The organism is Rhodohalobacter halophilus, from assembly GCF_001715195.1.
In the GTDB taxonomy this organism is placed as follows: Bacteria; Bacteroidota; Rhodothermia; order Balneolales; family Balneolaceae; genus Rhodohalobacter; species Rhodohalobacter halophilus.
In genome coordinates, this window is the sequence record NZ_MDWE01000041.1 from 1 (window position 1) to 47732 (window position 47732).

A 47732-nucleotide genomic window follows, 5' to 3' on the forward strand; every position below is an offset into this window, starting at 1 on the left:
CCCCGGATTGGTCATTTGACAAAGTTTGAAGTCTATCCAAACCCGACAGGTCTTCGAGACCTGTCGGGTTTTTCACATCCGATCCCTCACTCAAAGACCCGACAGGTTTTGAAAACCTGTCGGGTCTGGTCTTGTTTAATTTATATCCCAGCGATAGGTTCTGTGAGTTTTATGATGAACACAGCCTAGTGCTTCAAGGCTGCGCTGCATCAGCCAGTTTTTTTCACTCACCCACCCCCCTTCAAGATATTCGAGTGTTGGGGCCGCCTTGTGTGTCATCTGAATTCCCCGTACAAACACCAGTGCTTCCAATCCGAGCTTCCGGTATTTTGGGAGGGTTCCAAAAACCATGGTTCGCAGATGTTTTACACGTTTTTTAAACCGTAACAGTTTGGGTAGATGCCACCATCGCAGCTTCCCGCCCGTTTCGGCCGAAATTTCATTCAAATCCGGAATGGATACTGAGAAAGAGGCCGGCTCCCCGTTCACAAATGCCAGCTGAATACTTTCGGGAATCATAATCTTTTTTAAATCCTGAACCATCTGGCGGGTGGCCTCCCGGGTCAGTTCCGTAAACTCATCTTCCCGTTCAGATATATCCTGATGCTGCCAGGCCTGATTATAGATCGAGCGGATATACTCTGCATCTCTCTCCAGATTCTGCATATCAATCGGGCGGGTGGTTACATCAGCCCGACTCTCAATCCTGTCAGTAATTCGCACCATACGATCAGGAATTGGTTCTGTAAAACTTCGTTTATAGCTCCAGTGATCATCCAGCTTTACCGCACCGGTGTTTTCGATCAGCTTTTGGTAATACGGCGGGTGGTAAAACATTCCGTAGATGGGCGGTTCATCAAAATTTTCTACCAACAGCCCCCAGTAGTTCATGTTCTGGCCAAAATTTATCGGTCCGCGAAACGCCTCGTACCCATGCTCTTGATGCCACTCTTTGGCAAACTGTATCATCTCATCTGCTACTGATTGATCGTCGATCATCTCTACAAAACCGAGTCCTCCCATCCTGGGGCTAAGTTTGGAATCCTTTTCGGGATGGTTCATCAGGGCAAACCTGGCAACGACCGCATCATCCGAACAGATCAGATAGCGCTCACACACACCGCCATCAAAAAACGTGTTCTTTTCCGGGTTGAACACATTCTCAACTTCAAAACGGAGAGGCGGAATCCAGTTGGGGTGATTCTTGTAAATGGAGAATGGAAAATCATGAAACAGATCGATCTCTTTTTGAGACTCAATCTTTTTAATTCGGTATGCCATCAGTCAAAATCAATGCTTACATTAGGTGATGAGGTTCCCGATGAATGTAAAAGGCCTCGGGCTCTGTTCAAAATCACATAAAGAATCAGAAAGGACGTTATTCCATGGAATCCGGGAGACAGCGCAAATTCATCGCTCTTTTATTGGCACTATCTTGCCTCACCGCTATCTACCTGTTGCTGAACAGCTCTCCGCTCGAATCAAAAAAGCTGACACACTCCTCTCAGATCGACTCGCTGATTACCGAATCGCTCAGGGATTTTAATATCCCCCCGAGTCAGGTTCGAAAGCGAACGGTTGAAATTGACTCGACCTTCAGCCGAAGTGTCTACACGGTTCGCGTTGCACCAAATTTTTCTAAAACTACTCTGCACTATACGCTGCATAAGAGTCTGTGGCCTTTCAATGTAAGAACAGCCGGACGGGTTCATTTTCCGGAGAGGGATTTAAATGTTCACTTTCTATATAACGACCGCGTGGTGAGAACGCTCATTGTCCGGCACGATCCCGACCTCAGGCTTCAACAACATCAACCAGAAATATTACCGGGACAGGACTCTCATGAAGTGGATTGAACCGAAAAAGTATCTCAACAAGCTGAAACTGGATGAATTTCCACAACCGGAGATCATTGATCTGAACTACCCGGTTTTACTTTGCCACGGCTACGGGAGTATGTCGATGTTGATGAAGCCGTCGCCCATGCACGACTCCTGCATGCGTCTTCGCGGTTTTGGCATTCACGCCTTTGCACCCAACATTGTGCCGTATGCTGCTATTGAGATACGAGCAGGGCAGTGGGAGGACCGGATCAAAAAGCTGCAGAAAAAATATGGGTATGATAAATTCAACGTGATTGCCCACAGTATGGGCGGGCTCGATATGCGCTATGCCATACACCACAGCAACCTCAGTGAAAAAGTGGCCTCATTGACAACCATTGCCACCCCTCATTATGGAACCAGCCTGGCGGAAATTGTGCTGACCACCCCAGAATTGCTGAAGGAGAAGCTGAACGAAATGATGAACTGGTTCGGCGAGAATGTTTTCCCCAATGAGAAGAGCAATGCACGCGAAGCAGTGGAGCAGCTAACCCGGGATTATGTTCAGAGCACGTTCAACCCATCCACGCCCAATCATAAAAATGTAAAGTACTTTTCAGTCAGCGCTGCGGTAGGGAAAGGAACGGACCACCCGCTAAACCCGATCTTGCGCCTGCAAAATCAGTTGATCTATCAAAAAGAGGGAACCAACGACTCGTTTGTAACGGCCGAAAGTGCCGTCTGGGGGGAACACATCGGGCAGTACCCCATCAGTCACCTTGAGCAGATCGATATTCAGGTAAGCAGAGAGAGACGACCCCTTGTTGATTCCATGTGGATGGATATTGCCAATAACCTGAAGAAGAACGGACTATAGTTCGATATCCCGAAGATCGTTCAGAAGCGAGTAGGCTGTCAAATCGTACTGTATAGGGGTGAGTGACGCGAACCCTTTTTCAAGAACGGAGATATCATTTTTCTCATCTTCATCCAGAAGCTGAAATTTACCGGTCATCCAGTAGTAGTTACGATTATGGGGATCTACCCTTCCCTCAAACTCCTCCACATAGCGGCTGTTTGCCTGACGTGCCCATTTAATTCCCTTGAGAGGTCCTGACGGTGCATTCAGGTTGAGCGTAACCCCGCGCGGCAACCCGTGATTGAGTACATATCCGATCACTTTCCGGGCGGCATCCTGGCAGCCTGTAAGATCTGCATTCTCGTCAAAATCGGTACAGGATACGGCAATAGACGGATAACCAAGGATGGTTCCTTCCGTTGCCGCACTTACGGTTCCTGAGTAGAGAATATTAATACCGGCATTACTCCCGTGATTGATTCCGCTCACCACAAGGTCCGGTTTCCGGTCAAGTAGCTGGTTGTGTGCAAGCTTTACCGAATCGGCCGGTGTGCCCGACACAGCCTGACCGTCGAACCGTCCGTCAATCCGAAACGGGCGGGCTCTGAGCGGGGTTGAAACGGTAATGGCGTGCCCCACCGCGCTCTGCTGGCGATCCGGTGCGATGATTGCCACATCACCGAATTCATCGGCTACTTCAGCGAGTGCTTTTATCCCCTGGGAGAAAATACCATCATCGTTACATACTAAAATCAGGGGTTTACGAGGTTTTGACATCTGATAAAATCTTAAAATTCAAATCTTTCAAACAGCTTAATTTACTTGTACTGTTCGTTTTCGTTTGGGAAGTCACCGCTTTTCACATCATCAATGTAATGTTTTACGGCATTGTCCATTTCGGAATGCAGATCGACATATCGGCGGAGAAAACGGGGAGAAAAGTCTTTATTTAATCCAAGCATATCGTGCAGTACCAGCACTTGACCGTCGCAGTGAGGACCGGCTCCGATCCCAATCGTTGGCACAGAAAGGGATTCAGTTACTTTTTTGGCAAGTGATGAGGGAATCTTTTCGAGAACAATAGAGAAGACGCCCGCCTCTTCAAGGATTTTGGCATCTTTCATCAGTTGTTCAGCTTCCTGCTCCTCTTTTGCCCGAACCTTATAGGTGCCAAATTTGTAAATGCTTTGGGGCGTCAGGCCAAGATGTCCCATTACCGGAATACCGGCTTCCACAATACGCTTCACTGTATTTGCAATCGGTTCGCCTCCCTCCACTTTTATAGCGTGTGCTCCGGCCTCTTTCATCATCCGGCCTGCACTTTTTAGCGCCTCTTTCGTGGTAACCTGGTAGCTCATAAAGGGCAGATCGGCAATTACCAGGGCGCGGTCTACTCCTCGAACCACGCACTGTGTGTGATAGATCATCTGATCGAGCGTCATGGGAACGGTTGTCTCATGTCCCGCCATCACGTTGCTTGCAGAGTCGCCCACCAGAATTACATCCACTCCGGCACCATCCACAATACCTGCCATGGTAAAATCGTAAGCCGTAAGCATACTGATTTTTTCGCCGTGGCGTTTCATATCCACAACGGTTTGAGTGGTTACTTTGTCTCGCTTTTGAGAAGGGAGTTCGGTACTCATGCGCTCTCCTTGGATACGATTGCAGCAGAAGCTTCCAGTTCGCAGACTACTTTGTCATCCACGGTTGCCTTCCCGATCATGGTAATAAAGTTTCGCCGCTGACTCTCCAGCCTGACTTCCATTCGAAGCTGATCTCCCGGCACTACACTTTTTCGAAACTTGGCATTTTTGATACCGGTGAAAACCATCAAGGTATTTTCCGGATCATCCACCTGACTTTTCATAATCATCAATGCCCCGGACTGTGCCATCGCCTCTACCTGAAGTACACCCGGCATAATGGGGGCGCCGGGAAAGTGGCCGTTAAAAAAATCTTCGTTTACCGTTACATTTTTAAGCGTAACAATTCGATCCTCTTCGAGTTCAAGCACCCGATCTATCAGTAAAAAAGGGTATCGGTGAGGGATATAATTTTTAATCTCTTCAATTTTCATCATAACTAATCTTTAGGGATTGAAATAGAATTCCTGAAAAACAATCGTTTCTTGTCTGTTTCATCCGGCCGGTATCACTTTTAATTCCGCCGGTTCAGCTTACAATTTGTGAATATACTAAAACTATGCCACGGTGCCCACATAGACGTAAGCAATTCCACCTGTAAGCTTTATAGCCTTCCGGCTTGCGAACGATTCGGTCTGATCCATCAATTCCAGAAACTTCCCACCGGCAGGAAATTTTGCACTCGTTTCCGGCAGGTAGGTGTAAGCATCACGGTTCCCGCTAATCCACCCGCCAACCGTTGGCATCACATGTTTGCTGTAGAATTTATATGGATACTGTATGATCCCTTCCGGCTGGCCAAACTCCAGGACAACCACCCTGCCGCCGGGGCGTACCACGCGGGCCATCTCTTTCAAGGCCACAACAGGGTCATCCACATTGCGAATTCCAAATGCAATACTGGTAATATCAAAAGCGTCATCCTCGTAAGGCAGATCCATCGCATCGGCCACTTCAAAGTCCACAACCAGACTTTCATCCTTCGCCTTATCGGGAGCATGTTCAATCATCTCCTTACAGAAATCCGTACCCATCACGTAGCCTTCATGTCCCACCGCTCTTTTAAATTCAAGAGCCAGGTCGCCGGTTCCGGTGGCGCAGTCCAGCACACGGTGTCCCGGTTTCGCTCCACTCTCCAACACGGTTCGCTTCCGCCAGATGTTGTGGATACCGAAAGATAAAATGCCGTTAATCCGATCGTAGTCATCGGCAATGTCGGCAAACATACTTCTTACTTTTTCACTCATAATCCTATTTTGTTATTTAGCTGTTCATACAGCAAGATGTTCAATTTTATTCAGGTAAACGGCTTCAAATTCACCGTTATAAACAAGATGGTTTACCGCCCCGTTCTGATGACTGACCTGCTGCATATTTTCAAGACCGTATCCGAGCCACTCCGACAGCAGAATCCGAATCAGACGCCCGTGAAGAATTAAAACGATGGTCTCTTCGCTGCTTTGATCCATGATCTTCCGAACTGCACCGTTTGCTCTTTCAAACACCTGCAGCGGTGACTCCCCGCCCGGCACCGGTTCATCTATATTTCCGCTCTCCCAGATCTCTTTCAGAGCAACCAGATCGCCAACAGCTTCGGTATAGGGAACCCCCTCATAAATTCCGAAGTCCATTTCGTCCAGTCCTTCATCTTTTCGAATGTCAAGTCCTGTGCTGTCCCTAAAAGGTTCAGCTGTTTGCCAGGAGCGCTTCAGGGAGCTGCTCACAAGGTGGTCTGTCGGGTATTGCTGAAGATAGCCCGCCAGTTTACGGGCCTGATCCCATCCGGTTTCATTCAGGGGAGCATCAATACCTCTCCCCTGCAGTAGACCCTGTTTGTTGTAGTCCGTTTCTCCGTGGCGTGCAATGAATAGCTTTTTTACACTCATTTTTTCTTTTTGGTATTGTATTCAATCACTGCTTTGCGAATTTCATCATCCATCTTTTTAACATCCACCGGCGGCATATCCTCATACACTGAATAACGAACCAGAACCATCTTCAATACACGGTCGTTGAGCGGCAATTTATCGCTCTTTTTATTTGAGTCGATTTTATCCCAAAGGCGCCTGAGCAAGCTCACCTTGAAGAGAAAAAAGTAGATGATTCCGATTGTAACCCCCAGGTACATGCCGGTAATCCCCATATAACTGAGTGCTACAGCAGCTACAACTACCTGAAGGATCTCTGAATTGAGTATTCTCACGGTCGATTCAAACACAATATTTACAAAAGCACTCTTTTTATGATACCACCAGAAGTGGAACATCAGAGCAACTACGGCCGCTACCCAGGTTTCCGTAATAAGTGCGAGGATAAAATAGAGAAGCATGGCCAGGGAGTCGGCGCTGTCTATCCAAACGACCGCTTTCGAAATTAAACTTTCGAACGAGTATTTCTTCATCAAGCCGGGCACATACTCTTCAATCGAATCACGGGTTGCATGAAACCAGTGTCCGCCTGAGGTAACCGTCGAAAATGGGGTTTCGAGAACGTTTATTGAGTGAGACTTCTTTGAAAACATAATGGCTAAAGATAGCCTCTATTATGGAGAAAAAGAATTAAAACGGGTGATTTCATGTAGCAGCTCAGGCCCGGGCTACGGTCACGATCATCGCCGGTTCAGAATATTCACTAAGAACCTGTGCCAGCTCAAATGTAGTGGCTCCTGTGGTAAAAACATCATCCACAATAATGGGAGTTCTATTGAATACTTTCTGGGGTTTTAGTATCTGAAACGCATTTTTCACATTTTCTATACGCTTTTCTGATGAGAGTCCGGTTTGTGTAGACGTCTTTTTGCCCCGAACCACCACACTCAACTCTACAATCTCCCAACCGCTCACCGCTCCAAATCCCTCTGCCAGTGCAGCTGCCTGATTATATCCCCTCTTACGAAACTTCGATTTGTGCAGTGGCACCGGAACAATGATGGGTGGAAACTGTTCAAACGTATCGGTGATATCATGTTCAACTTTTTGTAAAAACGCCCCCGCTAATGTCTCCCCAAGTTCTACTCCGGCCTTTCGAAGGTAGTTATATTTCAACCCGTGGAGAAGTTGCTGCAGGTACCCCCCTTTATCGAATGACCACATGGAGTATTGAAACTGCACAACATCAGGAAGGATTTGATCCTCCTGCATCTCAATTCCTGAAAACCTCTGCTTTTTGCACCAGCTGCACAGATGGCGGGCCTCGTGTTTTATGGCTGCCCCACAGCAGGTACAAACCGGTGGGAAAAAGAGATCTATATATGGCCGGACAGCTTTCATCATCAACGAATCCTTCTTGGGTTCAATCTGACTGTATGAACCGGAAATGAGACGATCCTTACAAAAATCGTCTCTTTTTGTACGGAGTCTTTTGGAAAGCACAATAATTAATTAGATTTGGACACTGTAAAAAACTCAAAAACTCACTTTATGCCTTCAATCGGGAAAGACTTAGCGACCATCAGAAAACACCTTGGGATGTCTATTGAGGACATACAGCATGCGACCAAAATTCCCCTTGATACCCTGAAGTCTATCGAAGACAACTCCATTTTTGAGAGTAAAGAGGAGATTCAAACATACATCAGGAGTTTTGTCCGCACATATGGGCGGAAACTGAAACTGGATGATGAACTGGTTGTAGAAGCACTCGATCGGCAGGAAGTGGGCGGTTACAGCCATCAATTGCTGCAGGGTTATCCTGAACTAGCACCCAAAGAGAGTCGGCCGGAGAAGACCCCGCCTCAAAAATTAGAAGAGGAACCCGAAGATGTGAAGAGTGCAGAACCGGTGAGTCAAGAAAGTGAAGAGCCGGATCAGCCCGAAAGTGAAGAGAACACACCTGAAAAAGCGGCGGCAGCTCCCAAAAAAGAGGCCGAGCCCGGCCAAGCGCCGAATGTTCACAACGTGAACTGGGCGGATATGGGGAAAAAATTCTCTAAACCAAAAAACGGCGCACCGGTTCAGCTGATTGGCATCGGTGTGATCGCCATCTTTATCATTGCCATCGTCTATTTTGTGTTTATCAGTGATGATACTGAGTCGGGTCAAACTGCACAGATGGAAACACCGCCGGTTCCCGAAGAGACGATCCGGGGCGGAGAGAGTAGCGGAATTCCGCTGGACCTGTCCGATGAACCGGAACAGAGCACTGAACCTACAACTCCTGCAGAGTTGGATGATACTCTCTACATCACCATCTATGCTGCGAATGACCGGCTCGACCCTATTCGGGTCTGGAGTGACCTCAAACCGCGTATTGATCCCTATTGGATTGAGCAGGGATTGGCACTCAACTTCGAATTTCAAGACACCCTCCGCTTCCGCGGGCAGTACAGCAGAATGCTTGTTTTTATGAATGGCCACCGGATTGACAACTTCCGCGAGCAGTATTTTAATGCCGGAGAGAATTCTGTGGAACTGACCCGCAGCATTTTTGAAGATGATCCAAAGTGGGCCACCCCCATTCCGTTTGAACTCCCGCCGAACGTAGATGAACCCGACTCTGTTGCAAACAGACCCTCATTTTAATTCAAACGTATTAGTCATCAGGAATGAATAGAAACGAGGCTAAAGCAAGAGCCGAAGAGTTGCGCCGGCTTATTGAAGATGCCAACAAAGCGTACTACCAGGAAGCTCAGCCATTTATCAGTGACCGTGAATTTGATGAAGCTCTTGCCGAGCTGGAAAGAATAGAGGAGAAATTTGACCTTAAATCTGAAGGATCTCCTACGTTGCGTGTGGGCGGTGAACCGAGCAGCGATTTCCCGAATGTTCGTCACCCCCAGCCGATGCTCAGCCTCGACAACACCTATAACGAAGAGGAGCTGCGGGATTTTGACAGGCGCGTGCGCGAAATTCTGGGTAAAATTGATTTCACCTACGCCGTGGAGATGAAATTTGACGGTGCTTCCATCCGTCTCCGATATGAATACGGTAAATTTGTATTGGGTGCCACGCGCGGTGATGGGGAGACCGGAGATGATATTACAAGAAATTTAAAAACCATCAAGGATATTCCGCTCAAGGTTACCGGCGGACCCGATATACTTGAAATTCGCGGTGAAGCCTACATGGAAAAAGAGGCGTTTGTTCGGCTCAATGAATATCGGGATGAGAACGGGCTTCAGCCATTTGCCAATCCACGCAACTCCACAGCCGGATCCCTGAAAATGCAGGACCCCCGTGAAGTGGCACGACGCCCCCTCAAGTTTTTTGCCTTTGATCTGTTGCTCGAAGATCAGAGTGAGTACCCAACACAAGTATCCAAAATGGAGCTTTTAAAAGAGCTCGGGTTTCCCGTCAGCAAACATTTTAAGGTTTGTCGATCGATTGATGATATTTTTGATGTGATCGACGAATGGAATGAGATTCGGCATGAGCTTCCATACGAGATTGACGGTGTAGTGGTTAAGGTGAACGAAGATCGCTACCGGGATGAGCTTGGCAGAACCTCCAAGGCACCGCGCTGGGCCATCGCCTACAAATTTGAGGCGGAACAAGCCTCTACGGTGCTCGAATCGATCACACTTCAGGTTGGGCGGCTTGGGAAAATTACTCCCGTGGCAGAATTAAAACCGGTTCAGCTTGCCGGAACCACAGTAAAGCGTGCCTCGCTTCACAATGAAGATGAAATTCTGAGAAAAGATATCCGCCCCGGCGATACTGTGGTTATCGAAAAAGCCGGAGAAATTATTCCGCAGGTATTGAGCGTTGTAAATCCGGACCGGGAAGGACGTTCAGCCTCTTTTTCTATGCCTGAACAGTGTCCGGCATGCAGCGAAAAACTGGTAAAACTGGATGATGAGGTGGCATGGAGATGTATCAACCCGCAATGCCCGCCGCAGGTACGGGAGAGGATTAAACATTTTGCATCCCGCGATGCCATGGATATCGACGGATTGGGGGAAGCCATCGTTGAGCAGCTCATCAACGCAGAACTGATTGAAACCTACGCCGATCTCTACCGACTGAAAAAGGAAGAACTGATACCGCTGGAGAGAATGGCTGAAAAGAGTGCTCAAAACCTGATTGATGCAATTGAAAAGAGCAAAGAACAGCCTCTTGAGCGGCTTATCTACGCATTGGGTATCCGGTTTGTCGGGAAAACCGTTGCCCGGGATCTGGCATCTCACTTTAAAACCATGGACCAACTGATGGAGGCAGACGAAGAGACGATGACTGAAATTGATTCGATCGGGCCAAAAATTGCTGAATCTGTCGCTCTATTCTTCGGCAATGAAAAAAATATTGAGCTCATCAACCGGTTAAGGGATGCCGGGCTCAACTTTGAGATGAGTGAATCGGAAACCGTTTCAAACCTTCTGGAAGGGAAAAAGTTTGTACTGACAGGCACCCTTCCAACGTTAACCCGAAAAGAGGCGTCTGAGATGATTGAACAACACGGTGGCTCCACATCCTCATCGGTCAGTAAAAATACCGATTTTCTTCTTGCGGGAGAATCGGCCGGAAGCAAACTCGCAAAAGCGGAAAAACTGGGTGTTCCGGTTCTGGATGAAACCTCATTTTTTGAGATGATAGGCAAACAGTAACTGGCAGCCTGTCCATAGAATCAAATTACACAGACAAAAAAATCAATTTTTGATATAACCTCACCTTCACTATACTTTGTTTTGGGTACTCGAAAAATTGTTGAGACTACCTTTTGACTAATAGATCATTATGAGCATTCTTGAAAAGTTGGGACTGGGCCAGAAGAGTCGTGAAGGTTCACCCAATATTGGAAAAAAGAAAAAGAAAAAGCAGAAGGAAGCGGAAAAGAAGAAGATTAAATATCTTCGCATACTCATCTTTTCCGTATTTATCATCTCCATTCTGATTACCCTGCCGCAGACCACATTCCAGCCGGTAGCCAGCCATTCGATAAACGAACCCTGGAGAGCAGATGACCTGACGGCCCCATTCACCTTTTCAATTAAGAAGAGTTCAGCCGAACTTGAAGAGGAGCGCCGGGAGATCCGTGAAGCCACACCGCCGGTTTATCACTCCGATCAAAATGCAGCCATGGCTGTAGAAGCACGAATCGATTCGGTTTACAGAAAGCTGCAGCCGGTTCTCGATACCTATTTACAGTGGCAGCGGGCCAAAGAGAACAACGACAGTTCAGCTCAGAATGACAGTATCCGCTTTCTGCAGGAGAGAAATTTTCTGGACCTTGAAATATCTGACTCAGCCTGGGAGATCATCCTGGCTGACTATGAAGACATTCAGAACACAACAACAAACCGGCAGCTGGTGATAGATGCTGTGCGGTCGAATGTTTCAAGTGTTACTGCTGACATCTTTGATCGAGGCCTGGTTGACCGCCCCAAAGATGACATCGTTCAAGATGAAATCATTATCCGCAACCTGATCGACCGAACCGAGCGTACCGTTAATATTTCGCGAGTGTTCGATATGAATGAAGCTAAAGAGTTTGCCTCTGTTCAGTTTAATCGCGCTCTCAACAGCCGTTCCGCAGAAATTGCTTTTGAACTTTTTTCCGGGGTTATTCAGCCCAACCTTCTATACAATGAGGAGGATACCGAAGCGATTTTAAATGAACGCCTCGAGAATATTTCTACAACCAAAGGAACCGTAGACCAGGGCGAAATTATCATTCGAAAGGGAGATATCGTTACGGAAGAGCGAGCTATTAAGCTTGAGAGCCTTGCTGAGGCGAGAGCTGCGTCCGCATCCGACTACGAACGGTTCATGCGCGCTTTTGGAGAGTCGATCATCATCATTGCCGCGGCACTGGTCTTTCTGTTTTATCTCTACCTCTACAGGCTGAATATTTTCAACCAGCCGCCAATGTTTCTGCTTGTCTTTATTGTGATGGGTGTGATGATCCTGGCAACAGCGGCAACCTATCAGCTCGACGGTGTAAACGGTTATATTGTACCGATTGCTGTGGCGCCGATTATCCTGACCATTATTTTCGACTCCAGGGTTGGATTGATGGCTACCATCTCTATCGCCATGATTACCGGCGTTATTAACGACAACAGTTTTGAGTTTGTCATTGCCACCATCGTAGCGTGTAGTCTGGGTGTTTTTTCCGTACGGGATATAAAAAACCGTTCACAATTCTTCTTTACCACTCCGGGCGTGGTCATGTTAAGCTACATTGTAATTCTGGCCGGATTTGGTCTGTCGCGGTTTGCCGGATGGGATACATTTACATCCAACCTGGTGTTCGTAATCATCAACTCGGTCTTCATTCTGTTTACCTATCCGCTCATATTGCTGATCGAAAAACTTTTTAAAATCACCACAGATTTCACCCTTCTGGAGCTGGGCGATACAAATCTGCCCCTGATGAAAAAATTGATGAATGAAGCTCCGGGCACTTTTCACCACAGTTTACAGGTTGCCAACCTTGCAGAATCTGCCGCATCCGATATCGGGGCAAACGCCCTGCTCTGTCGTGTCGGTGCAATGTATCACGACATCGGTAAAATTGATAAGCCGGCCTACTTCATTGAGAATCAGAGCAAGTCGAACGATCATGACAAACTGAAACCCAAAATGAGTGCCCTGGTTATTAAGAATCATGTCAGTGAAGGTGTAAAATTAGCCAAAGAGTATGGTTTGCCAAGTCTCATCATCGAATTCATCAAAACACATCACGGTACATCACTGATCAAATATTTCTACGGAAAGGCTCAAAATGAGAAGGAGTCCATTCCGGAAGAGGATTTCAGATATGACGGACCCACGCCCTACACCCGTGAACAGGGTATTTTGATGCTGGCCGATGGCGTGGAGGCGGCATCTCGCTCCATGAAAGATCCAAACTACAGCAAACTTGAAAACCTGATTAACCGCTTGGTTGACGATCATATCAACGACGGTCAATTAAGTAACTGCCCTCTTACGTTTAAGCAGATTCAGATCATTAAAAAATCGTTTCTGAACATTCTGGTTGGTGTTTATCACAGCCGGGTGGAATATCCGGAGGATAAAGATAAAAAAGATTCCGGCATGAGAAGCGGTCATCGCCAAACCGAAAAAGAGTCCAATGAACCTGCTGAACAGAAAAGTGATGAGAGCTCTGCTTCTGCCGAGACAAAATCTGAGGAGTAAAGATGGCCGGATTCGAGTTTGAGCTGAAACAGTACCTGCAATTCATCAAACTTGAAAAAGGACTCTCCAAAAACTCCGCCCTATCCTATGAGAATGATCTGAAACGCTACCTCCACTTTGTTTCACATACACTGAAAGTTTCGGGATTGGATGGAATCACCCTGCAACACATAGAGCAGTACCTGGAAGAGCTGACAGAGATGGAACTTGCCGTCAGCTCCATCGCCCGGAACATCTCAAGCATTCGAAGTTTTCACGAGTTTGCGGTGGTTGAAAAGCTTGCGGAAGCCAACCCTGCGGAACTGATTGAGCTCCCCAAAAAAGCGAAAAACCTGCCTGAGGTGCTTACATCGCATGAGGTGGAGGCAATCATCGATGAGGCGGACAGAACCACAATGGCCGGAATCCGCGATGCCGCCATCCTGGAAACACTCTATGCAAGCGGCATGAGGGTGAGTGAACTGACCGATTTGGAGATGGATCGTCTCTTTTTTGAAATCGGATTCATCAGGGTTGTGGGGAAGGGAAATAAAGAGCGTCTGGTTCCGGTTGGAGAAATCGCCCAGTTGGCACTTGAGCACTATATCGAGACTGCCCGGAAAGAGTTCATCAACCCGAAGAAACCCGGCAAGTCTGAGAACAAGTTATTTCTGAATCAGCGCGGCGGACCGCTAACCCGCATGAGCATCTGGAATATTGTAAATAAGTATGCTCAAAAAGCAGGAATCGAAAAGAATGTCTATCCGCACATATTCCGGCACTCCTTTGCCACACATCTTCTGGAAGGAGGAGCTGACCTCCGGGCCGTCCAGGAGATGCTCGGACACACTTCCATTGTAACGACTGAAATTTATACCCATGTAGACCGTTCTCTGCTCCATCAGGTTCATAAAGAGTTTCATCCGCGGGCCTAATTACTATCCAACATTTGCAAACTTTGCTCAATCCTATGTTTAAATCTCTATTTACATCCCTCTCACTTCTCCTGATTTTTCTTTTCCAACCGTTTCAGCAGATCATTGCTCAGGTATCCTACCCTTCGGTTTATGAAAACGGTGTGGTTACCTCTGCCGAAAAACACGCCTCTGAAGCGGGGCTAAAAATACTCCGAGAGGGCGGAAACGCCATTGATGCCGCCGTTGCGGTTCAGTTTGCACTGGCCGTTACCCTGCCCCGAGCCGGGAATATTGGAGGAGGAGGTTTTATGGTACTGCATACTGCTGATGGAGAGATCAACACACTCGATTTCCGGGAGAAAGCACCCTCCAGGGCAACCCGGGATATGTATCTGGATGAGGATGGTGAGTACATCAGCGAAATGAGCAAGATTGGGGGATTGGCATCTGGTGTGCCCGGAACGGTTGACGGAATGGTGACAGCTCTTGAACGATACGGCACGCTTGCGCTTGAAATAGTTCTCGAACCGGCAATACAGCTTGCGGAAAAAGGGTATCAACTCTCCCATTCACAAGCCCGTTCGCTGAACAGTGCCGCCAACCGGCTTCGTGAATTTGAGGGATCCCGTCAAGTGTTCATCAAACCTGACGGAACGGAGTGGCAAGCCGGAGATCTGTTTGTTCAAAAAGATCTGGCCGATACGTTGAGAAGAATTGCATCCATGGGACGAAGAGGATTCTATTCAGGAGTTACCGCCCGAATGATTGTAGACGAAATGCAGCGAACCGGGGGGATTATATCCCTGAGAGACCTCCGGGATTATAAGAGCGTGTGGCGTGATCCGGTTAAAGCCAACTTCAAAGAGTTTGAACTCTATATGATGCCTCCTCCAAGCAGCGGAGGGGTGGTTATTAAACAGGTACTCGCCATGCTTGATGAGTTGGAAATTGATCAGTTTAAGTTCAACTCTGCAGACTACATCCACCGAATGGCAGAAGCTTTACGCAGATCGTTTGCAGACAGAAACTACTGGCTCGGCGATCCCGATTTTGCCGGCATCCCGATGGAAAGACTGACAAGTGAGGAGTATCTGTTTCAGAGAATTTCGAACTTTGACCCGGAACAGGCCACACCAAGCATCGATGTTTCGCAGGGAGAGTTTCATGCATTTCAGGAAAGCGACCAAACCACGCACTTTAATGTTGCCGACCGCTTCGGGAATGTTGTGGCAGTAAACACCACACTAAACGGATCTTTCGGCAGTTTTGTCACGGTTTCCGGTGCCGGATTTTTACTGAACAACGAAATGGATGACTTTTCCGCAAAACCGGGTGAACCCAATATGTTTGGGCTGATCGGAGCCGAGGCCAACGCCATCGAACCGGGTAAACGAATGCTCAGCAGTATGAGTCCCACCATTGCTCTCAAAAACGGTGAGCCGTTCTTTGCGGGAGGCGGAGCCGGTGGCCCCAGGATTATCACCGCAACGCTGCAGAATTTTTTAAATGCAGCCCTTTTCGGTATGAATGCAAATCAAGCAATAACCGCACCGCGAATTCATCACCAGTGGCTGCCCGATAAACTCTATGTGGAACGACTCTACTTCTCATCAGACACCCTTCAAAAACTGGAGGGTTTTGGGCATGATGTGGATCAAATTGGAAATATCGCCCTCACTCATTTTATTCTGTTTGAACCGGAGAACAGAATGCAGGGAGCCGCCGACAGCCGTGGAGATGGACATGTTGCCGGCTACTGATCTGACAATATAGATCCTAAGCTTCGGTCTGAAGCTCGATATTTTTCTGCTCTTCAGGCCGAATGGGGAAAAGAATCGCAATGGAGTTTTTCTCGTCATCAAGGATCATCTCTCCTTTAATCTGTTTGGTGAGTGAACTTACCAGGCGCATTCCCAGCTCCGATTTATTCTCCCAATGAAACAGGTGAGCAGGTAGCTGACCGTTCTCCCGAACCACAATATAGAACTGTTCATCATCGGCGTAGAGATCAATACTCACAACGCCCGCCACCTCCTCCGTATATAGACTTTCGTAGACGCGACTTAAAATCTCATTCACCACCATACAGACCGGCACGGCCCTTTCCAGGTCCATCAACAGGTCACCGGCGTAGAGTGAGATATCCGCCTTGGAGCTGTGGTGACGATAATCCTGTTCCAGACGGTTCGATAGTTTGATTACATACGCTTTCAGATTCAATGAGCTATGATCCCCCGACTGTTGTAAAAGTTCATGGAGAAGAGAGATCGCACGAATTCTGGATTTTGAACCTCGCAGTGTTTCCACCATTGATTCATCACCCGTACGTTTAAGCTGAAGCTCAAACAGAGCGAGGATAATTCCCAGGTTATTCTGAACTCTGCCGTGAATCTCATTTAAAAGCAGATCCCGTTCACTCAACGCTTTTTCAAGTTCAGCTCCTTTCTTTATCAGCTTGGATGTCTTTTTGTCCACCTCCTCTTTAAGTGAGTTGTTCCATGATGAAACAAGGTAGATTCCCGTTAAACCCACAGTCAGAATAATTCCAATCGAAATCCAAAAAATGAGCTGGTAGGATTCCGTTGCCTGAAAAACTCGTGAAATACTTAAAATTTCAGCCTCCATAACCGCTTCAGAAATCGCCTGATTTCCCATAATCCTGCCGCTCACCACAAACATCAAAACCACCACCACTACCGAAGAGATCGCACCGTAAATCCAGCCGAGCGTAACCGGGGGTCTGGACTCCGTACGAATCATCCTTTCCCGCTGATGTAAAACGGCCGGAGTGAACAGAGCAAGAAGCGGCCCGACAATCAGAATGGATTGAAAAAAAGCACCTGTCCACCAACCGTTCCATATTTTCACAGTCATGATGGCATTCAATCCCTGATCCAGACTCCACACAAAAGACCCGAGCGAACTTGCCATCGCAGCTACAAGTGAAACAACCGTAAAGAAAGCCACGCTCTTGATACTTCTCAAATCCGTGGATATCGGCACACAGTAGTAGGCAAGTGCGTAAATACCCAACCCGAGAATGAATGAAAATGCAAATAGAAGCGACCATTGAATGGGCATTTCAGCCGAAAATGCGATCACAAAAGAGGAGAGAAATACCGGAATAAAACCCCACTCAAATCCCATCCAGAAAAGCAGTAGCACACCGATAATAAGCGGCGGATAGATCAGAAAGAAAGTTGCTACATTGATCTGTTCAACCTGTACGGCTACCCAGCTGTCCGGTATCATCATCAATACTGAATAGATCGATAAACCAATCAACACAACCCACCCGATGATGGCTGCTGTAACCTTTAACGGTTCGTTTTTTAATATCCCCAGAAGCTCATCCAACGCAACCGGATTCCAAATTCTGCCCGACCCCTCAAATCTTTCTTCACTCATCATCCCCTTTTGATTTAATTCCATGAATGTTAGAATAATCTAATATAAAAAGAACTTTCCGATACCGGATCAGGCGGTCTGAAATTCTAATTTTTAGAAAATGAATTTCGCTGATTTACAGCAGTTTCCAGATCATGGAGAAGGCAATTGCGATAACCAAAATGGAAAACCCGAGCTGAACTCTGCTTGCAGATGCTCTTTTATTCAGCTTTACTCCGTAAAAACCACCGATAAATGCCCCTATCACAAGCGGAAGACTTGTCCCAAAATCCACAAAACCCAGCGTAAATTCTGTTATGCCTGCCGGAGCATTCTGTACCAATGCAAACTGCAGCCAGCCGGACAGAGAGATCAGAACAATGGCCATCGAGGAAATACTCACCGCTTTCGCAATGGAGAGTCGGTAGGCCAGATTAAGCATGGGCACAAGCACTACGCCTCCGCCTACCCCTGCCAGGGATGATACCAGCCCGCCAAACCCGCCCGCGATGAACTGTTTAGAAAGTCCGGGCATTTCAGCTTTCACCTGAAGAGTGACGTTCGACTTACTGCGCCGATAGAAAAGAAGTGCTACAAACAGGAGCAGAATTACAAAAAAGGAGACAAATACATCTTCCGTGTAATACTCGCTCGTAACAATGGTCTTCCCCACATACACGCCTAAAGAACCGAGCAATCCGATTACAATCCCTTCACGCCAAAATGAATTTTTGTGATTTTTTTGCTGTATGGAACTGCTCAGCGAAGCCGTAAAGGTACAGAATAGAGATGAGGCAATCGTCCAGGAGACGGCTGACTCTACTCCCATCGATGTGAACAGAAAAAAAAGAATGGGAGTAAAAAGAAGTCCGCCACCCACTCCAAAAAAACCGGCCATCACGCCGGCTATCAATCCAAGCAGTATGAGGAGAAAAAACATCAAATCCCGAGAGTTCCGGTCATATAGGTGACGGCAGAGCCACCGATCTCTACCCTTTCGTTAAGATTTTTACAGTGAATAACCCCTCCCCGTTTAGAGAGCTGCCGTGCAGTCAGTTGATCCTTACCGAGTTTTTTTGCCCAAAAAGGCGTCAATACGGTATGGGCAGAACCGGTTACAGGATCCTCCGGAACCCCCACTTTCGGAGCAAAAAACCGGCTTACAAAATCTTCATTATTTCCACGTGCTGTTATAATCACACCGCGAGCTTCCATTCTCTCAAGGAGCTGTAAGTCGGGTTTCATCCCTGCAACCGTCTCTTCATCGCTCACTAAAACCATCAGATCCACATTCATCCCTGTATAAATGGGTATTGTACCGATCGCATCCGGAATTAATTTTGGAACCGGAATCTGGTCGGGTGGCTGCGCCGGGAAATTCATCCAATAGAGATCATCCCTTTTTTCAACCGTCAGTTCTCCGCTGTTTGATTGAAACCGAATGGTCTTTTCCCCAAACTTTTTATGAGAAAATAGTACATGGGCAGTGGCAAGCGTTGCGTGCCCGCATAAGTCCACTTCTGTTGTAGGTGTAAACCATCGAATTCGAAATGAGCCATCTTTTTGGGGAACGTAAAAAGCTGTTTCAGAAAGGTTGTTCTCCGATGCAATCATCTGCAGGATATCCTCAGACGGCCACTCATTCATGGGTACAACCGCTGCGGGATTTCCGGAAAAGATATGTTGAGTAAAAGCGTCTACCTGAAATATATCCATCTGTAATCTTTTTCCCGAAATGTACAAAATAGAGAGGACTGATACACTTCACACCCTTTGGGTAGTCTGTTAACCCCGAATCTCTTTGAGCCTGTCCCTTGCGCGGCTCTTCGTTTCCCGAGATGAATCACTCTCTACAACACGTTGGTAGTAATCTGCAGCCTGTTCAGGTAAATTCATCCGTTCACTCGACCTTCCGGCATAGTAGGCAGAAAGTGAATATATCGGCCTTTTGGAGCTATTTGGAAGATTGATCCCGGTTTGATGTGCCGTTTGAAAAGCTTCAAGTGCCTCATCAACTTCTCCCGATCTATAGTGTGCGATCCCTTTCTGATAATAGATCTCCTCTTTCAAAACAGGGTTTTGTTCCAGCTCGCCATCCTGTTCAAGTTGATCCGAAAAGACAATTACATCTCTGTACCGGTTTAACTGAGACAGAGTACGAATGTAGAGCCTCTTGTAGTAGCTGTTGGCCGGATAACGTTCAGTTAAAGAGAGAAAATAGCTGAGTGCCTCCTCATATCTCTTTTCGTAATTGAGCAGAATGTTTCCTAAAAAATAGGTCGACTCGGGACGAGCAAATACGCCCTTCTCTGATGCTGACTTTAACATCTCAAGTCCATGCTGCTTATCGCCGTCCGGCAGAAACCATGAAACAGCCCGTACCGCCGCGTAACTCTCGGGGATGTATGCCGCGTAGTAGCTTTTCATTCCTTCGGCAAAATCATTATCCGGAAGATTGGGAACCACCTCCATCAGCCTTGAGTAAGCCTGATAGGCTCTCCGGCCGATATTTGCAGCCGTCAGCCACTCTTCGCGGTTGGAGTGATGACGTGCGGTATAGCCGGTAGCAATTGCCCTGATGATGAGTGCATCGGGATGATCGGGGTGTTGTTTCAAAAGCTGGCCGGCCTCGTAATCTGCTCTTTTCATCACATTGAAGAAGTGTTCATCATACTCGGTGTTGTGCAGGTCGTTAAGTATGTTCCACCAAAGCTCCATCCCATCCCATAAAATCCAAAGCGGGTGCTCGGGGTACTGCTCAATCCACCCTGATAACAGATCACGGGCCGCGTCCGGATTACGGTTATAAAGAGAGTCTATCGCCTGTTTGGCATCTTCTTCAAACGTCTCATCCTGGATCAGAACGGGAATCTGTGCGGCTGCAGGGTCGATCCCCAAAAAGAGAACCGAACCGATGAAGAGAAGAAGAATTTTTATCGAACATTTTGGCATAAAATACTATTTCAATGTCTCAATCAGCCAGCCTTCGGTGTGGTCCAGTACCTCTTCAAACACCGGCGGGAATTTCTCCTCTTCAAACGGGTGAGAAACATTAAACGTATGCCCTGCTCCTTCAATAATCCGAACCTCTTTCTCATCGGCCGGGCAAGCCCGATACAGTTTTTCTGAATCGCTATAGGGAACAGCCTCATCCTCTTTCCCGGCAAGAAACAGAGAAGGAATGTGCAGTTCACGCACTCGCTGAATCGCCATCAATCGATCTGCATTCGCGAGTGCGTCATCATATACAACCTTTCCAATCTTCATAGTTTGATGGGTTCGGGAGTTTAAGATCTCAGTAAACCCCTTCTCTTCCCAATCCTGCTTCATCTGTTCGCTCCACCTGGCATTATAATCGGCAACGGCACTCCAAGTAATCAGGCTCATGATTTCGCTATACTCTGCTGCTGCCGCTACGGCGGTGTGTCCGCCCCGGGAATGACCAATAATTCCAATACGATCGGAGTCAAGAAGCACCCTGTCCGAAGCGATCTCCTTCTGCTTAATCGCTTCTATCACCTTTCCCACATCGTCCAGATCCTGGCTCAGCGTCTCCCGTTCAAACAGCTCAAGCTGATCAAACTCTGTCATATTTTTCCCAATTCCATTCAGCGAAAAGTTGAATGCGACCACCGCAAAACCGGCCCGAGCCAATTCTTCACAAGCATCGGGGAAAGCTCCCCAATCCTTAAAACCTTTGAAGCCGTGCAAAAAAAGGACAACCGGCACCACTGTTGACGGTGCTGCCGACGGCGAGTAGAGATCGTAATAGATCGGCAGATCCTCATTCGACCTGATCACTCCGCTCTCTTTATTTACACTGTTTGATTTCATGCCCCTTCCTTATTAAAGTCGAGTGTATCCAGTTTCACGAGTTTTCTCAGATCATTGATCTCTTTCTGCTTCAAATATCTCCACCGGCCAACCCGCATATCTTTATCATTCAAACCGGCATACCGAATGCGCTTGAGGCGTTTCACATCTGCACCAAAATAAGCGATCATTCTGCGAATAAGATGGTTCCGGCCCTCAAAAACTGTGATAATAACAATATTTGGTTTATAACCGCTGCGGCTAATTTTGGTCGGCTGAATGGGGCCGTCTTCCAGCGTTATTCCCTGAACCATTTCTGATAACTCCTCATCCGTTAAAATCCGGTCAGTCTCCACCTCATAGGTTTTTTTCACCTTGTAGCTGGGATGCATCAACCTGTGAGCCAGGTCTCCGTCATTGGTAAGCAAAAGCAGCCCCATCGTATTTCTGTCGAGTCGCCCAACCGGGTAAACCCGATAGCCGGTGGCATCTTCGATGGCATCCATCACGGTATTTCTATCCTTCTCATCATCCGTTGTGCTAATGGTATCTTTCCCTTTATTGAGCAGAATGTAAACAAACGGCTCCAGTGAAACCCGCTGCCCGTCAACTTCTACCTTGTCATCCGTGGTCACTTTAGTCCCCAGCTCAGTTACAACTTCACCGTTAATCTTCACCTTACCCGCCTCAATATACTCATCCGCATCCCGACGTGAACAGAATCCGGCATGGGCAATAAATTTATTCAGCCGAATTTCTTCGCGAAGGTATTTCTCCTGTTTTGCCCGATTGGAGAAGTTCGGCCCCTTTCTGGCTCGCTTCGCCTTTCGGGGCTTACTGCTGCTTTTCTTTTGGCTGAATGGTTTGTCTGAGTTTCTTTTTCTGTCGGGTCGTTGTCGTCGTTCTGAGCTTTGTGGGCGTTCTGAGCGTTGTTGCCGCTCTGAGTTTTGGGAGCGTTCTGAGCGTTGTTGTCGTTCTGAGCTCTGGGAGCGTTCCGGGCGTTTTTTCTTCATTTTAATAAACTAAAAAGTTAAATCTATTTTTTCCATGTTGCTGAATCTGCATAAAGATAACAATCATATTGCACCTGATTAACAATTCCAATAGTGTGCTAAAACCCGAAACGTTTTAAGGCTAAATGTATTTATCTCCCCTTACTACTTTTACAGGGTTTGCATATACTATAACTGCATAATTTTCGAAGTAATGTTCAGCAACTTCATCGATTATGTTATTTCCTACTTCTCGACTTACCACAGCCTCAATTTTGACATTTTTGCCTTCAAAATCACTTACCCTTGTCCCTCTTGACCCCTCCCCTTCAACATCGGTAATTGTATGCCCTTTACCACCATTTTTCTTGATCAGATCTACCAAATCATCCCTTAAAATTCTCTCAGATATAATGGTTACCAAAAACAGTTCTGTTAACTTCATACTAACCTCCAAACCAAGTTGCAATTAAGTAGTATAACGGAATACCCAACGTAATGTTAAAAGGAAAAGTTATTCCAAGTGATGCTGTAAGGTAAAGTGTAGGACTTGCTTTTGGTAATGCAATTCTAACTGCCGCAGGAGCAGCAATGTAACTCCCACTAGACACCATTGCAGCAAACACAGAGCTGCCCGCTACACTTAGACCTGACCAGAGCCCTACTAAAACTGCCATAAACCCAAAGAGGATAGGTACAATTATTCCAAATCCCAATAAGAAAAAACCCGCTCTTTTTAAATCACCGAGTCTGCGTGCGGTAATCATTCCAAGTTCCAATAGAAAAAGCACTAATGCCCCCTGGAAACCATTTACAAAAAATGGGGCTACCGGTTCAAAACTTTTAGGACCTGCCAAATATCCAATCATCAATCCTCCAAGCAACAAAATTATACTGCTGCCAGTTACAACTTCGTGAAGTGCTTTTTTAACAGAACCTGATCCTGAATTGATAATTTGAGGTATCATCAAAGCAACAATAATTCCCGGCACCTCCAGCAGGGCAACAAGGGCAGGAAGAAAACCCTCCGGAGAATCTCCCAAGCTTTCAGCATAGCTGATAGCAGCTATAAATGTTACTGCCGAAACAGAACCGTAATGCGCAGCAATACCCGCAGCGTTTGACACATCAAACTTACCCATATACCTCAATACTGCATATGCAATGAGTGGGGTTAAAATACCTAAGGCAATTGTAGCTACAACCGGCCAAATGAAATCAGAAAATGCTGTTGTGCTTAGTTCAACACCTCCCTTTAATCCAATTGCCAACAGTAAATAAATGGACAAGGCTTTATAGATGGGTTGCGGAAATTCTAGATCGCTCTTTACAACTTTGGCAATAATTCCCAAGACAAATGCCATCACAATAGGTGATGTAAAATTTGATAGAAGAGATTCCATTTACAATATTATGCTTTTTAGTTTAAACCCATCGAAACTAAATAAAAAAACAGGAAAATATAAGAGTGATATGTACTTATTCATCAAAATGGCTGACGAATAAACTTCAATTTATGATTGCGGGGATATTATTATTCTTTGCGAACTCAATAAAATTTCTTGCAACAGGGCTTAACTTTTTACCTTTCGGATAAACCAATTTCCAGTTATTCACATAGGGTAAGCCCTTGACATCCAACACAGAAATTTTGCCCATTTTTTCTTCGTTTAGTAAGCTGTATCGCGATACTAATGAGATTCCAATGCCTGCCATAATTGCTTGTTTAACAGCTTCGTTTGTACTCAACTCCATTACAATTTCTGGATTTATCTTTTCCCGGCTTAACAAATTTTCCATCACGAGCCTGGTTCCTGATCCTGTCTCTCGAATCAAAAAGTCGAACTCTTCAAGATCTTTCCATTGGATATTCTTTTTACTGGCAAGGTCATGGTTGGGCGAAGCCGCCAATACCAATGGATTTGACAAAAATTCGATCTGCTCCAAAGCCATTCCTTCAGGAAGTTGGGAAAAAACAGCCAGGTCACATGCATTTTCTTTTAATAGAGATGTAACTTCAATTCGGTCGGTCACTTTTAAAGATATCTGTACCTGAGGCGACTCATTTCTGAATTTCCCCAGAATGTAAGGCATGAAATATTTTGCAGTCGACACCACCACAATACTTAGCTTGCCTTTCATCACCCCTTTTAATTCATCAAGAGCCATCTCTAATAACTTAAGTTCGCTCTTTATTTTCTTTTGTGAGTTATAGAGCTCAGCTCCTGCATCAGTCAAGTAAAGCTGTTTACCTATAACCTCAATAAGGTCAATATCGAAGTGCTCCTGTAATTTCTTAACCTGTATTGAAACAGCAGGCTGGCTCATAAATAGCTCTTTTGCTGCCTTGGTAATGCTTTTGTTTTTGGCTACTGATGCAAAAACATCTAATTGATGTAGCGTATAAGACATATATAATTGTTTATGATTATGATCATTTATGTTAATTATTATTTATATAAAAAGCACCCTATTTTTTCGCCGCACATTTAACATTTAAACATATAGATAATGAGCTCTACGAAAACAATTACTGTGGCGCACGGAGACGGAATTGGGCCTGAGATAATGGATTCTACCCTAAAAATTCTGGATGCGGCTAATTCTAATCTCTTATATGAGGAAATTGAAGTCGGTGAGAAAGTTTATAATAAAGGTATCAAAGCAGGGATCGAGGATAAAAACTGGGACATCATCTCAAAGAATAATATCCTCCTCAAAGCTCCCATAACTACTCCTCAGGGAGGGGGTGTAAAAAGCTTAAATGTGACATTGCGAAAGACTCTTGGCCTTTTTGCTAATGTGAGACCATGCAGGGCTTACTATCCGTTTGTCAAAACCAAGCATCCGGATATGGATGTAGTTGTAATCCGCGAAAATGAAGAAGATACCTATGGAGGTATCGAGCACAGGCAAACCTTTGAAGTATACCAATGCCTCAAGTTAATCACCCTTCCCGGTACTGAACGGATCGTTCGCTACGCTTTTGAGTATGCAAAATCGAATGGCCGCCGTAAAGTCACCTGTTTTACAAAAGACAACATAATGAAATTGACAGATGGCCTTTTTCACGATGTGTTTAAAACAGTCTCCAAAGAGTATCCTCACATCGAATCAGAAAATTTAATCGTAGATATTGGAACAGCCAGACTTGCAGACACTCCTGAACGGTTTGATGTGGTAGTTATGCCAAATTTATATGGAGATATTGTTTCAGATATTACAGCTCAGATTTCAGGATCAGTGGGTATGGTGGGCTCAGCAAATATTGGATTAAAAACAGCTATGTTTGAAGCAATTCATGGATCAGCTCCGGATATTGCCGGCCGTAACATTGCAAATCCTTCGGCTCTTATTCAGGCTTCTGTAATGATGCTAAGGCATCTTGGCCGATTTGCTCAAGCGGATAATATTCAAAATGCCTGGCTTAAAACTCTTGAAGATGGAATTCACACTCCCGATATATTTAGTACTGATAGCAAAATCAAAGCTTCCACTCAAGATTTCACCCGAGCTGTTATCGACAGATTAGGGCAGAAACCGGTAACACTTTCAAAAGTTTCAACATCGGGTGCCGTTAAAGTTCAGATCCCAGAATTAAAAATTAGCCGGTCAGAAAACAAACCTTCTGCAACTCAAAAAAGGAGACTTGCCGGAGTGGACCTATTTGTCTATTGGGAACCACAAAATGTAAATCTACTTGCTCAAAGACTTAACGACGTAGTCGGTGAGGAGTTTGAACTGACAATGATTACAAATCGAGGCACAAAAGTATGGCCAAATGGCAATTCAGAAACTTTTTGTACAGATCATTGGCGATGCAGATTTAAATCCATGAACGGAAAAACTACCCAGTTACAAGTAGTAGATCTTCAAAAAAGGTTAACCAAACATGCTTTAGATATCATTAAAACAGAAAATCTTTATCTATTCGACAATGAACCCGCCTTTTCGTCCGGCCAAGGTGAATAAAATCGATTTAAAAGTTAGACTATCATCTATTTATCAACAGGCTTGCTATTCAGTTCAATGAAACTGACCTAGCTTTTCTTTAAATTAAGATGCTTTTTCTAACTAATTAGTAAAGATGATAGAAAACTATTTCCCAAGCGCATTACCCATTCCCAAACTCAAAGAATTTGTATCAGAAAAACTATCCGAAAAAAACCTAAACCAAAAAAATACACTATGGGCAACTTCGGTATGCAGTGATGAGGTTAATCAGAGCCTACATCAGTTAGATGAATATTTTGAAACATTTGGGCCTTTTATCCTAGGGGGTATTTCAGGAATTCCTTTCGCGGGTAAAACTGGTTTCAAGGCATTTGCCAGCCATATTCCGGATCATGGAGGTGCTTTTATTATCTATGGACCTCATGTTGGAATTACTCAAGAAGGTGAAATCGGAAAAGTACATAGGGCCGGGCAAAAACTTAACACTTCAAGTTGCGGTTCGGTTATAGGAGCACTCAATACTTTAAAGAGTGATGAGAATTCAGAAAAACCAACGTATGATTATCAGCAGGAGGAGGTGAAAAATCTTCTGCGAAATAATTGGGCCAAACTTTCCAGTTCTGATGATCAAATCATCACTGCTACAGAAATTACATATACAGAGATTAAACACGAAATCAGGGAAATTATCACGTCCTGTATTTCCTATTTAGAAGATAAGCCACTGTTGGCCGTTGGTGGAATATTGATCAATACCCACCCCTCTGATGAAGATTTATTTGATATCAGAGATATTGACTGGTATTAGAATGCTTTTTATTGATTTTAAAATATAAACTGCGACAAAGCTACATTTCTTAAAAGCGTTGGATTATAAACTTTTGTCATGATCATTCTTTTTTTTCGGAACCGGATCATAACCGGATGTGCCCCAGGGGTGGCAGCGCAGAATGCGTTTTAATCCAAGCCACGATCCCTTCAATGCCCCCCACTCTCGAATGGCCTCAATCGTGTAGTTGGAGCAGGTGGGTACATGTCGGCAGCTCGGACCCAGAAATGGCGACAGTACATCCTGATAGACTTTTACCAAGCCGATCAAAATGGCCTGAAACCCTTTGCCAATCAGGTCAAGCATCAATCTCGTAGGTTGTCTGCCCGCTTTTATCATCTTTCAGCCGGATTCCGATCTTCATCAGATCATCCCGGATTTTATCGGATGTTGCGAAATCCTTCCGTTCTCTTGCTTCCGCTCTGATTTCAATTAAGAGCTGAACCAGTTCATCCGTTTTGCCACTGTCCTTTTCTGACAAACTTTCAAGGCCCATGATATCGAAAACAAAGTCATTCACGGTTTTTGCCAATGTTGTAAATGCAGAAAGTGAGACGGAATCTTTGTCCAACTGCCCGTTATGAAGCGCATTGATTTTGCTGCTAAGATCAAACAGCGCCGCCAGAGAGAGAGCGGTATTAAAATCGTCATCCATTGCACCCCTGCAACGTTCACACGCCTCCACAATTTCATCGTCGGCATCGCCGCCTGTTCCGTTTATGGGCGGCTCCATCTTATTCAGTAGGTCCACAGCGTTCATCAAGCGATGGTACCCTTTTTCTGCAGCCAGAAGGGCTTCATTCGAAAAATCGATCTTACTGCGGTAGTGGCTCTGTAACATTAAAAAGCGAACCACCATGGGATCATACGCTTTATCCAGTTTCTCGTGATCACCTGAAAAGAGCTCCTCCAGGTTGATGAAATTACCGGCACTCTTGCTCATCTTGGCACCGTCAATTGTCACCATATTGTTGTGCATCCAATAGTTGACCGGATCGTGGCCGTGAGCGCCCCGGCACTGCGCAATCTCTGCTTCGTGATGTGGAAACTGCAGATCAAGCCCTCCGCCGTGAATATCAAACTTCTCTCCCAGATATTTGGTACTCATGGTTGTACACTCCAGGTGCCACCCGGGAAAACCCACACTCCAGGGTGATCGCCACCGCATGATGTGTTCGGGGTTCGCTTTTTTCCAGAGCGCAAAATCGTGCGGACTCTTTTTTTCGTCCATTCCTTCCGTATCGCGGCTGCCTGACTGCAGATCTTCAAGCACTTTTCCGGAGAGTGTACCGTAGTCGTTGCTCTCCCGATATTTCATCAGATCAAAATAGACGCTGCCGTTTACCACGTAGGCAAAACCGTTTTCCAGTATCTTTTCAATCAGCTCAATCTGTTCAAGAATATGTCCGGAGGCTGTCGGTTCAATACTCGGCCGAATGCAGTTCAGGGCATCCATTCCCTCATGATATTTAATCGTATAGGTCTGAACCACTTCCATCGGTTCAATCTCTTCCAAACGAGCTTTTTTGGCAATTTTATCCTCACCCTGCTCGGCCTCCTCATTTTCGAGATGCCCCACATCGGTGATGTTGCGAACATAGCGGACTTTATAACCCAGATATTTCAGATATCTGTACACAATATCAAACGTGATGGCCGCACGTGCATGGCCCAGATGCGGATCCCCGTAAACCGTTGGCCCGCAAACATACAAGCCCACAAATGGAGGATTGATCGGTTCAAACAGTTCTTTCTTTCTGCTTAAACTGTTGTAAAGGTGAAGAGAAGATTTCTGCTTTTCAGCCATCCTTATATGGGTAAATTTATTCGTAAATGTTCAACAATCCGACCTAACAGAGGTTTAAACCATATCGGTTTGAGCTTTGATATAGTCGATGAATCTCTGTTGCGTCAACTCATCCTTGAACTTGCCGCGGTACTCTGTCGTTACCGTACTGCTCTCGCGATCCTGAATTCCGCGTGTTGATACGCAAAAATGTTTACTCTCAATAAATACGGCTACATCCTTCGATTCCAGTGCAGTTTCCAGCTCATCTGCAATCTGAAGCGTCAATCGCTCCTGAACCTGAGGGCGACGCGAGTAGTAATCTACAATCCGGTTAATTTTAGACAGGCCGATCACTTTACCTGTGCTGTAGTAGGCAACGTGAGCTTTTCCAATAAACGGCAGGAAGTGGTGTTCGCAAAATGATGTCACATTGATATTCTTCACCACAACCATATCGCTGTAGTCGTACTTGTTGCCAAATTTTTTGGCATCAGGCTTATTCTTTGGGTTGAGCCCCTGAAATACCTCTTTTACAAACATTTTTGCAACTCGGTGTGGCGTTCCGCTCAAGCTCTCATCCGTCAGATCCAGCCCCAGCGTTTCCATAATTTTCGCAAAGTGCTTCTCAATCTCTTCAATTTTTTCGCCGTCAGAAAGCTCAAAAGCATCGTCTCTTAAGGGAGTTTTTACCGATGTAGAGATGTGATCGTCACCAATTTCTTCTGCATTTGTATGATTCAGTTCAAGTGAATCAACTGCACTTTTTTCTTTACTCATTGATTATAAATCTGTGTATAAATAGTAATTTTCAGAGCCTTAAAGTTACGGGTTCCTGCTTCAATATCATAATAGATGAATTGAGGGGAATCCATAGTTAAAAGTGATCTGAACCACATTTTTAAGAACTCTTCTCCTTCTTAAATGTGTTGATGACTCCGCCATCCAGCAGGGATTTCAACTGTCGCCCGCTCAAGGTATGACGCACTGTAAATTCAGCTCCTTTTGTTACGTTTTTTACAGTGATCTCATCCCCGGATTTCAGCTGTCCGCGGATGTCATCAATTTTGATGCTATCGCCCTTGTCGATCGATTTATAATCTTCATCCTTTATAAATTCGAGCGGGGCGATACCGAAATTAGCCAGATTCTGCCAACCGATTCTCGCATAGCTTTTTGCAATGACTGCGCGCTGTCCGAGAAACCTGGGGGCAATGGCTGCGTGCTCCCGGCTCGAACCCTGTGCATAGTTCTCACCGGCGATCACAATATGGCCTCCGTGATTCTCTTTCGCCTCAACCGCTCGGTCATAAAAGCTCTCATCCACAACCATAAACGAAAATTTACTGATCTCCGGAATATTGCTGCGATACGGCAACACCTCTGCGCCCGCTTTCAGAATCTCATCCGTTGATATGTCGTCTCCCATTTTCAGCAGAACCGGAACTTCAAAGTCTGAGAGCTCATCAAAATCGGGCATTGTGGAGATATTTGGCCCTTTTTTGAGCTCTTTATCTTTCCCGTTCTTAGTAGGCGCAATCAGCATCTCTTTATTGATTATGTAATCTTCCGGGTCGCTGTATTCCGGCCACTTCATATCAAAGAGTTCCTCCAGGCGTCGCGGGTCGGTAATCTCTCCCGTCAGAGCTGAGGCCGCTGCCGTTTCCGGGCTCACTAAAAAAACCGAATCCTCCTTGGTTCCTGACCGATCCGGGAAATTACGGGGCACGGTTCTCAGACTGTTCTGTCCGCTTGCAGGTGCCTGCCCCATCCCAATGCAGCCATTACAACCCGCCTGATGGATTCGGGCACCGGACTGCACAAGGTGAAGCATCACACCGGTTTTAACCATATTTTCGATAATTTGTCGCGAAGTTGGATTTACATCCAGGCTCACATCATCGTGTATTCGTCTGCCTTTCACAATCTCCGATGTGATCCAGAAATCACGGTAACCGGGATTGGCAGACGAGCCCACATACGATTGATAAATCGGTTTTCCTTCCACTTCCGAAACAGGAACCACATTGCCCGGACTGCTTGGAAGGGCGATCATCGGTACAAGTTCATCCAGCACAACTTCTTCGTATTTATCGTACTTTGCACCATCATCCGCTTTCAGTTCAGTCCACTCATCTTCACGGTTATTCTGCTTCATAAACCGGCGAACCTCCTCATCTGATGGAAACACTGACGTAGTTGCCCCCATCTCTGTACCCATGTTGGCAATCACGTGGCGGTCCATTGTACTCAGCTCTTTCAAGCCCTCTCCAAAATATTCAATCACGTAGCCTCTGGCTCCTTTTACATCATATCTACGAAGCATTTCGAGTACCAGATCTTTTGCACTGACCCAGTCGGGCATGTTTCCTTTTAGCTCAACACCCAGCACTTTTGGCATTTTCAAGTACATCGGTTCACCCGCTATGGCAAACGCCACATCAAGTCCGCCTGCGCCGAGGGCAAACATACCCATGCATCCTGAGGCGGGTGTGTGGCTGTCTGAGCCGGCCAGTGTTTTGCCGGGTGTAGCGAAATGCTCCGTATGAACCGGGTGACTCACACCATTGCCCGGACGTGAATACCAGATTCCAAACCGATCCGCTGCAGACTTTAAAAAGACGTGGTCATCCGGATTCTTATTATCGGTTTGAAGCAGATTGTGATCTACATACTGACAGGAGAGCTCCGTTTTGGCTTCATCAAGCCCCATTGCTTCCAGCTCCAGCATGACAAGTGTGCCGGTTGCGTCCTGGGTGAGAGTCTGATCAATTTTCAATCCGATTTCCGAACCGGGTTCCAGTTCTCCTTCTACGAGATGAGACTTAATGAGCTTTTGTGTAACATTCAGTGGTTCCGACATAGAAGCGTGCATTTTATTAAGCGTTTGCATACTATAAGGTTATCACAGAAAATTTCGTTCAATGCTCTATTCGGGACTGCCTTCAAATGCTTTAGGGAGCTGATAATGCTCATTATGTGAGTTTGTTAGGAATTTTCGGCAATTTTTCCGTTTATTGAATAAACAGATCATCTACAGGTATGACTTATCGTGAACTCATAGATAAACTTGCCAAAGCTACAGGGCGGTCTAAAACCGAAACCAAAGAGCTTCTTGATGATACTGTCTCTACTCTTTCCGGTCAGCTTTCCCGCGGAAAGGGAGTTTCCATCCCCGAACTTGGAACCTTCAATACAAAGGTGAAAGAGGTTCAGAAAGTTTACAATCCGCACTATAAGAAGTATATGCTCGTACCACCCAAGCGTGTGGTGGAGTTTAGCCCGTCGTCGGTTCTTAAAGATGAACTAAAGTTCGCGGGAAAAGACGATGAGTGAAAAAATCACCTTCCGGGAGTTGGTTGAACTGATTGCTAAACAGTCGGAACAGAGCCAATCTTCCACAAACAGTTTTATCGGAGAACTTGTCAAGATTATTGAATCCGGCCTGAGGGATAGCGGATCGGTGAGTATTTCGGGATTTGGAAAGTTTGAACTTCGATGGATGAAGGAGCGTCCGGGTGTTAATCCCCAAACCGGGGAAGAGATTACCATTCCCGGCCAGAATAAAGTTGTGTTCAAACCTTTTAAGGCACTCCGCGAAGATGTAAATCGCCCATATGCTAAAATGGAGGCCCGGGTACTGGATGAGAAACCCGGAGATTCTGAAAATGATGCCAACAAAGGTAGTAAACATGATCTGACCGAAACAAACCCTCCACTTTCTAAAAGCGGGGTATCCGATTCCCGTGAAGATGACGGTGAAGACTTCCTGGTGGAGCGGCCCAACCCTGTTAAAAAAGAACCCGCCAAACCGGAAGAAAAAAAGAAGGAAAAACCGGTTACCGCACCTGCCTCCAAAAAAAGTGAGGTTGAGAAAATTTCCGGTGAACATCCTGCTAATGAAAAGCGGCCTGCTTTAACCCCCGAAAAAGAGACTGAACTGGTTGAAGAAGTTCAGAAGAGAAGCGGCATGAATTGGTCGTATGCAGCAGCCGCAGTTTTGGTTGCATTGGTCATATTTTTAATTTTTCTGATGAGTCGGCAGACCGACAACGGTTCTGAAAATGAACTGGCCTCGCAATCCGATCAATTAACAGAGCAGGTTGCTCCCAATCAATCAGGCCAAGAATTTGCCGAAAGTGAGCCTGATGTAGAGCCGGGCCCCGAACCGCCGCCCCAAGAACCTGATTCTCCTCCGGCGGGTGAAGAGAGTGACATTCCAACGAATGTGCATACGATAGAACAGGGAGAATCTCTTTGGAGTATTGCAGAAAGCACGCTGGGGAATCCCTACTTGTGGCCGGCCATCTACAATTTGAATCAGAATGAGTTTGAAAACCCAAATATGATACAGGCATCGGCTGAGCTGGATGTCCCTGTATTTTCAGATCCAGACAACCTGACGGAGCAGCAGCGGTATCAGGTTGCAGAAGGATATCTCGCGGTCTATCAATGGACCCGTACCAACAACCCGGATGATGCAAAGCACTTTCTCTGGGCAGTTGGAGTCTTTTCTCCGGATCTGCTCGATCAAGCAGCTTCAAGCGTAGATCAGGCAGATCTCGCGTTTGCCAAAACGCGATAAACACCCAATTAACAATCCTAAATCAGAGGAAATATGATACGTCATATCGTAATGTGGAAACTACAAGATGAAGCCGCAGGCGCTTCAAAACAGAAGAATGCTGAAAAAATGAAGTTGATCCTTGAGGGCCTTCGAACAAATATTGAGGAGATCAAGGATGTGGAGGTCGGAATTCAAATTACCGAGGACGATCCTGACGGACTGGATGTGGTTCTGATCTGTGATTTTGAGACCGATCTCGATTTCAAAATGTACACGAGAAATCCGCATCACAAAAAGGCCGTTGATTTCATCAAAAAAGTTGCCGAGAAACGCTATTCTGTGGATTATAAAATGGATTTATAGAATCATGTAATATCACTCGTGGCACGACTCAAAGTTGTGCCACGAGTATTTATTTTTCTTCCCTGAATGAATGAAGATGAACCCCATAAAATCCCCATCAATGGGGTGCTTGACCTCCACTATTTTGCCCCGGAGGATCTCTCCACGTTGATTGACGAGTATATTCACGCCTGCCTCGAAAAGGAGATCTATCAAGTACGGTTTATTCACGGGAAAGGGATCGGGAATATCAGGCGAAGTGTACACGCCCTTCTTGAGCGGAATCCACATGTTACCGGCTATCAGCTTGCGGATGAATCGGGTGGGGGCTGGGGGGCCACCATTGCTAATCTGAGGCCTTAATTTTCAGCAATCCTCTGCATGGGTGTCGTCCCTGCGGAACTTACAGAGCTTTTCTTTTCCATTTTTCTACCCCTTTGATTTGTCTCATCCGGTGCAAATCGCGCAGGAATTTATTGACACATTGCGTACCTACGGCACGCGGATATTTTCATTTCGATTGATTCTACCCATATGACGTCTCTGACGAGACGTTGGATATGATGGATAAATCGGTACAGTGGTCTCTTTTTATTTAAACAGGATGAATCGTGTAGCTTCTGTTGCATTATAGCCATTTCTGGAGATTACATTCCCGGTTCCATTTTTCTCCCCATCTGTTGTCCCTGACGGGACAATGGATTGCAATACCAATGAACGTTCGGTATCAGAATTTTGAGTCGGAGATTCCCCTCCTTCGCAAGGAGGGGGCGGGGGTGGTTCAACACATTCATGTATGTTCAGGGCTTGGATATGAATTGCCAATCTGATTTTAATCGGCAATTAATCCCTCATCTAACAAAGCCGAACTCCACTGTTTTTTTAGGATGATTATTATGCCAAAACCCAAGATTCAACGTCCCCCTGGAGACGTAACATGGGTAGAAAAGAAAAGCCCCCCACCCCTTCAGTGCCGTAAGGCACGACACACCCTGCCGGATGTAATTAATTACACAAAACAAAAAAAGAGGCCCGAAGGCCTCTTTTTAAAAATCAGATATTTGCCCTAAACAGTTAGTTCAGGAATTGGTCGAATGTCAGTGAGATATAGTAGATCGCACCCAGATTCGGTCCGCCATAGTTGAGGAAGTGACGGTTGTTAAAGATATTCGATCCGCCCGCCTTAACGACCGTCTTCATATCAGGAATTCTGTAGGAAACCTGAGCATCAAATGTACTCACGTCCGGCACACGTCCGCTGGCAAATGATGATGTCCAGTCAAACGCTTCCTGCCATCTGTAGGTCAGGTTAAAGCCCAGCTGCTCTGTGAGGCGACGATTACCGAATGATACATTCACCTTATGTTCCGGTGTGTTATAATCGAAAATGTACTGATCTTCACGCTCGGTGATCAACTCATTCCAGTTGTAGTTGGCGCTGATCAGGAACCCTCTCGGCAGGTTATAATCAACTCCAAGAACTGCACCCTGAGATTTTACTGTTTCATCTACGTTGGTGTAGAGCTGGAATGTATTGCTGGCATCACCTGAAAGTAGTGAAGGAGCATAAATCTGATTATCCGGATTCATCGGATTTTGCAGATCGATCGGTCCTGCAGCTCTTCTTACTCGGAACTGAGCAATAAAATCATCATAAACATTGTAGTAATAGGCTACGTCAATCAGGAGTCTGTTTCCAATCAAACCTTTATATCCAATCTCATAAGCCTGGATCTGTTCCGGTTTTACAGGATTGAATGTAGTAAACGGCTCTAATTCCAGAAGCGCAGCCTGGTTACCGGACAGAAGTCCTTCGGTAAATCTTTCAACCGACTCAAGCGTGAATGCATTTTCCGTCACATTGTACTTATCAGCCAGGTATGGAAGTCCTCCAAGCAATCGGGCGGTCAGTACATTCAAATCAATATACTGTCCCTGTGTGGTTGGGTTTCGGAAACCAGTCTGGTAGGAAGCACGCACATTGTGGCCGTCTGCCACTTTAATAACGGAAGAGATACGAGGGTTAAACTGTCCGTCGAAGTTCTCATTCTTGTCATAACGCACGGATCCGGTCAATCTCACGCGATCATCCAGAATGGATTTTGCCGCCTGAAGATATCCGCCATACTCATTGATATTCACCCCGCCGTCGCCATCATCAAAGATGGTTCCGTTTGATCGGAGCTGATACTGGCGGAAACTCAATCCAACCTGAAGGTCCACAAAGTCGATCTCATTTTTGAAGTCATACTGTCCTTCGGTATGGAGGAACCGGGATTTGTCATTGAAGCGTGCACCGTTCGGCACAGTACCTTCAAGAGCTGCGTCGCGTGCTGCGTTGAAAGCAGATGTTCCCGGCTGGAATCTATTGGCATCTGATGAAGCACGAGCCGCATTGTGTAAGTTTGAAACCGTGCCTGGATTCGACAACAGTGCTTGAACTATCGCAGGATCGTAATTTGTATTCCCCTGAGTTGCAAAGTATGCTTGGGCTAATCCGCCGACAAATGTTCCGCCATAATTCGCATACCAATCGGTTGTACCCAGATATGCATCATTCACGGCAAACCCTACAAAATCAGCAATGTAGGAGTCGCCGGAATCTTCAAAAGTTCCGTATGCGCGAACCATAAAGTTATCTCCTTCGAGCTGGAGCTTATGTTGCTGGATACTAAAGTTCTTCAAACTGTAACGCTGTGCACCACTATAGATCGATGTCCCGAAACCGTAGTTCATGGCATAGCTCGCCTCCACATTGTCTGTAAGCCGGTAGTGCAGCGAAGTATTAAATTTGAGGTTTTTCGCATTGTGGTCTACCAGATACTCTTCACGATATCCTGTCCTGGCAACCGGCTGAGAAGGCAAACTCTGCGCAAATTGAATAGCATCTTGCTGACTAATCGGAAGCTGAGATGCAACCAGTTGAGCTGCAACACCCTGTACAAAGTCCGGATTAAGACTCAGTAATCCCATGTTGAACGTTCCATCATCTCCATAAAGATGGACTCCGTCAAAAGCAGGGTTTTGTCCGGGGTTGTTTGCAAAATCCAACCCTGAGTTCTTATCGGAGTAGTTAATTCCTCTCCAATCATCGGCCTGGCTGTAGGAGAAGTTCAGCTTATAGGCAAAACGATCGCCCACGGTATCTGCCCAACGGATGGACGATTCAAACATATGGCGCGGATTGTTCGGCTCACCGATATCTCCGTCACTGTCTATATGGTTTACACCATTTCTTATAAACACACTCAAGCCCGGATACCGGAACGGACTCTTGCTATTCACCAGAAGAATTCCGTTAAACGCATTTGGCCCGTAGAGTGCTGAAGATGCGCCGGGAATAAATTCCAGGTTCTCCACATCCAGTTCGGAAGGACCGTTCAGGTTACCGATCGGGAAGTTCAGCGCCGGAGCCTGCGTATCCATACCGTCTGTAAGCTGAACCATTCGGGTGTTACCGGTAGAGTTAAAACCCCTTGCGTTAATAATCTGAAAGTTGATACTGCTGGTGGTTACGTCAACTCCTTTCAGGTTTCCAATCCCTTTATAGTAATTATCAGAAGCTGTCTGATTTATCGCCAGAATATCCATTCGTTCAATGGATACCGGAGCCTCCATAATACTCTCCTCCACTCGGGAAGCAGAAACTACAACGTCGGAACCAAGAAAGGTCTGTTCTTCCAGCTCAATCCGAAGTCCGGATACGTTCGACTCAGTAATTTGAATCTCCCGAGTTTGGTATCCAACAATAGAAACAACAAGTGTAATGGGCGGGTTCTCATTCACACGGAGCGTAAATTCACCGTTAGGATCTGTAGCAACACCAACGACCCGGCCTCTTACGGCTATGTTCACACCTGCCAGCTCTTCGCCGGTGCGGGCATCCACAACCTGACCGGAAACTGTAATTTGTTGTTGTGATTCTATTTCAGTGTCTGAAATGTTTGATGCATTTGAATGCTCAACAGTGGCCAATCCGGCGAACAGCAAAAGAGAGAGCAGTTGAAATGCACAATTCCGTATCCAATCTTTCATAAATAGCAGATTAAGTTAATGATTAAGGGGTTGCAAAATGCGTGCATCGAAGGTAAACCGTTTCCCGATGTTTTGTCAACTATAAATAAAACTCAATTTTTGGCATTTGCAAGCGCTTCCACAATAATTTTTATCTATCGGATTTCGTATATACATCACTGAGCTTTAATTAGTTATACATCGTCCTAAAAATTGTTCAACTTAAAATTAAACAAACTCATCATGATGAACCGCCTTCTTACTATCACGATACCGGTAATCCTTCTGCTGCTTAGTGGCTGCAATTCAGCATCAACTCTGACGGCACAGGATGCAAAAACCATTACCATAGACGCTTCAGGTGAAGTTTTAGCTCCAGCTGATGAGATTATTTTCAACATTGTTATTAACCGGTTTGATGCGGAAGCCTCAGTTGCATTTGCAAGCCACAAAGAACAAGAACGTTTCCTTACACAGTTGATTATCGACCAGCAGATTGACGAAGAATACATCAATGCATACCCAATTAATATTTCTCCACGGCGCCATACCCAAAACCCCGGTTTTGAAACGCGTCAGAGTGTAACCCTGCGCCTTCAGGACCTGGATCAGTTCGAATCGATGCAGATCACACTTATTGAAAACGGTTTTGATAACTTTTCAGCAAATTTCTCTACATCTTCTGTTGAGGAGTATCGAAAAAAAGCCCTCGAATCGGCTATTGAGGATGCCCGGGATAAAGCCGGTTTACTGGCAAACGCATCAGGTGCAGAGCTGGGGCAGGTACTCTCTATCGACTATACTTCCTCACAGCCTGTAGCACGACGAGAAATGGCGCTGATGAGTGCAGATTCATACGGCGGCTCCCTCATTGAAATGCAGCAGTCCATTCCGGTTCGGGAGAATGTGCGAATCAGATTTCTCATTCAATAAAATGAACTGATTTGATTCGATTTTAGGCGGAAAGATTCCGAACTTTCCGCCTATGTCGAATCACATGCAACTTTTCCCAGATAACAGCTCTCAAAAAATTGGTTTTGAGAGTATCCGATCAGCAACTCTCCGCAAAAGTTATACCCCTTACGGGCAGGAGGAGATTTTGCGCCTCACTCCCTCTTCCGCCAAAACCGTTGTTGAGAAGAGACTAGCCCGATCTGCCGAATGGATGAAAATCTTGCAGAGCGGAGCCGGCCAGCCGCTCACCGTGATCGACGATATCCGAGATATTTTAAAAGACAGCCGCCTGAAGGGAACCATTCTCCCCTTGGATGATTTTCCGGTTATTTACCAAAATGCGCGCCTCTCGCGGTTACTGATCAGTTTTTTTAAAAGGCTCGAATTTGACACCCCTGCCCTGGACGAGGTAACTGATCGCCTGGTGAACCTGAAACCGCTGGAAGAAGCCATACAGCGAGTAGTGACCGAACGCGGCGAGCTTCGGGATGATGCCAGCCGGGAGCTTCAAAGAGTTCGGGGTAAATTGAACCGGGAGCGCAGTAAACTTCGCAGCACGGTTCAGCAGGTCATGAAGCGTTTGGCAAAGGACGGAATGACCTCTGATGAAGGGGCAACCATCCGAAGCGGACGAATGGTAATTCCCGTCCAGGCTGAATATAAACGCAAAGTGGATGGATTTATTCATGATGTCTCCTCCACCGGGCAAACCGTCTATATTGAACCGGTTCAGGCACTTCAGATCAACAACGAAATCCGACAGCTTGAGGCTGAAGAGAAGCGGGAAATTGAACGGATTCTCCGCTCCCTCACAGACGAAGTGCGAAAATACAGTGAAGAGCTGGAGCTGAACTGTACCTATATCGGAGAACTGGATGCGATCCACAGTATGGTGTCTTTGGGGCTGGACCTGGATGGAGCCATTCCCGAACTCTCCGACAATCGCCGCATCAACCTGATTCGTGGCAAAAACCCGAACCTGATGCTGAAAAACTTCTCGCTGAAAGAGCCGGAACCGGTAGTACCTCTGGATCTCACCCTTGAAGAAAATGAACTTGGCCTGGTCATTACCGGACCCAATGCAGGAGGTAAATCGGTAGCCATGAAAACGACCGGGCTTCTCTGCATGATGCTCCAGTCCGGCTTCCCGATTCCTGTTCAGCCCGATTCTCAGCTTCCGGTTCTGAGCGGGCTTTTCGTAGATATCGGGGATGATCAATCCATTGAAAATGATCTGAGTACATTTTCGTCCCGACTGAACTGGATGAAAATAACCCTCAGCAGAATGGAAATAGGTTCACTGGTTCTGATTGATGAGGCGGGCGCCGGGACTGATCCTGAGGAAGGCGGAGCTCTCTTTCAGGCTTTTGTGGAAGAGGTGATTGAGCGCGGTTCACGCGTGATCGTTACAACGCATCACGGATCGCTGAAAGTTTTTGCCCACGAACATGATCAGGTGGTCAACGGTGCCATGGAGTTCAATCAGGAGAGCCTCTCTCCTACCTACCGTTTCAAGAAAGGCGTACCCGGAAGCAGTTATGCCTTTGAAATTGCCGACAGAATGGACCTGCCGGTCAAATTGATGAAACGAGCACGCGCTCTGCTGGGTGAACAGAAAGATTCAATGGGTGATCTGCTGATCAATCTGGAAAGACAAACCCAGGAAGCAGAAGAGCTTCGTCTCAGCTATCTGAAAAATCAGCGGGAAGCGGAAAAACAGGAGCGGGTTTACAGGGAAAAGTCGGAACAGATTGACCGTAAGCGGAAGGGCATTATTGAGAAAGCGTACAAAGATGCCGAGGAGATTATGAAAGATGCCAACCGAAGGATTGAGGAGGCGGTTGAGAAAGTGGTGAGTGAAGGCCGGGACGATAAAGAGAAAATCCGTGAGGCTCGATCTGAGATCGAAAAAGCAAAAAAGGAGATTCGCACATTCAAAGATGAGTATGAACAAGAAACTGAAAAACCGGTCAAGCGTAATGAAAAGCCTGACATTGGAGATCACGTTCTGATTGGTGACGGAAACACCACGGGCGAACTGGTGGAACTCTCGGGAAAACAGGCCACTGTTTTAGTCAATGGGATGAAAATAAAATCGAAACTGAACAAGCTCACAAAAACCGAACCTCCTGCCAAGAAAAAACAGAAGAGCCGATCCCGATCGTATGGCGGTTCCCAGGAGATAGATTTATCCGTTAAACCAAGGCTCGATTTACGCGGCAAACGGGGTGACGAGGCTATTAAAGAGCTCACTCTCTATCTCGATAAGGCCATTGCACGCAACTTGCAGCAGGTGGAAATTGTGCACGGTAAAGGAGAAGGTATTCTGCACAAACTCGTTCACGAATACCTCGAAAAACGTGATGGAGTAAAATCGTTCGACATCGCGCCGTGGGAGAGCGGCGGCAGCGGGTGCACGATTGTTGATTTAAAGTAGAGAAAGTCAGTACGAACTTGTAAAACGATCCACATTATCATTTCGCAGTTTCCGGTGTTTCGTTGACCTTCCGGACACCCGTTTTCTCCACATCTTAAAACTGGATGTCTTCAGTTCTTTTCTCATCAATTCGATCACCTCTTTTTCACTGAGGCCAAATTGAAATTTTATGGCATCGAACGGGGTCCGGTCTTCCCACGCCATCTCAATAATTCTGCTGATTTTTTCTTCAGATAGATCCATTTGTGCTGTTTCGGGAAAGAAATGCTTTTCCGGTGAAAAACATTCAAACCTTAGTACCGCAGATGAAGAAGTCTGCTCTCTCCCTCGTTATCAATGGTGATGATCAACAGATTTCCGTAGTCAGATTCGTCAAACTTGTCCTTAAAATGCTCTCTGCCCAACAGTTCATTTGCAAAGAACGGCGTTGTATTTGAATGGCCGCTAACAAGAACCGTTTTTCCTCTGTTTGATTGGAGCAGCCGTGCCACCTCCGCTTCGGGCTCATGAGGTTCATACAAAAGAATCTCCAGACTGTGCTGTTCGGCAATCGGACGGACCGTTTCCCGGGTTCGGATTCTGTCTGAGGAGTAAACCGCATCAAATGAAATACGCTCCAGCATCTCCGTCAGCCGTTCTGCCCGTTCATAGCCCGCCTCAGAGAGATCCGGATCAGCAGAGTCATCCACCTTTTCAGCGTGACGAACCAGAATAAATGTGGTGGTATCTGACTGGGCCTGAACCTCCAAGCTACCAAACAAGGCTGTAAATAAAACGATGAGCGGAAGAATTTTCTTTATGATCATGATTTGTTGATTAATTGTAGATTCACGATATATTGACACTCCATTAACTTAACTTTCCGATGTTCAAGATAAACAGAAATTACCATGCGTACCTTCTTTGCCACGCTAATTTTATTCACCCTAATCTCCTGCACCATGGAACAGAGTGAACCTTTTGACCTGCAGGGACATCGCGGAGCCCGAGGCTTAATGCCAGAGAACACCATACCCGCCATGCTGAAAGGGGTTGAACTGGATGTGACAACCGTTGAATTTGATGTGGTTGTCACCAAAGACGAGCAGCTGCTTGTTTCTCATGAACCGTGGTTCAATCATCTATTCAGCACAAAACCGGATGGCTCTCCCGTTACGGAAAGTGAGGAGAAAAGTTTGAATATATTTGAAATGACCTTTGAAGAGACACAGCAGTTTGATGTGGGACAGCGCCAAAATCCAAACTTCCCTGAACAGCAAACGATGGAAGTGACCAAACCGCTGATGGCCGATGCAATCCGGGCTGTGGAAGAGTATGCCGAGGAGAAAAACCTTCCGCCACTTCGCTACAATATTGAAACCAAAAGCAGGCCGGAGTGGTATGGGGAGTATGTACCCGGCCCCGAGAAGTTCGCCTCGCTTATGTACGATGTATTGAACGAACTGGGCGTTCTGGACCGCGTCATCATTCAATCATTTGATCCGTCAACACTGATTGCTATCCGTCAGATTGACTCATCTGTACAACTGGCCATGCTCGTTCAGGAACGGGTTCCTGCAGATATGTACATTAATATCCTGGGCTTTACCCCCGATATCTGGAGCCCGAACTATGAGCTGCTTACACCGGAGAGTGTTTCAGAGCTCAAAGCGCGGGGAATGAAAGTGATTCCATGGACGGTCAACTCAACAGAAGAGATGAACCGGGTTTTTGAGATGGGAGTGGATGGCTTGATCACCGATTTTCCAAACCGGGCGCAAGAACTGAATTTCAACCAATCAAATTAATCTTTACTCTATCTCACTCAGCACTTTTGCCATAGAAGCCCAGGACCCTTTGGCCAGGTAGTCCGGTTTGAGGCCGTCTTCTTCCAGCATTTCGGTAAGCCCGAGGCTTCCGGCAATCAACGTTGAATTGTTGAGATCCAGTTCCGGGAATGCTGTCTTCACCCGGATGTAGGCCGACCGATTATGCAGAATCACCCCATCAATCTGATTTAACTTTAGCTCTTTTTGAAACGCTGAAAGCTCACTCTCATCAAGGGTAACCTCTTTGCAAACCGTAAATTCTGCAACCGGCATCTCAAGCTCTTTCAGCAGTCCGGGCATCTCTTCGGTTTTATTTTCGGTTGTTGGATAGAGCACATATCCCTCCTTTGATATGCGAAGCATAAACTCCAGTATGTCGATCGGTTTTGCCGGTTGACGCGGCTGAATAGCCGGAATTCCGTGTGTCTCCAGATAAATGGCCGTAGGTTTATCCAGCACAATATTTACGCAGTTGATCACCTCACTCTGCAGATCGTTCTCCTTCACCCACTCTACAAAAAACCGGGCATTCCGAAGGTTTCCGTGGATGATAAATGAAAACTCAGAAAGCCGATGTTTTAGCTCATCAGACTCTTCCCGGTTCGGGCTGTATGTAAACTTCTCGAGCGGAAGGTGTAAAAAATCTATGTTTTGAACCGACTCCATCTCCAAAAACGGGGCCGCAATATCTTTATCTGCTGTCAGTAAAATCATCGGAATTTCTACTTTACTTCTTTATTAAATAATCAATTCGGGTATTAGAATATGTAACCTACACCGGCATAGATTCGGACAGCCTCAGAAGAGAACCCAAGATCTCCCCTGACAATAAAATCCGGGTTAAAGAGTGAAATTGCCCCGCCCACACCCCATGAGTGCTTCCAGTTATCAAATAGTCCGTTGCTGTCAAATTCAGAAAATACTCGTCCGCTGTCCCAGAATAGTTGTCCGCCGAATTTAACTTCATCATCCAGAATAGAGAAGAGCCAGGTTCGGGCTTCCAGAACATGTAGTATTGAACTCTTGCCCAGAAATCGGTCATAATGGTAGCCGCGAAGTCCGTACTTATCACCCAGTGAAGCCCGCTTCCAGAAGGGAGCCTCTCCCAGAATATGAACTCCCGTGATTTTCTGTGCAATCACCACATCCGGAAGAATTTCAACATAGTGTCTTAACTCTGCATGAAGCCGGGTAAAATCAAATTCACTAAAGGTAAAAGAGCCGCTCGACTCCAGGCCAGCCTCATACCGGTACCCTTCCGTTGGGTTAAACTCGCTGTCCCGATCTTCAGTGATCACTCCAAAACCAAGCGTAATAACCCTGTGATCCTGATCTCCCAGCGGATTATCCTGAGCGAACAGCGTATTTTGATCGCGCTCTGTGGCATCCATCAAAGAGAGGCCCATATCGGCGTAGAGGTCAAATGTACCCTCAAATCCAAAATCAGCAACCGTTTTTCTGGCGCGATATGAGAGATCGAGGATCTGCTTTTCATACATGAAATACTTCTCATCATAAAGCTGATCCGAAAACTCTGTTTTGTTACCAATTCCAAAATAGTGAGCCTGCCGATACCACTCCCCGATGATTGAAATTTCACTTCGGATGTCCGTTCCAAAGGAGCGCGTTCGCTGGTAGTTAATTTCACTGAGAATATCTCCCTTGGTTGAAATAACTGCATCCATTTTCAGGTTGCTCAAAAATGGAGAGATACCGTCCCCGTAGTTAAAACGTTGCATCAGCCCGCCACCGATAAAACCGGAGTCCGAGCTGTACCCCAGTACCGGCACAATTGAGTAGTGGACTCCGCCTTCGCGATCTTCTTCATCGGGGATATTCAAAATCTGGGCGTTGGATCCTTCAGCGAATAGTAAAACAACCCAAATCGAGATAAAGAGCTTTAAATACAGTTTTAGGAAGGTTTGGTTTTTCAATGTTTTAAGTAGCTACTTCTGAATTATCTTACATGGGGTGCCTTCTATGGGAATGCCTTAGTTGTAAAGACATTCAAATATAAGCATCATTCTACTCTCAAAAGAATCGAAAAATCGAGTGGCGATTCAGGCTATTTCCAGCGGATGGGATCCAGCCGGTAAAACTTCTCGAGCAGTGTATAGAGCTTCTTATTTTCCTGAAGAAGCCTTTCGGGTCGCTCAAAAAACAACTCCGTAGCCACTGAAAAAAATTCAGCCGGATTCTCCGCTCCGTATCGGTCCAGAAAAGAGCTCTTCCGGGTGAACCTCAAATCCCGATATGCTTTTGCAATGATGTTTGTCCACTCATCATCTCTCAATGTTTTTCCGTCAAGATCGATCCCCGCGGTTAAACCGTATCTGTCGTCCAGAAAGTGCGAAAACTCATGAATGATCAGGTTCAGTCCGCTGCCCCGTTCTTCACCGAATAGCTGAGACTCAATATCCTGCCAGGAGAGCACAATCACTCCTGCCTGCCAATACTCTCCTTTTCGATTCTCAAACCCCTCCTCAATAAAACCGCCCTCGGTCTCCTGGTTAACCGGTGCAACGTAGTCATCGGGGTAGATCAAGATGGATTGAAGATCACCGTAATAGTCTGCGGTTTCTTCCAGAATCAACACAGAAGCGTAGGCCCCCACTATCACTTTCATATCTTCGGTGAGCTGAAGTCCGCCACACCCTTCAAAATACTTTTCATGCAGCAGTATTTTGAGATGCTCCTGAAGCCGCTCTTTATAGTGACCCGGCAGCTTGCGGAACAGAGGCACTTTCTGCTGAAGTATTCGTTGGCGTTCAGCTGAAAGCGGCTGACTCTTCACCCATTTCCTGATAAAATATCGAATGACCGGCATGATGATTATGAATTGTGGTTCAACAGGATATCAAAACAGATTGGGTTTTCAAATCGTGCGTCTAATCTGAAAAATGATTGGAGAGTAAGGATCAAATATCCTACATTAAGGAATCAAGAAGACGGGATGAATAGAACCACACAAACATATCAGATCATCAGCTACAGCTTAATTGCTGAGGATATTGTGATCAGTCCCCACGCCTACCCGTCTGTATAGTTTCTTTCCTTTAAACTGCCCGTGATCCGGGCAGACTCGTTCTACCTACATACAATTTAAACACAAATCATATTACCGACATGAGTAACAAGAAGAAAAGATCATGGGCAGAACCCTATAAAATCAAGATGGTTGAACCGGTTAAAATGACAACCCGCGAGGAGCGTCAACAAGCGATTGATGAGGCCGGTTATAATACCTTTTTGTTAAGATCAGAAGACGTTTACATCGACCTTTTGACGGACAGCGGCACCTCTGCGATGAGCGACAGGCAGTGGGCCGGAATGATGCTGGGCGATGAAGCTTACGCCGGAAGCCGTAACTTCTACCATCTCGAAGACGCCGTCAGAAAATATTACGGATACAAACACATCGTACCCACTCACCAGGGCCGTGCAGCTGAACATATCATCTCTCAACTGATGATTAATGAGGGAGATTTTATACCCGGCAATATGTATTTCACCACCACCAAACTGCACCAGGAGCTGGCCGGCGGAACCTTTGTGGATGTTATTATTGATGAGGCCCACGATCCGGAAAATGAGCATCCGTTTAAGGCAGACATCGACCTGAATAAACTGGAAGATCTGATTAAAGAGAAAGGAGCTGACAAAATTCCATACGTATCCATTGCCACGACGGTAAATATGGCCGGAGGTCAGCCAATCTCTCTCGGAAATTTGAAAGAGGTGCGTAAACTCACTCAGAAGTACGACATTCCCATTGTTCACGATATGACCCGCGTGGCCGAAAATGCCTACCTGATTCAGCAGCGTGAACCCGGTTATGAAAATAAATCCATTCAGGAGATCGTACTGGAAATCTGTTCTCTGACGGATGCGGCCACAATGAGCTCTAAAAAAGATGCCCTTGTGAATATAGGAGGTTTCCTGGCCGTGAATGATGATGAGCTTTTTGATAAAGCCCGAAACATGGTGGTAATTTATGAAGGACTTCACACTTACGGCGGTATGGCCGGACGTGATATGGAAGCCCTGGCTATCGGCATCTCTGAGTCCGTCGATTATGATCATATCCGCGCGCGTGTTGGGCAGGTGATCTACCTCGGCGAGAAGCTGGTTGAAATGGGAGTTCCCGTTGTAAAGCCAATCGGGAGCCACGGTGTGTTCCTCGATGCGAAAAAGATTCTGCCTCATTTATCACAGGATCAGCTCCCGGCACAGTCACTTGCAGCAGCTCTCTACCTCGATTCTGGAGTCCGGGCAATGGAACGGGGGGTTGTCTCTGCGGGACGTAACCCGGAGACCGGAGAGCACAACTATCCAAAACTGGAATTAGTACGGCTCACCATTCCGCGGCGGGTTTATACACAGGCTCACATGGATGTAGTTGCTGAATCTGTGGAAGCTGTGTACCAGAATGCGAAGGAGATTAAAGGGCTGAAATTTGTCTATGAACCGGAATATTTACGGTTCTTCCAGTCCAGGTTTGAGGTTCTATAAACCGATAGTTCTCTTGATCAAACCCTCCGAGGGTTC

Annotated in this window: 44 protein-coding genes; 17 read left to right on the forward strand and 27 right to left on the reverse strand. The window is 46.1% G+C overall.

What is annotated here, in order from left to right; translation table 11 throughout:
- Window positions 1-135: 135 nt before the first annotated feature.
- Entirely contained in the window at window positions 136-1281 is a 1146-nt protein-coding gene (locus tag BG260_RS10895; RefSeq protein ID WP_069132581.1) for a hypothetical protein, read from the reverse strand.
- 104 nt (window positions 1282-1385) lie between these two features.
- Here BG260_RS10895 and BG260_RS10900 point away from each other — a divergent pair, with 104 nt between their 5' ends.
- Together BG260_RS10900 and BG260_RS10905 are read left to right on the forward strand one after the other, a co-directional pair.
- The gene (locus tag BG260_RS10900; protein WP_069132583.1) at window positions 1386-1856 is read left to right on the forward strand and encodes a hypothetical protein; all 471 of its coding nucleotides are present in this window, start codon (window positions 1386-1388) and stop codon (window positions 1854-1856) included.
- A complete protein-coding gene (locus BG260_RS10905; protein ID WP_069132585.1) occupies window positions 1843-2700 on the forward strand; it encodes a lipase family alpha/beta hydrolase in 858 nt (285 codons plus the stop codon). Before BG260_RS10900 ends, BG260_RS10905 begins: the two co-directional genes overlap by 14 nt.
- On the opposite strand, the gene surE is transcribed toward BG260_RS10905, so the two are convergent.
- From surE to BG260_RS10940, 7 genes are all read right to left on the reverse strand, one after another.
- A complete protein-coding gene (gene surE / locus BG260_RS10910; protein ID WP_069132587.1) occupies window positions 2695-3459 on the reverse strand; it encodes a 5'/3'-nucleotidase SurE in 765 nt (254 codons plus the stop codon). The genes BG260_RS10905 and surE overlap by 6 nt on opposite strands.
- 41 nt (window positions 3460-3500) lie before the next feature.
- Window positions 3501-4328 (reverse strand): 3-methyl-2-oxobutanoate hydroxymethyltransferase, encoded by an 828-nt coding sequence (gene panB / locus BG260_RS10915; protein ID WP_069132589.1) that lies wholly within the window; start codon window positions 4326-4328, stop codon window positions 3501-3503.
- Window positions 4325-4765, reverse strand: a complete 441-nt coding sequence (gene fabZ, locus BG260_RS10920; protein WP_245683958.1) for a 3-hydroxyacyl-ACP dehydratase FabZ — start codon at window positions 4763-4765, stop codon at window positions 4325-4327. The genes panB and fabZ overlap by 4 nt, the downstream gene beginning before the upstream one ends.
- A 120-nt stretch (window positions 4766-4885) precedes the next feature.
- A complete protein-coding gene (gene ubiE / locus BG260_RS10925; protein WP_069132591.1) occupies window positions 4886-5575 on the reverse strand; it encodes a bifunctional demethylmenaquinone methyltransferase/2-methoxy-6-polyprenyl-1,4-benzoquinol methylase UbiE in 690 nt (229 codons plus the stop codon).
- A gap of 24 nt (window positions 5576-5599) precedes the next feature.
- Window positions 5600-6214 (reverse strand): histidine phosphatase family protein, encoded by a 615-nt coding sequence (locus BG260_RS10930; RefSeq protein ID WP_069132593.1) that lies wholly within the window; start codon window positions 6212-6214, stop codon window positions 5600-5602.
- Window positions 6211-6849, reverse strand: a complete 639-nt coding sequence (locus BG260_RS10935) for a hypothetical protein (protein WP_069132595.1) — start codon at window positions 6847-6849, stop codon at window positions 6211-6213. The genes BG260_RS10930 and BG260_RS10935 overlap by 4 nt, the downstream gene beginning before the upstream one ends.
- A 64-nt stretch (window positions 6850-6913) precedes the next feature.
- Window positions 6914-7600 (reverse strand): ComF family protein, encoded by a 687-nt coding sequence (locus BG260_RS10940; protein WP_141691583.1) that lies wholly within the window; start codon window positions 7598-7600, stop codon window positions 6914-6916.
- A 114-nt stretch (window positions 7601-7714) separates the two neighbouring features.
- Here BG260_RS10940 and BG260_RS10945 point away from each other — a divergent pair, with 114 nt between their 5' ends.
- The 5 genes from BG260_RS10945 (at window position 7715) to ggt (ending at window position 16061) form a co-directional block, all read left to right on the forward strand.
- Window positions 7715-8848, forward strand: coding sequence for a helix-turn-helix domain-containing protein (locus tag BG260_RS10945; protein ID WP_176719482.1), 1134 nt, complete (start codon window positions 7715-7717; stop codon window positions 8846-8848).
- A gap of 23 nt (window positions 8849-8871) precedes the next feature.
- Window positions 8872-10869, forward strand: coding sequence for an NAD-dependent DNA ligase LigA (gene ligA, locus BG260_RS10950; protein WP_069132601.1), 1998 nt, complete (start codon window positions 8872-8874; stop codon window positions 10867-10869).
- A gap of 130 nt (window positions 10870-10999) precedes the next feature.
- Window positions 11000-13405 carry an HD family phosphohydrolase gene (locus BG260_RS10955; RefSeq protein ID WP_069132603.1) on the forward strand — a complete coding sequence of 802 codons (2406 nt, stop codon included), beginning with the start codon at window positions 11000-11002 and terminating at the stop codon, window positions 13403-13405.
- 2 nt (window positions 13406-13407) lie between these two features.
- Entirely contained in the window at window positions 13408-14319 is a 912-nt protein-coding gene (gene xerD, locus BG260_RS10960; RefSeq protein ID WP_069132605.1) for a site-specific tyrosine recombinase XerD, read from the forward strand.
- A 35-nt stretch (window positions 14320-14354) separates the two neighbouring features.
- Window positions 14355-16061, forward strand: a complete 1707-nt coding sequence (gene ggt, locus BG260_RS10965; protein ID WP_069132607.1) for a gamma-glutamyltransferase — start codon at window positions 14355-14357, stop codon at window positions 16059-16061.
- 16 nt (window positions 16062-16077) lie between these two features.
- On the opposite strand, the gene BG260_RS10970 is transcribed toward ggt, so the two are convergent.
- From BG260_RS10970 to BG260_RS11010, 9 genes are all read right to left on the reverse strand, one after another.
- Entirely contained in the window at window positions 16078-17733 is a 1656-nt protein-coding gene (locus BG260_RS10970) for a sensor histidine kinase (protein WP_083750272.1), read from the reverse strand.
- Between the two features lie 91 nt (window positions 17734-17824).
- A complete protein-coding gene (locus BG260_RS10975) occupies window positions 17825-18628 on the reverse strand; it encodes a sulfite exporter TauE/SafE family protein (RefSeq protein WP_069132611.1) in 804 nt (267 codons plus the stop codon).
- On the reverse strand, window positions 18628-19404 hold the full coding sequence (locus BG260_RS10980) for a PhzF family phenazine biosynthesis protein (RefSeq protein WP_069132613.1): 777 nt from the start codon (window positions 19402-19404) through the stop codon (window positions 18628-18630). Before BG260_RS10980 ends, BG260_RS10975 begins: the two co-directional genes overlap by 1 nt.
- Window positions 19405-19473: 69 nt before the next feature.
- A complete protein-coding gene (locus tag BG260_RS10985; protein WP_069132615.1) occupies window positions 19474-20640 on the reverse strand; it encodes a tetratricopeptide repeat protein in 1167 nt (388 codons plus the stop codon).
- A 6-nt stretch (window positions 20641-20646) separates the two neighbouring features.
- Window positions 20647-21522, reverse strand: coding sequence for an alpha/beta hydrolase family protein (locus tag BG260_RS10990; RefSeq protein WP_069132618.1), 876 nt, complete (start codon window positions 21520-21522; stop codon window positions 20647-20649).
- Complete coding sequence (locus tag BG260_RS10995; protein ID WP_083750273.1) at window positions 21519-22514, reverse strand: pseudouridine synthase; 996 nt, start codon at window positions 22512-22514, stop codon at window positions 21519-21521. The genes BG260_RS10990 and BG260_RS10995 overlap by 4 nt, the downstream gene beginning before the upstream one ends.
- A gap of 121 nt (window positions 22515-22635) precedes the next feature.
- Complete coding sequence (locus tag BG260_RS11000) at window positions 22636-22938, reverse strand: P-II family nitrogen regulator (protein WP_069132620.1); 303 nt, start codon at window positions 22936-22938, stop codon at window positions 22636-22638.
- 1 nt (window position 22939) lies between these two features.
- Window positions 22940-23896 (reverse strand): sodium-dependent bicarbonate transport family permease, encoded by a 957-nt coding sequence (locus BG260_RS11005; RefSeq protein WP_069132622.1) that lies wholly within the window; start codon window positions 23894-23896, stop codon window positions 22940-22942.
- Between the two features lie 106 nt (window positions 23897-24002).
- Window positions 24003-24905: a LysR family transcriptional regulator gene (locus tag BG260_RS11010; protein WP_069132624.1), complete on the reverse strand. Its 903-nt coding sequence runs from the start codon at window positions 24903-24905 to the stop codon at window positions 24003-24005.
- Between the two features lie 99 nt (window positions 24906-25004).
- Between BG260_RS11010 and BG260_RS11015 the strand changes: the two genes are divergently transcribed.
- Both BG260_RS11015 and BG260_RS11020 read left to right on the forward strand, forming a co-directional pair.
- On the forward strand, window positions 25005-26465 hold the full coding sequence (locus BG260_RS11015) for an NADP-dependent isocitrate dehydrogenase (RefSeq protein WP_069132626.1): 1461 nt from the start codon (window positions 25005-25007) through the stop codon (window positions 26463-26465).
- 115 nt (window positions 26466-26580) lie between these two features.
- On the forward strand, window positions 26581-27255 hold the full coding sequence (locus tag BG260_RS11020) for a hypothetical protein (protein ID WP_069132628.1): 675 nt from the start codon (window positions 26581-26583) through the stop codon (window positions 27253-27255).
- Window positions 27256-27318: 63 nt separating this feature from the next.
- Here the strand turns inward: BG260_RS11020 and yidD are convergent, their stop codons facing one another.
- From yidD to BG260_RS11040, 4 genes are all read right to left on the reverse strand, one after another.
- A complete protein-coding gene (gene yidD, locus BG260_RS11025) occupies window positions 27319-27582 on the reverse strand; it encodes a membrane protein insertion efficiency factor YidD (protein WP_069132630.1) in 264 nt (87 codons plus the stop codon).
- The gene (gene cysS / locus BG260_RS11030) at window positions 27575-29083 is read right to left on the reverse strand and encodes a cysteine--tRNA ligase (RefSeq protein ID WP_069132632.1); all 1509 of its coding nucleotides are present in this window, start codon (window positions 29081-29083) and stop codon (window positions 27575-27577) included. The genes yidD and cysS overlap by 8 nt, the downstream gene beginning before the upstream one ends.
- Window positions 29084-29137: 54 nt before the next feature.
- Window positions 29138-29842, reverse strand: coding sequence for a GTP cyclohydrolase I FolE (folE, locus tag BG260_RS11035; RefSeq protein WP_069132634.1), 705 nt, complete (start codon window positions 29840-29842; stop codon window positions 29138-29140).
- A 121-nt stretch (window positions 29843-29963) separates the two neighbouring features.
- A complete protein-coding gene (locus BG260_RS11040; RefSeq protein WP_069132636.1) occupies window positions 29964-31925 on the reverse strand; it encodes an aconitate hydratase in 1962 nt (653 codons plus the stop codon).
- 179 nt (window positions 31926-32104) lie between these two features.
- Here BG260_RS11040 and BG260_RS11045 point away from each other — a divergent pair, with 179 nt between their 5' ends.
- From BG260_RS11045 to BG260_RS11060, 4 genes are all read left to right on the forward strand, one after another.
- On the forward strand, window positions 32105-32398 hold the full coding sequence (locus tag BG260_RS11045; RefSeq protein ID WP_069132638.1) for an HU family DNA-binding protein: 294 nt from the start codon (window positions 32105-32107) through the stop codon (window positions 32396-32398).
- Entirely contained in the window at window positions 32391-33647 is a 1257-nt protein-coding gene (locus BG260_RS11050) for an HU family DNA-binding protein (RefSeq protein WP_069132640.1), read from the forward strand. The genes BG260_RS11045 and BG260_RS11050 overlap by 8 nt, the downstream gene beginning before the upstream one ends.
- Before the next feature lie 33 nt (window positions 33648-33680).
- Complete coding sequence (locus tag BG260_RS11055; protein ID WP_069132642.1) at window positions 33681-33992, forward strand: Dabb family protein; 312 nt, start codon at window positions 33681-33683, stop codon at window positions 33990-33992.
- Between the two features lie 66 nt (window positions 33993-34058).
- The gene (locus tag BG260_RS11060) at window positions 34059-34334 is read left to right on the forward strand and encodes a Smr/MutS family protein (protein ID WP_069132644.1); all 276 of its coding nucleotides are present in this window, start codon (window positions 34059-34061) and stop codon (window positions 34332-34334) included.
- A 711-nt stretch (window positions 34335-35045) separates the two neighbouring features.
- Here the strand turns inward: BG260_RS11060 and BG260_RS11065 are convergent.
- Window positions 35046-38006 carry a TonB-dependent receptor gene (locus BG260_RS11065; protein WP_083750274.1) on the reverse strand — a complete coding sequence of 987 codons (2961 nt, stop codon included), beginning with the start codon at window positions 38004-38006 and terminating at the stop codon, window positions 35046-35048.
- Between the two features lie 222 nt (window positions 38007-38228).
- Between BG260_RS11065 and BG260_RS11070 the strand changes: the two genes are divergently transcribed.
- A complete protein-coding gene (locus BG260_RS11070) occupies window positions 38229-38918 on the forward strand; it encodes an SIMPL domain-containing protein (RefSeq protein ID WP_069132646.1) in 690 nt (229 codons plus the stop codon).
- 64 nt (window positions 38919-38982) lie between these two features.
- Complete coding sequence (locus BG260_RS11075; protein ID WP_069132666.1) at window positions 38983-41376, forward strand: endonuclease MutS2; 2394 nt, start codon at window positions 38983-38985, stop codon at window positions 41374-41376.
- 6 nt (window positions 41377-41382) lie between these two features.
- On the opposite strand, the gene BG260_RS11080 is transcribed toward BG260_RS11075, so the two are convergent.
- Window positions 41383-41619 carry a TIGR03643 family protein gene (locus BG260_RS11080; protein ID WP_069132648.1) on the reverse strand — a complete coding sequence of 79 codons (237 nt, stop codon included), beginning with the start codon at window positions 41617-41619 and terminating at the stop codon, window positions 41383-41385.
- Window positions 41620-41669: 50 nt separating this feature from the next.
- On the reverse strand, window positions 41670-42182 hold the full coding sequence (locus BG260_RS11085) for a phosphoglycerate mutase family protein (RefSeq protein ID WP_069132650.1): 513 nt from the start codon (window positions 42180-42182) through the stop codon (window positions 41670-41672).
- 84 nt (window positions 42183-42266) lie between these two features.
- Here BG260_RS11085 and BG260_RS11090 point away from each other — a divergent pair, with 84 nt between their 5' ends.
- The gene (locus BG260_RS11090; protein ID WP_083750275.1) at window positions 42267-43163 is read left to right on the forward strand and encodes a glycerophosphodiester phosphodiesterase family protein; all 897 of its coding nucleotides are present in this window, start codon (window positions 42267-42269) and stop codon (window positions 43161-43163) included.
- A 3-nt stretch (window positions 43164-43166) separates the two neighbouring features.
- On the opposite strand, the gene BG260_RS11095 is transcribed toward BG260_RS11090, so the two are convergent.
- The 3 genes from BG260_RS11095 to BG260_RS11105 form a co-directional block, all read right to left on the reverse strand.
- Window positions 43167-43898 (reverse strand): uroporphyrinogen-III synthase, encoded by a 732-nt coding sequence (locus BG260_RS11095; protein ID WP_069132654.1) that lies wholly within the window; start codon window positions 43896-43898, stop codon window positions 43167-43169.
- 44 nt (window positions 43899-43942) lie between these two features.
- Window positions 43943-45025, reverse strand: a complete 1083-nt coding sequence (locus BG260_RS11100) for a BamA/TamA family outer membrane protein (RefSeq protein WP_141691584.1) — start codon at window positions 45023-45025, stop codon at window positions 43943-43945.
- A gap of 224 nt (window positions 45026-45249) precedes the next feature.
- Window positions 45250-46011: a M90 family metallopeptidase gene (locus BG260_RS11105; RefSeq protein WP_069132658.1), complete on the reverse strand. Its 762-nt coding sequence runs from the start codon at window positions 46009-46011 to the stop codon at window positions 45250-45252.
- 299 nt (window positions 46012-46310) lie between these two features.
- On the opposite strand from BG260_RS11105, the gene BG260_RS11110 reads away from it, so the two are divergent.
- Entirely contained in the window at window positions 46311-47696 is a 1386-nt protein-coding gene (locus BG260_RS11110; RefSeq protein ID WP_069132660.1) for a tyrosine phenol-lyase, read from the forward strand.
- Window positions 47697-47732 lie beyond the last annotated feature (36 nt).

What these genes read in the sequence shown, in the direction of transcription:
- BG260_RS10895 (WP_069132581.1), bottom strand. Translation starts at nt 1,281, where the DNA reads ATGGCATACCGAATTAAAAAGATTGAGTCTCAAAAAGAGATCGATCTG.
- BG260_RS10900 (WP_069132583.1), top strand. Translation starts at nt 1,386, where the DNA reads ATGGAATCCGGGAGACAGCGCAAATTCATCGCTCTTTTATTGGCACTA.
- BG260_RS10905 (WP_069132585.1), top strand. Translation starts at nt 1,843, where the DNA reads ATGAAGTGGATTGAACCGAAAAAGTATCTCAACAAGCTGAAACTGGAT.
- surE (WP_069132587.1), bottom strand. Translation starts at nt 3,459, where the DNA reads ATGTCAAAACCTCGTAAACCCCTGATTTTAGTATGTAACGATGATGGT.
- panB (WP_069132589.1), bottom strand. Translation starts at nt 4,328, where the DNA reads ATGAGTACCGAACTCCCTTCTCAAAAGCGAGACAAAGTAACCACTCAA.
- fabZ (WP_245683958.1), bottom strand. Translation starts at nt 4,765, where the DNA reads ATGATGAAAATTGAAGAGATTAAAAATTATATCCCTCACCGATACCCT.
- ubiE (WP_069132591.1), bottom strand. Translation starts at nt 5,575, where the DNA reads ATGAGTGAAAAAGTAAGAAGTATGTTTGCCGACATTGCCGATGACTAC.
- BG260_RS10930 (WP_069132593.1), bottom strand. Translation starts at nt 6,214, where the DNA reads ATGAGTGTAAAAAAGCTATTCATTGCACGCCACGGAGAAACGGACTAC.
- BG260_RS10935 (WP_069132595.1), bottom strand. Translation starts at nt 6,849, where the DNA reads ATGTTTTCAAAGAAGTCTCACTCAATAAACGTTCTCGAAACCCCATTT.
- BG260_RS10940 (WP_141691583.1), bottom strand. Translation starts at nt 7,600, where the DNA reads ATGATGAAAGCTGTCCGGCCATATATAGATCTCTTTTTCCCACCGGTT.
- ligA (WP_069132601.1), top strand. Translation starts at nt 8,872, where the DNA reads ATGAATAGAAACGAGGCTAAAGCAAGAGCCGAAGAGTTGCGCCGGCTT.
- BG260_RS10955 (WP_069132603.1), top strand. Translation starts at nt 11,000, where the DNA reads ATGAGCATTCTTGAAAAGTTGGGACTGGGCCAGAAGAGTCGTGAAGGT.
- xerD (WP_069132605.1), top strand. Translation starts at nt 13,408, where the DNA reads ATGGCCGGATTCGAGTTTGAGCTGAAACAGTACCTGCAATTCATCAAA.
- ggt (WP_069132607.1), top strand. Translation starts at nt 14,355, where the DNA reads ATGTTTAAATCTCTATTTACATCCCTCTCACTTCTCCTGATTTTTCTT.
- BG260_RS10970 (WP_083750272.1), bottom strand. Translation starts at nt 17,733, where the DNA reads ATGGAATTAAATCAAAAGGGGATGATGAGTGAAGAAAGATTTGAGGGG.
- BG260_RS10975 (WP_069132611.1), bottom strand. Translation starts at nt 18,628, where the DNA reads ATGTTTTTTCTCCTCATACTGCTTGGATTGATAGCCGGCGTGATGGCC.
- BG260_RS10980 (WP_069132613.1), bottom strand. Translation starts at nt 19,404, where the DNA reads ATGGATATATTTCAGGTAGACGCTTTTACTCAACATATCTTTTCCGGA.
- BG260_RS10985 (WP_069132615.1), bottom strand. Translation starts at nt 20,640, where the DNA reads ATGCCAAAATGTTCGATAAAAATTCTTCTTCTCTTCATCGGTTCGGTT.
- BG260_RS10990 (WP_069132618.1), bottom strand. Translation starts at nt 21,522, where the DNA reads ATGAAATCAAACAGTGTAAATAAAGAGAGCGGAGTGATCAGGTCGAAT.
- BG260_RS10995 (WP_083750273.1), bottom strand. Translation starts at nt 22,514, where the DNA reads ATGAAGAAAAAACGCCCGGAACGCTCCCAGAGCTCAGAACGACAACAA.
- BG260_RS11000 (WP_069132620.1), bottom strand. Translation starts at nt 22,938, where the DNA reads ATGAAGTTAACAGAACTGTTTTTGGTAACCATTATATCTGAGAGAATT.
- BG260_RS11005 (WP_069132622.1), bottom strand. Translation starts at nt 23,896, where the DNA reads ATGGAATCTCTTCTATCAAATTTTACATCACCTATTGTGATGGCATTT.
- BG260_RS11010 (WP_069132624.1), bottom strand. Translation starts at nt 24,905, where the DNA reads ATGTCTTATACGCTACATCAATTAGATGTTTTTGCATCAGTAGCCAAA.
- BG260_RS11015 (WP_069132626.1), top strand. Translation starts at nt 25,005, where the DNA reads ATGAGCTCTACGAAAACAATTACTGTGGCGCACGGAGACGGAATTGGG.
- BG260_RS11020 (WP_069132628.1), top strand. Translation starts at nt 26,581, where the DNA reads ATGATAGAAAACTATTTCCCAAGCGCATTACCCATTCCCAAACTCAAA.
- yidD (WP_069132630.1), bottom strand. Translation starts at nt 27,582, where the DNA reads ATGCTTGACCTGATTGGCAAAGGGTTTCAGGCCATTTTGATCGGCTTG.
- cysS (WP_069132632.1), bottom strand. Translation starts at nt 29,083, where the DNA reads ATGGCTGAAAAGCAGAAATCTTCTCTTCACCTTTACAACAGTTTAAGC.
- folE (WP_069132634.1), bottom strand. Translation starts at nt 29,842, where the DNA reads ATGAGTAAAGAAAAAAGTGCAGTTGATTCACTTGAACTGAATCATACA.
- BG260_RS11040 (WP_069132636.1), bottom strand. Translation starts at nt 31,925, where the DNA reads ATGTCGGAACCACTGAATGTTACACAAAAGCTCATTAAGTCTCATCTC.
- BG260_RS11045 (WP_069132638.1), top strand. Translation starts at nt 32,105, where the DNA reads ATGACTTATCGTGAACTCATAGATAAACTTGCCAAAGCTACAGGGCGG.
- BG260_RS11050 (WP_069132640.1), top strand. Translation starts at nt 32,391, where the DNA reads ATGAGTGAAAAAATCACCTTCCGGGAGTTGGTTGAACTGATTGCTAAA.
- BG260_RS11055 (WP_069132642.1), top strand. Translation starts at nt 33,681, where the DNA reads ATGATACGTCATATCGTAATGTGGAAACTACAAGATGAAGCCGCAGGC.
- BG260_RS11060 (WP_069132644.1), top strand. Translation starts at nt 34,059, where the DNA reads ATGAATGAAGATGAACCCCATAAAATCCCCATCAATGGGGTGCTTGAC.
- BG260_RS11065 (WP_083750274.1), bottom strand. Translation starts at nt 38,006, where the DNA reads ATGAAAGATTGGATACGGAATTGTGCATTTCAACTGCTCTCTCTTTTG.
- BG260_RS11070 (WP_069132646.1), top strand. Translation starts at nt 38,229, where the DNA reads ATGATGAACCGCCTTCTTACTATCACGATACCGGTAATCCTTCTGCTG.
- BG260_RS11075 (WP_069132666.1), top strand. Translation starts at nt 38,983, where the DNA reads ATGCAACTTTTCCCAGATAACAGCTCTCAAAAAATTGGTTTTGAGAGT.
- BG260_RS11080 (WP_069132648.1), bottom strand. Translation starts at nt 41,619, where the DNA reads ATGGATCTATCTGAAGAAAAAATCAGCAGAATTATTGAGATGGCGTGG.
- BG260_RS11085 (WP_069132650.1), bottom strand. Translation starts at nt 42,182, where the DNA reads ATGATCATAAAGAAAATTCTTCCGCTCATCGTTTTATTTACAGCCTTG.
- BG260_RS11090 (WP_083750275.1), top strand. Translation starts at nt 42,267, where the DNA reads ATGCGTACCTTCTTTGCCACGCTAATTTTATTCACCCTAATCTCCTGC.
- BG260_RS11095 (WP_069132654.1), bottom strand. Translation starts at nt 43,898, where the DNA reads ATGATTTTACTGACAGCAGATAAAGATATTGCGGCCCCGTTTTTGGAG.
- BG260_RS11105 (WP_069132658.1), bottom strand. Translation starts at nt 46,011, where the DNA reads ATGCCGGTCATTCGATATTTTATCAGGAAATGGGTGAAGAGTCAGCCG.
- BG260_RS11110 (WP_069132660.1), top strand. Translation starts at nt 46,311, where the DNA reads ATGAGTAACAAGAAGAAAAGATCATGGGCAGAACCCTATAAAATCAAG.